The organism is Mesorhizobium sp. M1295 (genome assembly GCF_040318135.1).
In the GTDB taxonomy this organism is placed as follows: domain Bacteria; phylum Pseudomonadota; class Alphaproteobacteria; order Rhizobiales; family Rhizobiaceae; genus Mesorhizobium.
Window position 1 is genome coordinate 1 of the sequence record NZ_JAMYLU010000024.1, and the last position, 57,171, is coordinate 57,171.

General features: G+C 63.2%; 48 protein-coding genes and 1 pseudogene (1 of these 49 only partly in view). 18 read left to right on the forward strand and 31 right to left on the reverse strand.

The genetic code is table 11. The features are described from left to right. Window positions 1-112 precede the first annotated feature (112 nt). From NKH29_RS26275 to hutI, 7 genes are all read right to left on the reverse strand, one after another. A complete protein-coding gene (locus NKH29_RS26275; protein ID WP_023717211.1) occupies window positions 113-1,882 on the reverse strand; it encodes a glucan ABC transporter ATP-binding protein/ permease in 1,770 nt (589 codons plus the stop codon). 364 nt (window positions 1,883-2,246) lie between these two features. Next, a complete protein-coding gene (locus NKH29_RS26280; RefSeq protein WP_353000923.1) occupies window positions 2,247-10,817 on the reverse strand; it encodes a glycoside hydrolase family 94 protein in 8,571 nt (2,856 codons plus the stop codon). 268 nt (window positions 10,818-11,085) lie between these two features. Next, window positions 11,086-11,673: a HutD/Ves family protein gene (locus NKH29_RS26285; RefSeq protein WP_023717208.1), complete on the reverse strand. Its 588-nt coding sequence runs from the start codon at window positions 11,671-11,673 to the stop codon at window positions 11,086-11,088. An 8-nt stretch (window positions 11,674-11,681) separates the two neighbouring features. Beyond that, window positions 11,682-13,352 (reverse strand): urocanate hydratase, encoded by a 1,671-nt coding sequence (gene hutU / locus NKH29_RS26290; protein ID WP_352895298.1) that lies wholly within the window; start codon window positions 13,350-13,352, stop codon window positions 11,682-11,684. Window positions 13,353-13,384: 32 nt separating this feature from the next. Beyond that, a complete protein-coding gene (gene hutG, locus NKH29_RS26295) occupies window positions 13,385-14,194 on the reverse strand; it encodes an N-formylglutamate deformylase (RefSeq protein WP_352895297.1) in 810 nt (269 codons plus the stop codon). 490 nt (window positions 14,195-14,684) lie between these two features. After that, window positions 14,685-16,220, reverse strand: coding sequence for a histidine ammonia-lyase (hutH, locus tag NKH29_RS26300; protein ID WP_352895296.1), 1,536 nt, complete (start codon window positions 16,218-16,220; stop codon window positions 14,685-14,687). Further along, window positions 16,217-17,467, reverse strand: a complete 1,251-nt coding sequence (gene hutI, locus NKH29_RS26305; RefSeq protein WP_352895295.1) for an imidazolonepropionase — start codon at window positions 17,465-17,467, stop codon at window positions 16,217-16,219. Before hutI ends, hutH begins: the two co-directional genes overlap by 4 nt. A gap of 98 nt (window positions 17,468-17,565) precedes the next feature. On the opposite strand from hutI, the gene NKH29_RS26310 reads away from it, so the two are divergent. After that, window positions 17,566-18,918, forward strand: coding sequence for a formimidoylglutamate deiminase (locus NKH29_RS26310; RefSeq protein ID WP_352895312.1), 1,353 nt, complete (start codon window positions 17,566-17,568; stop codon window positions 18,916-18,918). After that, complete coding sequence (gene hutC, locus NKH29_RS26315; protein ID WP_353000925.1) at window positions 18,915-19,676, forward strand: histidine utilization transcriptional repressor HutC; 762 nt, start codon at window positions 18,915-18,917, stop codon at window positions 19,674-19,676. The genes NKH29_RS26310 and hutC overlap by 4 nt, the downstream gene beginning before the upstream one ends. Before the next feature lie 179 nt (window positions 19,677-19,855). Here hutC and NKH29_RS26320 read toward each other — a convergent pair whose 3' ends face one another. Next, entirely contained in the window at window positions 19,856-20,200 is a 345-nt protein-coding gene (locus NKH29_RS26320; RefSeq protein WP_352481272.1) for a RidA family protein, read from the reverse strand. A 224-nt stretch (window positions 20,201-20,424) separates the two neighbouring features. Here NKH29_RS26320 and aztA point away from each other — a divergent pair, with 224 nt between their 5' ends. From aztA to NKH29_RS26340, 4 genes are all read left to right on the forward strand, one after another. Beyond that, window positions 20,425-21,240 carry a zinc ABC transporter ATP-binding protein AztA gene (gene aztA / locus NKH29_RS26325; protein WP_352481273.1) on the forward strand — a complete coding sequence of 272 codons (816 nt, stop codon included), beginning with the start codon at window positions 20,425-20,427 and terminating at the stop codon, window positions 21,238-21,240. Further along, on the forward strand, window positions 21,240-22,115 hold the full coding sequence (gene aztB / locus NKH29_RS26330) for a zinc ABC transporter permease AztB (RefSeq protein WP_352481316.1): 876 nt from the start codon (window positions 21,240-21,242) through the stop codon (window positions 22,113-22,115). Before aztA ends, aztB begins: the two co-directional genes overlap by 1 nt. A 22-nt stretch (window positions 22,116-22,137) precedes the next feature. Further along, on the forward strand, window positions 22,138-23,064 hold the full coding sequence (aztC, locus tag NKH29_RS26335) for a zinc ABC transporter substrate-binding protein AztC (protein WP_023717198.1): 927 nt from the start codon (window positions 22,138-22,140) through the stop codon (window positions 23,062-23,064). A gap of 186 nt (window positions 23,065-23,250) precedes the next feature. Further along, window positions 23,251-23,589 carry a protein tyrosine phosphatase family protein gene (locus tag NKH29_RS26340; protein ID WP_023674411.1) on the forward strand — a complete coding sequence of 113 codons (339 nt, stop codon included), beginning with the start codon at window positions 23,251-23,253 and terminating at the stop codon, window positions 23,587-23,589. A gap of 15 nt (window positions 23,590-23,604) precedes the next feature. Here the strand turns inward: NKH29_RS26340 and NKH29_RS26345 are convergent, their stop codons facing one another. Both NKH29_RS26345 and NKH29_RS26350 read right to left on the reverse strand, forming a co-directional pair. After that, window positions 23,605-23,934 carry a hypothetical protein gene (locus tag NKH29_RS26345; protein ID WP_352640018.1) on the reverse strand — a complete coding sequence of 110 codons (330 nt, stop codon included), beginning with the start codon at window positions 23,932-23,934 and terminating at the stop codon, window positions 23,605-23,607. Between the two features lie 9 nt (window positions 23,935-23,943). Then, window positions 23,944-24,411: an Lrp/AsnC family transcriptional regulator gene (locus NKH29_RS26350; RefSeq protein WP_023717197.1), complete on the reverse strand. Its 468-nt coding sequence runs from the start codon at window positions 24,409-24,411 to the stop codon at window positions 23,944-23,946. Window positions 24,412-24,564: 153 nt separating this feature from the next. Here NKH29_RS26350 and hppD point away from each other — a divergent pair, with 153 nt between their 5' ends. The 3 genes from hppD (at window position 24,565) to NKH29_RS26365 (ending at window position 26,348) form a co-directional block, all read left to right on the forward strand. Beyond that, the gene (hppD, locus tag NKH29_RS26355) at window positions 24,565-25,680 is read left to right on the forward strand and encodes a 4-hydroxyphenylpyruvate dioxygenase (protein WP_352640017.1); all 1,116 of its coding nucleotides are present in this window, start codon (window positions 24,565-24,567) and stop codon (window positions 25,678-25,680) included. 69 nt (window positions 25,681-25,749) lie between these two features. Next, window positions 25,750-25,974 carry a type II toxin-antitoxin system Phd/YefM family antitoxin gene (locus tag NKH29_RS26360; RefSeq protein WP_023717195.1) on the forward strand — a complete coding sequence of 75 codons (225 nt, stop codon included), beginning with the start codon at window positions 25,750-25,752 and terminating at the stop codon, window positions 25,972-25,974. Then, window positions 25,971-26,348 carry a type II toxin-antitoxin system VapC family toxin gene (locus NKH29_RS26365; RefSeq protein WP_023717194.1) on the forward strand — a complete coding sequence of 126 codons (378 nt, stop codon included), beginning with the start codon at window positions 25,971-25,973 and terminating at the stop codon, window positions 26,346-26,348. Before NKH29_RS26360 ends, NKH29_RS26365 begins: the two co-directional genes overlap by 4 nt. Here NKH29_RS26365 and NKH29_RS26370 read toward each other — a convergent pair. The 5 genes and pseudogenes from NKH29_RS26370 to hmgA all read right to left on the reverse strand — a co-directional run bounded on the left by NKH29_RS26370 (window position 26,349) and on the right by hmgA (window position 30,491). Beyond that, window positions 26,349-26,902: pseudogene (locus NKH29_RS26370) on the reverse strand (DinB family protein). A gap of 4 nt (window positions 26,903-26,906) precedes the next feature. Further along, complete coding sequence (locus tag NKH29_RS26375; RefSeq protein ID WP_352640016.1) at window positions 26,907-27,200, reverse strand: hypothetical protein; 294 nt, start codon at window positions 27,198-27,200, stop codon at window positions 26,907-26,909. Next, entirely contained in the window at window positions 27,197-28,219 is a 1,023-nt protein-coding gene (locus tag NKH29_RS26380; RefSeq protein ID WP_023717191.1) for a fumarylacetoacetate hydrolase family protein, read from the reverse strand. The genes NKH29_RS26375 and NKH29_RS26380 overlap by 4 nt, the downstream gene beginning before the upstream one ends. A 48-nt stretch (window positions 28,220-28,267) precedes the next feature. Beyond that, on the reverse strand, window positions 28,268-29,167 hold the full coding sequence (locus NKH29_RS26385; RefSeq protein ID WP_352481276.1) for an MBL fold metallo-hydrolase: 900 nt from the start codon (window positions 29,165-29,167) through the stop codon (window positions 28,268-28,270). 10 nt (window positions 29,168-29,177) lie between these two features. Beyond that, window positions 29,178-30,491, reverse strand: coding sequence for a homogentisate 1,2-dioxygenase (gene hmgA, locus NKH29_RS26390; protein WP_353000927.1), 1,314 nt, complete (start codon window positions 30,489-30,491; stop codon window positions 29,178-29,180). A 137-nt stretch (window positions 30,492-30,628) separates the two neighbouring features. Here hmgA and NKH29_RS26395 point away from each other — a divergent pair, with 137 nt between their 5' ends. Next, the gene (locus NKH29_RS26395) at window positions 30,629-31,078 is read left to right on the forward strand and encodes a MarR family winged helix-turn-helix transcriptional regulator (RefSeq protein WP_023717189.1); all 450 of its coding nucleotides are present in this window, start codon (window positions 30,629-30,631) and stop codon (window positions 31,076-31,078) included. 187 nt (window positions 31,079-31,265) lie between these two features. On the opposite strand, the gene tdh is transcribed toward NKH29_RS26395, so the two are convergent. Together tdh and NKH29_RS26405 are read right to left on the reverse strand one after the other, a co-directional pair. After that, window positions 31,266-32,300, reverse strand: coding sequence for an L-threonine 3-dehydrogenase (gene tdh, locus NKH29_RS26400; RefSeq protein ID WP_023717188.1), 1,035 nt, complete (start codon window positions 32,298-32,300; stop codon window positions 31,266-31,268). Between the two features lie 68 nt (window positions 32,301-32,368). After that, window positions 32,369-33,556: a glycine C-acetyltransferase gene (locus tag NKH29_RS26405; protein WP_352548954.1), complete on the reverse strand. Its 1,188-nt coding sequence runs from the start codon at window positions 33,554-33,556 to the stop codon at window positions 32,369-32,371. Between the two features lie 265 nt (window positions 33,557-33,821). Between NKH29_RS26405 and NKH29_RS26410 the strand changes: the two genes are divergently transcribed. Next, window positions 33,822-35,894: a putative bifunctional diguanylate cyclase/phosphodiesterase gene (locus NKH29_RS26410; protein ID WP_023717186.1), complete on the forward strand. Its 2,073-nt coding sequence runs from the start codon at window positions 33,822-33,824 to the stop codon at window positions 35,892-35,894. Window positions 35,895-35,899: 5 nt separating this feature from the next. Here the strand turns inward: NKH29_RS26410 and NKH29_RS26415 are convergent, their stop codons facing one another. Next, window positions 35,900-36,142, reverse strand: a complete 243-nt coding sequence (locus NKH29_RS26415; RefSeq protein WP_023717185.1) for a type II toxin-antitoxin system Phd/YefM family antitoxin — start codon at window positions 36,140-36,142, stop codon at window positions 35,900-35,902. Between the two features lie 20 nt (window positions 36,143-36,162). Continuing rightward, window positions 36,163-36,591, reverse strand: coding sequence for a MarR family winged helix-turn-helix transcriptional regulator (locus tag NKH29_RS26420; protein ID WP_023717184.1), 429 nt, complete (start codon window positions 36,589-36,591; stop codon window positions 36,163-36,165). A 117-nt stretch (window positions 36,592-36,708) separates the two neighbouring features. Here NKH29_RS26420 and NKH29_RS26425 point away from each other — a divergent pair, with 117 nt between their 5' ends. Next, the gene (locus NKH29_RS26425; RefSeq protein WP_353000929.1) at window positions 36,709-37,116 is read left to right on the forward strand and encodes a hypothetical protein; all 408 of its coding nucleotides are present in this window, start codon (window positions 36,709-36,711) and stop codon (window positions 37,114-37,116) included. Between the two features lie 141 nt (window positions 37,117-37,257). Here NKH29_RS26425 and NKH29_RS26430 read toward each other — a convergent pair whose 3' ends face one another. Then, complete coding sequence (locus NKH29_RS26430) at window positions 37,258-39,303, reverse strand: oxidoreductase (protein ID WP_352818302.1); 2,046 nt, start codon at window positions 39,301-39,303, stop codon at window positions 37,258-37,260. Window positions 39,304-39,417: 114 nt separating this feature from the next. Here NKH29_RS26430 and queF point away from each other — a divergent pair, with 114 nt between their 5' ends. Further along, window positions 39,418-39,879, forward strand: coding sequence for a preQ(1) synthase (gene queF / locus NKH29_RS26435; protein ID WP_353000931.1), 462 nt, complete (start codon window positions 39,418-39,420; stop codon window positions 39,877-39,879). Between the two features lie 29 nt (window positions 39,880-39,908). On the opposite strand, the gene NKH29_RS26440 is transcribed toward queF, so the two are convergent. The 5 genes from NKH29_RS26440 to NKH29_RS26460 all read right to left on the reverse strand — a co-directional run bounded on the left by NKH29_RS26440 (window position 39,909) and on the right by NKH29_RS26460 (window position 45,490). After that, complete coding sequence (locus NKH29_RS26440; RefSeq protein WP_023717180.1) at window positions 39,909-41,093, reverse strand: mandelate racemase/muconate lactonizing enzyme family protein; 1,185 nt, start codon at window positions 41,091-41,093, stop codon at window positions 39,909-39,911. A gap of 11 nt (window positions 41,094-41,104) precedes the next feature. Further along, window positions 41,105-41,659, reverse strand: coding sequence for a hypothetical protein (locus NKH29_RS26445; RefSeq protein ID WP_353000933.1), 555 nt, complete (start codon window positions 41,657-41,659; stop codon window positions 41,105-41,107). Window positions 41,660-41,663: 4 nt separating this feature from the next. Continuing rightward, a complete protein-coding gene (locus NKH29_RS26450) occupies window positions 41,664-42,143 on the reverse strand; it encodes a DUF3828 domain-containing protein (RefSeq protein ID WP_353000935.1) in 480 nt (159 codons plus the stop codon). Window positions 42,144-42,248: 105 nt separating this feature from the next. Next, window positions 42,249-43,898, reverse strand: coding sequence for an ABC transporter substrate-binding protein (locus tag NKH29_RS26455; RefSeq protein WP_023717177.1), 1,650 nt, complete (start codon window positions 43,896-43,898; stop codon window positions 42,249-42,251). A 41-nt stretch (window positions 43,899-43,939) separates the two neighbouring features. After that, complete coding sequence (locus tag NKH29_RS26460; RefSeq protein ID WP_353000937.1) at window positions 43,940-45,490, reverse strand: trimethylamine methyltransferase family protein; 1,551 nt, start codon at window positions 45,488-45,490, stop codon at window positions 43,940-43,942. A gap of 91 nt (window positions 45,491-45,581) precedes the next feature. Here NKH29_RS26460 and NKH29_RS26465 point away from each other — a divergent pair, with 91 nt between their 5' ends. Then, window positions 45,582-46,484 (forward strand): LysR substrate-binding domain-containing protein, encoded by a 903-nt coding sequence (locus NKH29_RS26465; RefSeq protein WP_023717175.1) that lies wholly within the window; start codon window positions 45,582-45,584, stop codon window positions 46,482-46,484. A gap of 20 nt (window positions 46,485-46,504) precedes the next feature. Here the strand turns inward: NKH29_RS26465 and NKH29_RS26470 are convergent, their stop codons facing one another. After that, on the reverse strand, window positions 46,505-47,494 hold the full coding sequence (locus NKH29_RS26470) for a zinc-dependent alcohol dehydrogenase family protein (protein ID WP_353000939.1): 990 nt from the start codon (window positions 47,492-47,494) through the stop codon (window positions 46,505-46,507). A 103-nt stretch (window positions 47,495-47,597) separates the two neighbouring features. Between NKH29_RS26470 and NKH29_RS26475 the strand changes: the two genes are divergently transcribed. Together NKH29_RS26475 and mutL are read left to right on the forward strand one after the other, a co-directional pair. After that, window positions 47,598-48,500, forward strand: a complete 903-nt coding sequence (locus tag NKH29_RS26475) for a LysR family transcriptional regulator (protein WP_352791205.1) — start codon at window positions 47,598-47,600, stop codon at window positions 48,498-48,500. A 602-nt stretch (window positions 48,501-49,102) separates the two neighbouring features. After that, window positions 49,103-50,962 carry a DNA mismatch repair endonuclease MutL gene (gene mutL, locus NKH29_RS26480; RefSeq protein WP_353000941.1) on the forward strand — a complete coding sequence of 620 codons (1,860 nt, stop codon included), beginning with the start codon at window positions 49,103-49,105 and terminating at the stop codon, window positions 50,960-50,962. Window positions 50,963-50,996: 34 nt separating this feature from the next. Here the strand turns inward: mutL and NKH29_RS26485 are convergent, their stop codons facing one another. Together NKH29_RS26485 and NKH29_RS26490 are read right to left on the reverse strand one after the other, a co-directional pair. Then, a complete protein-coding gene (locus NKH29_RS26485) occupies window positions 50,997-51,815 on the reverse strand; it encodes a hypothetical protein (RefSeq protein WP_353000942.1) in 819 nt (272 codons plus the stop codon). Between the two features lie 68 nt (window positions 51,816-51,883). Next, window positions 51,884-52,777 carry a DMT family transporter gene (locus tag NKH29_RS26490; protein WP_353000944.1) on the reverse strand — a complete coding sequence of 298 codons (894 nt, stop codon included), beginning with the start codon at window positions 52,775-52,777 and terminating at the stop codon, window positions 51,884-51,886. A 111-nt stretch (window positions 52,778-52,888) separates the two neighbouring features. Between NKH29_RS26490 and NKH29_RS26495 the strand changes: the two genes are divergently transcribed. Both NKH29_RS26495 and NKH29_RS26500 read left to right on the forward strand, forming a co-directional pair. Then, complete coding sequence (locus NKH29_RS26495; RefSeq protein WP_353000946.1) at window positions 52,889-53,794, forward strand: LysR family transcriptional regulator; 906 nt, start codon at window positions 52,889-52,891, stop codon at window positions 53,792-53,794. A gap of 234 nt (window positions 53,795-54,028) precedes the next feature. Next, window positions 54,029-54,262, forward strand: coding sequence for a DUF2093 domain-containing protein (locus NKH29_RS26500; protein ID WP_353000948.1), 234 nt, complete (start codon window positions 54,029-54,031; stop codon window positions 54,260-54,262). A 260-nt stretch (window positions 54,263-54,522) separates the two neighbouring features. Here the strand turns inward: NKH29_RS26500 and lpxK are convergent, their stop codons facing one another. The 3 genes in view from lpxK to NKH29_RS26515 are tightly spaced (at most 1 nt apart) and all read right to left on the reverse strand, a layout consistent with a single transcriptional unit that may run on beyond the window. Next, window positions 54,523-55,551: a tetraacyldisaccharide 4'-kinase gene (gene lpxK / locus NKH29_RS26505; protein ID WP_352481287.1), complete on the reverse strand. Its 1,029-nt coding sequence runs from the start codon at window positions 55,549-55,551 to the stop codon at window positions 54,523-54,525. A gap of 1 nt (window position 55,552) precedes the next feature. After that, window positions 55,553-56,869, reverse strand: a complete 1,317-nt coding sequence (gene waaA / locus NKH29_RS26510; protein WP_023717167.1) for a lipid IV(A) 3-deoxy-D-manno-octulosonic acid transferase — start codon at window positions 56,867-56,869, stop codon at window positions 55,553-55,555. Next, window positions 56,866-57,171 carry the end of a lysophospholipid acyltransferase family protein gene (locus tag NKH29_RS26515; RefSeq protein WP_023717166.1) on the reverse strand. The gene runs 474 nt beyond the window's last position, so 306 of the gene's 780 nt are visible here — the last part of the coding sequence; its start codon lies off the right edge, out of view; it ends in the stop codon at window positions 56,866-56,868. Before NKH29_RS26515 ends, waaA begins: the two co-directional genes overlap by 4 nt.

The window sequence follows — 57,171 nt, forward strand, 5'->3', positions numbered from 1 at the left end:
CTGGCCCGTCTGCTTCACTGCCATCGCGATTCCCTCAGACCGTCCACCTCAGAGAATCACAATCAGCGAATTACGCAACAGGCCCACAAGGGGAGAAGGCAAGGCGTGCCACTCAGGCGGCTTCGTTCACCGGATGGCTGAGGCGGCGAACCTCCTCGTCGTTGAGCAGGCCGCCGGCACGCAGCAGGCTGGCGAAGCGGCCGTTGCGCAGCGACAGTTCGGTGAACCCGCCCATCTCGACCACCCGGCCCTTGTCCATGAACACGACCAGATCGGCATCGCGAACGGTGGTCAGGCGGTGGGCGATGATGAAGGTGGTGCGGCCGCGCCGCAATTCGTCGATGGCGTCCTTGACGCGGTCTTCCGTCTCGACGTCGAGCGCGCTGGTCGCCTCGTCGAGAACCAGGATGGGCGCGTCCTTCAGCACGGCGCGGGCAATCGCGATGCGCTGGCGCTCGCCACCGGACAGCTGTCCGCCGCGTTCGCCGACGACAGTGTCGTAGCCTTCGCTCTTCGACAGGATGAAATCCTGCGCGGCGGCGGCGTTGGCAGCGGCATGGACCTCGTCATAGGTCGCCTCCGCACGGCCGACGCGGATGTTATCCTCGATCGAGCGGTTGAGCAGGCCTGCATCCTGGAACACGGTGGCGATCGAATGGCGCAGCGACTTGCGGGTCACCGTGCGGGTGTCGATGCCATCGATCAGGATACGGCCGCCGGACGGCGTGAAGACGCGCTGCAGGAGGTTGATGAGCGTCGTCTTGCCGGCGCCCGTCGGGCCGACGATGGCGACGGTCTGGCCGGCCTGGACCTCGAACGACGCGTCGTCGACGCCCTGCCCGGAATTGCCGAACTCGAAGCAGACATTCTCGAAACGCACATGACCCGTGACGTTGACGAGGTCGCGCAGCCCGTCGGGCTCGGCGGCATCGGAAGCGGAGTCCTCGAGATGATAGAATTCCTCGAGCTTGGCGCGTGCCTCGGAAATCTGGTTGGCGAAAGCCGACATCTGGTCGAGCCGGGCAATCAGCAGCGTGGCAAAGCCGGTAAAGGCGATCACGTCACCGATGCGCAACTGGCCGTGCGTCACCAGATAGGCGCCAATCAAGAGCACCACCATCATCGAAATCGTCGACGACAGCCGGTGCAGCGCGTTGGCCATCGCCCACCAGTCGAGCACCGGGTTCTGCGCGTCGAGCAGGTTCTTGACGTAGCGCTTGAGCGCCTCGGTCTCGTGGCCGATGCGGTTGTAGCTCTGCAGGACGGCGACGTTGCTGACCGAGTCGGTCACATGCGCAAACACCTTGTGGTAATGCCGCTCTACGGCCGCCTGGCCTTCCTTGGTGCGCCGCATCACCAGCCGTCCGATGCCGACATAGAGTGCGCCAAGCGCCAGCAGCACCATCGACATGCGGATATCCATGCTGAGCGCCGTGGGCACCAGCAGAACCAGCGCGACCGCGGTCGACAGATGCTGCCGCATGAATTCGAGCCAGAGGCTGAACAGGGTCTCGACCGCGCGCAGGAGCGTGTGCAGGGAATTGGAGGTGCCGCGCTGATGATGCCAGGCAAGCGGCATGGTGATCACGCGCTCGAACGACTGGCAAAGAACCTCGCTACGCCGCTGGTGGGCAAAGCGATCGGCGCCGCGCGCCACCAGCACGAAGGCGATGATGTTGAACGCGCCGAGGCCGGCCCACATCGCCAGCGTCGAAAATACCGAGCCGCGGTCCGAAATGGCATCGATCACCCGGCCGAACATGATCGGCTCGAGAATGGCGATAATGGCAAGCGCGACATTCGCCCCGCAGATAAACGCAACGCGTTTCCTGTCGGCAGCGAGATAACCAAGGGCTCGCCAGTAGATTTGCAGAAGTGACACTTCAGCTACTCCGCCAATTATTTATGGTGCAGTGCGTCATTTTTTGACTCGTATCGGTTGACGCGTCGCAAAACAATGCTCGTCTACCTCTTCCGTTCCCATTCCGCGAACAAAAGATGACGACGCTTCGAAATTTGCCGTGATCGTCTAACAGTTTGAGATAAAAGGTGAAATGTCAGCGTTGCGGCAAAATCATGGCAGCTGGAAAGCACTGCCACAATTTTAATCAGCAAGACCCCGGGCACGACGTCTAAAGTCGTGTGCAGGCATTCAGCAAGGTCAAACGCAAATATAACCGGTAGAGGCACTTGGAGCGCCCGTGCGTTCCCTGGGGAAGCGCAAGGGACGCTCCAAGCCCTTGAATCTAGGCCGGTATTCTGACGATCACCTCGGCATTGTCTCCGGCTTTTGGCTCGAAGGACGAAGATTTGGTCTTCGTGCCATTCACTTCAAGTGAGATGGCCCGGGCCTTTTTGTCGCGGACGACGCGTACCTTGATCTCGGCGCCCAGCATCTTCAGGGTCGCCGAATAACCGTCCCAATGGCTGGGAAGTCTCGGCGTGAATTGAATGCGCTGTCCGCGACGCTCGATGCCGAGAATGCTCTCGACCGCCGCGCGATAAAGCCAGCCCGCCGACCCGGTATACCAGGTCCAGCCGCCGCGGCCGCCCTTGTCCTGCCCGGAATAAACATCGGCCGCGACGACGTAAGGTTCCACCCGGTAGCGCTCTGCCGCGGCTTCATCGAGCGCATGGTTGACCGGATTGAGCATCGAAAGGCAACGGTAGGCATCGTCGGTGCGCCCCATCTCGGCGAGCGCAATGACGAACCATGTCGCCGCGTGCGTGTATTGGCCGCCGTTTTCACGGACCCCCGGCGGATAACTCTTGATGTAGCCCGGGTCCTTCTCCGTCCTCGAGAATGGCGGGGTGAACAGCTTGACGATCTTGAGCTCGTCGTCGACGAGCGTTTTCAGCGCCTGTCCCATTGCCGTCGTCGACCGCGCCGGGTCGCCCTCGCCCGAAAGCACGCTCCAGGACTGGGCGATCGAGTCGATCTTGCACTCGTCCGATTTGCGCGAGCCGAGCGGCGTGCCGTCGTCGAAGCTGCCGCGCCGATACCACTCGCCATCCCAGGCGGTGCTTTCCAGCGCCCGCTTCAGCACCTCGGCGTGCTTTGTCCAGGCCTGCGCGCGCTTGGCATCTCGCTCCGCCTTGGCGACAGCAGCAAAGTCGCCCAGCGTCTTCAGCAGGAACCAGCCCAGCCACACGCTCTCGCCCTTGCCGTGCTCGCCGACGCGGTTCATGCCGTCGTTCCAGTCGCCGCCGAGGATCAGCGGCAGCCCGGCTGGGCTGCTGCGCTTGACGGCAAGATCGAGCGCCCGCGCGCAATGGTCATAGAGCGAGGCTGTCTTCTTCGAGATTTCCGGGATGAAGAACGCATCGTGCTCGCCTTCGCCCAGCGCCTGCCCCTCGATGAAGGGCAATTGCTCCTTCAGGATCGCGGTATCGCCCGTCACCAGCAGGTAGCGCGCCGTGGCGTGGGCCAGCCAGACCACGTCGTCCGAGATCATGGTGCGAACGCCTGCCTCTGTGCGCGGCAGCCACCAATGCTGCACGTCGCCTTCGGGAAATTGCCGCCGCGCCGCATTGAGGATCTGATCACGCGCCAGCTTGGGGTCATGCGCCAGCAAGGCCAAAGTGTCCTGCAGCTGATCGCGGAAGCCGAAGGCACCGCTTGCCTGATAGAACGCAGAGCGGGCACGGATGCGGCAGGCCAGGCTTTGATAGGGCAGCCAGTGATTGACCATGGCATCGAGTGCCTTGTCCGGCGTCTCGACCTGGATGGTGTCGAGAAAGCCGCGCCACGTGCGCTCGTTGTCGGCCAGCCGCTGATCGAAGTCCCTGGAGCGATGGGTCTGCACCAGCGCGCTGGCCTCCTTCGGCGAGGCCGCGTCGCCGAGCAGCCAGAGCAGCGTGACGTCGCCGCCGGCAGCGATGTCGATGTCGCGTGCGATGGCCGCGCAGGGATCGTCGCCGGCCTCGACACGGCCCGACAGGCCGGCGCCGCTCAGCACGGCATGCGGAAATTCGCTGGTGCCTTGCCTGCCGATGAACTCGCCGCGGTCGGCGGTGACCGAATGCACGGCACCGTCGGCGGCCAGAAAGGCGATCCGTTCGCCAAAATCGAGCCCATAGGGATTTTGCGCCAGCAGAGCGCCGGTCGCGGCATCCCGGGACGGAACGATGCTTGCCGCGGTGCGCGAACGATGGCCGCCAAGAACCCATTCGGCATAGGCGTAGACGCGTAGCCGCATCGGCGCCGAACCCGAATTCTGGATGCGCAGCCGCGATATCTTCACCGGATCGACGGGATCGACGACATGGGTCAGGTCCATCGACAGCGGCCCGCGCTTTGAACGGAACGTCGAAAAACCCTGCCCGTGCCAGGTTTCGTAGGTCATTGTCGGGTCACGCACCACGGCAGCCATTGGCGAGAACGCTTTGCCACTGGCATGATCGTAGATATAGATAGCCTCGCCCGGCCGGTTGGTGACCGGATCATTCGACCATGGCGTCAACTGATAGTCGCGGCTGTTGCGGCTCCAGGTGAAGGCAGCGCCTTCAGCCGATATGTGGAAACCGAACGATGGGTTGGAGATGACGTTGATCCACGGTTGCGGCGTCGTGCGCCGGCCGGCAAGACGCACGACGTAGTGGCGTCCGCCGCCGTCGAAGCCGCCGAAACCGTTCCATTGGTCGAGCCCGCTGCCGTCGACGCGGGCCTCGATCAGTGCCTGGGCGGCAAACGCTTGCGCCGTCGGCACCGGCAAGGACGGCTCGCGAAGCGCTGCAAGTTCTGCCGGCTGGAGGGCGGCGTCTCGCGCCTGCAGTGCCGCGGCCTCGGCGCGCTCGATCTGGTCGAAGATGGTGCCGTTGCGCGTATGCAGCACCACCCGGGCGACGGCGAGCAAGGTCCTGTAGGTCGTTTCCTCCATCAGGTCGCGGCGCACCGCGAAGATGTGCTGGCGGGGTCCAAGCTCCTTGCCGCGCAACCGGCTGTTTTCGCACAGCGTCTCGACCGCGCGCTGCAAGTCCTGCACGTATGACGAAGCCTGCTCGTTGACGACAACAAAATCGATCATCATGCCGCGGGCGCGCATGTATTCCTGGAAGCGAAGCGCCTGGGCGACGATCTCCAGATCGGCGACATCGGCGATCCTGACCAGGAAAATCGGAAAATCGCCGGATATGCTGGTCGGCCACAGGCTGGACTGCCTGCCGAGCCCGGAGGCGATGGATTCGCCGGGCAGGCGCAGGAACGGATCGGGATAGATCAGGTAGCGCGCCAGCTTCTGCACATTGGCGGCGTCGGACAGGCTGAGGCCGAGGTGACGGGTCTGCACCTGCGAGCGCGTCCAGGCGAGCATCGCCTGGCGGGAGAAGCTTTCGGGATGGTCGAGCCGTGCGATAGCGGCATCCAATTCGGCGCGATCGGCGCCGACGACGGTCCAGAACGTCAGCGAAATCTTCTTGTTGGCCGGCACGCGCACCTGCCGGCGAAGCGAGGCGATCGGATCCAGGGTGAAGCCGGAATGGCCGCCAAGCTTGGCGCCGGGATCAAAGGCAGCCGCGTCCGTGATGGTGCGGCCGCGGCCGATGAAGGAGCGCCTGTCGGTTTCCGCCTCGGCATCACGCGCCGATCCAGACGGATCGGTGACGAAATGCACCATGGTGACATCGGGTTCGTCCTTTTCGCGCTTGCGCCTGGTGGCGAAAATCGCGCCGTTGTTCGGTGCAATCTCGGTTTCCACGAACATCTTCGAAAAGGCCGGATGCGCATTGTCCGAGGGCTCGGAGCCCAGCACCAGTTCGGCATACGAAGTCACTTCGATGTGCCGGTCGGCGGCGCCGTCATTGTAGAGCGTTACCCGCCGGCCCTCGCCATTGCCTTCCGAGATGACGATGCACTCGACCTCCGAACGCAGCGACCCAATCGATTTGACGAAGCTCGCCTTGTCGTCGGAAAACAGCGTCTGCACACGCTCGTCGGTGGCGCGCTTCGGCTCGGCGGTGGCCGACCACCAGTCGCCATTGCTGGCGTCGCGCAGGAAAATGTAGGAACCAAGCCGGTCCTCGGTCGGATCCGGCTGCCAGCGCGTGACGGCAAGTTCGCCCCAGCGGCTGTAGCCCGAGCCGGTGGCGGTGGCCATGACCGAGTAGCGGCCGTTGGACATGACACTGGTCGAGCGCAGCGCCCTGAGCGGATCGAGCACGATACGCGTATCCGGGCTCTCGAGTTCGGTCTCGTCCTTCGAGCGCTCGTCGGCCTCGGTCCTGACGGTCGCCGTCGGGATGTCGCGCGGCGCCCTTTCCTGCAAGAGCAATTCCGCAGATTCGATCACCGGATCGCTGTGGAAGCGGTCGCGCAGGCGCCCCTCGAAGATCGCATCGGCAACGGCGGCGATCGACATGCCCGAGTGGTGGGCCATGTAGTTCAGCACGACGGCATGGTCGGTGCCCTCGGGGACGCGCTGCGGCGTGAAATCCACCGCGTCGTAAAAGCCATGCCGGCCAAGTGCGCCCAGCCGCCTCAGCCTGGCCAGGTTCTGCACGGATTCATGCGGCGTGAACTGCGCTGCCAGCACGGTCGCGTAGGGCGCGATCACCGTGTTTTGGCCAAGGCCGCGCTTCAGCCCGAGCCCGGGCACGCCGAAATTGGTGTACTGATAGGTCAGTTCGCGGTCGCGGGCGTTGTAGGCCGCTTCCGAAATCCCCCAGGGAACGTTCTTCGACCGGCCATACTGGATCTGGCGCTTGATGATGAGCTTGCTGGTCTGGTTGAGAATGCTGCCTTGCGGCTCCTTCATCACCAGCGGCGGCATCAGATACTCGAACATCGAGCCGGACCAGGACATCAGCGCGCCCTGGAAGCCGATCTCGACGATCGGCCGGCCGAGCCGGAACCAGTGCTCGGTCGGCAAATCGCCCTTGGCGATGGCGAACAGGCTGGTCAGCCGCGCTTCGGAGGCCAAAAGGTCGTAGCAGCTTTCGTCGAGCTGATGCTCTTCGACCCGGTAACCGATCGACAAGAGCTTGCGTTCGGGCCGCATCAGGAACGAGAAATCCATCTCGAAGGCGAAACGGCGCGTGCGCTCGCGCAAGGTCAGAAGCTTAGCCCGCAATGCCGCGACGGCGTTTTCGTCGCTGTGCGCGTCGTGGACATGCGCCTCGCAGGTGGCTTCGAGCCTGGCCGCCCAATCGGCGATGGTGTCGCTCTGGGTCGATGCGGCCTCGGTGTGGATGGCTGTCGCGAGCTTGCGTATCTCGCCGGCCAGGACGGCCAGGTTGATAGTGCGGATCGACGCCATCTCCGGCTGCGCCTTGATCAATTCCACCGCCCGCCGCATGCCGTCGAGACGGTCGGCGAGCCGCTGGCGCAAGGGCCGCAATTGACGGCGGTCGTCGGGCAACTCCTCAAGGCTTTCGTCGAGGATGGTGACGGTGTCGAGGATGCCTTCGAAGTCGCCCTGCACATGCACCGACGGCGCTTCCGCCCATTCGGCGCAGGCAGCGGCCACGGCCACCAGATGGCCGGCGAGATTGCCGCTGTCGACGGCAGAAATGTACAGCGGATAGAGCGGCTTCAACGTCGTGGTGTCGTACCAGTTGAAGAGATGGCCGCGATCGCGCGGCATGCTCTCGATGGTCGACATGGTCGCGTCGATGCGGTTGACGGCGTCGGAGAGGCTGATCCAGCCGAAATCGCGTGCCGAAATCACGGACAGCAGGTAGACGCCGATATTGGTCGGCGAGGTGCGGGGCGCCACCACGGGGGCCGGGCTTTCCTGGAAATTGTCCGGCGGCAGATGGTGATGCTCGGCCGTCACGAAGGTCTCGAAATAGTGCCACGTTCGCCGCGCCACGGTGCGCAGCGCGTGGATATCGGCGGCCGATATGCGCAGGCGATCCTCGGTTTCGGCCGAACGGCTGATCCAGCAGGCGATGGCGGGCGAGCCGATCCAGAACAAGGCAAAGAAGAAGGCGACGAAGGCGCCGGTGGAATCGGCCAGCACCGGCACAGCGAGGCCGACGACGCCGATGATCACCGCGCCGTACATGATGCTGTAATAGGAGCCGAGATCGTTGTCGCCGCCCTTGTGTGCCTGCGAGGCGGTGCGCCATTCGAGCAGGTTCTGGCGGCTGACGAACAGGCGGTAGAGCGTGCGGATGATCGCGTCGCCCATCATCCAGGCAAGATGCGCCATCAGCACGATCTTCAGCGCCACCAAGGCGGTACCGAAGGCAACGTCGCGCGCCAATGCCGAGAAATGGCCGCGCGGCGTCTGGTCGCCGCTCTTCGGCAGGATGGCGTTGACGATGTCGAAAGTGGGCGCCATGAACAGCGTGAGGATCAGCAGCGCCTGCCATTGCGCCGCCTGCGTGAATGGCAGCAGCGTCCAGCCGGCGATCGCGGCCATCACCCAGAAGATCGGCGTCACCGAGCGGCGCAGATTGTCCACCATCTTCCAACGCGACAGCGCCGGCACGTTTGAGCGCGGGCCGAGGATGAAGCCCAGAAGCTGCCAGTCGCCGCGTGCCCAGCGATGGTGGCGCGATGCGTCGACCGAATAGCGGGTCGGATAGTCCTCGACCAGTTCGACGTCAGTGACCAAGGCCGATCGCGCCAGCGCGCCTTCGAGCAGGTCGTGGCTGAGGATGGTGTTTTCCTCGATACGGCCCTTCAGCGCCGCCTCGAAGGCGTCGACATGGTAGAGACCCTTGCCGGTGAAGGAACCGTCGCCGAAGATGTCCTGGTAGAGGTCCGACACGGCAAAGACGTACGGGTCGAGCCCGCGATTGGCGGAAAAGACACGCTGGAAGAACGACGCCTCGTCGCCACTGGTCAGCGACGCGGTGATGCGCGGCTGCAGGATAGAATAGCCTGCCGTGACTTCGCGCCGGGCCGCGTCGAAATGCGGACGGTTGAGCGGGTGGCAAAGCTTGCCGGCCAGCGCGGCGACGGCGTCGCGGGTTGTGCGGGTGTCGGCGTCCAGCGTCATGACGTGGACGACGCTCTCCGGCAATGGCATTTCCAACGGCAGGAAGGTGGTGTCGCTGTCGCCGCGCAGCAGGAGGTTCAATTCGTGCAGCTTGCCGCGCTTGCGCTCCCAGCCCATCCAGACGCCTTGCGAGGCGTTGTAGAGCCGGCGCCGATGCAGCAGATAAAAGCGCGGCGCGCCATCCGAGGGATAGCGGGCGTTCAGTCGGGCGATTTCGGCGCGGGCGAATTCGAGGATTTCGACATCCGCCGTATCGATCTCGGTCTTCGAGTCCGGCCAGTCGGAAAGCAGCGCGAAATGGATCTCGCCCGCCGTGTTGGCGAGGTGATGCACTTCGATGTTGCGGATGTTCTCCTCGACGTCGTCGCGCGAGCCGATCAGCGACGGCACCACCACCAGCGTCCGTGCCTCGGGCGGTACACCATGCCTGAAATCATAGCCGATGAGACGCGTCGGCTTCAAAAACAGCGAGACGACGGTGTTGAAGAATGCGAGCGCGCCTTCGCTGGCCGGCACCGCGAACAGGGCCAGCATCAGGACGATCGACGGCACTGACAGGCCGAGATTGGCGAGCGCATTGCCGGAGACGACCAGAAGCAGGACCGTCAGCGCAAACACCGGCACGACGATGCCCAGCCATCCGGTCTTGCGGAACGTCCGGTTGATCGTCTTGCCGATGGTAGGCCGGTAGCCGATCGACCGCTCCAGTTCCATCCGGCGCGGACCGACCAGAAAGAAGCCGACGTCGGTGTGAGCGATCGGACCGGTTTCGGAGCCCGGCGCATCGGCAGCATGGCCGGCGAGTTCAATCGCCCGTTCGGCAACGCGAAATTCGGAAAGATCGGAACGGCGTGCCAGCTCCTCGATCGCAGTCCGGTATTGGTCGCGCGAAAAGAAATCGAGCGCCGCGAAATCGGTGCGCTCGCGCAGCAAAGTGTCGATGCGGCTGACGCCCTCGAACCACACCGTCCAGTCGATGTCATTGATGAGGCGCAGGCCGCGGATGATGTTGCCGGTGGTCACATTGCCGCTGGACAGCGTGCGGTGCTCGCTGAGGATGATTTCCTCGGCGTCGGAGCCCGTCCTTTCCAGCTCGCCCTCGAGCCATTCCAGCGCCCTGCCGGCATTTTGCGAGCCGTCGCGCAGCCGGTAGAGCAACTGGGTTGCGAAGGTGGTGTCCTGCGCATGGGCGCTGTAGCCGGAAAGTATCGTCTGCCGGTCGGCGCTGTCGTCCGTCGCCAGCACACGGTCGGCGACCTCGTTGGCGATCTGGCGCAACTCCCGCGTGCGATTGACGCGCACCGCGATCCGGCGAAGATTCTCGATCAGGACAAAGCGCAGCAGCGACGGCAGCGCCCATAGTTCGCCGATCTTCAGCGGCTCGACGGACTGGAAGCCTTCGACGATCGCCTTGAACATGGCCGACGAGACGGAACTGTCGGAATGCGCGACATAGGTCCATGCGACCGCCAACGCGCGCGGCACGCTGGATCCGTCGGACAGTTTCAGCGTCGGCAACTGGCGATAGAAGCGGCGCGGCAGGTCGCGCTTGACCTGGAAAATGGTCTCCTCGACCAGGTAGTTGTTGTCGAGCAGCCACTGTGCCGCGGGCGTGATCGTTTCGCCCCTCGCCTGGGCAGCGTTGGTGGAACGGTAGACATCGAGAATCTTCCTGGCGCTGTCGCGGATGCGCGCCTGAAAATCGAAAGGCGTCAGCCCGAACAAATCCTTGGCATCGCCATTGGCAAGGGCTGCGCCCAACGCGCGCAGCCGATCTTCCGTCAGGAAATGGGAGCGTATCGGCTCGTCGGTGACAGCCGGGAAGCTGGCGCTCGTCTTTTCGATCTGTGCGAGATTGGTCTGGATATTCATCTAAGGTTCCGTGTTGGGGACGCAGTGCGGCGTCACCGCCACGGCAATGTCCCTAAAACCGGTCCAAATGCAATTGGTTGCATCGCAACACTTGGCCGAATGTTTGTTTCCGCACCACGACAAGGTGTCGTCTTTCGACAACTTCCAGGCGAGCGCCTCCGAGCATCGTTTCGGCTTCTGATCGGCGGAAGATTCAGGCTTTTTCGTGATGCAGGGACCAGCTTACGCAATATTTGACCGGCGTCTCGATCATGTTTGGAAACAGGCGTTAATCGTTGCCGGCAATGCGATCGATGCGGATCACGAACAGCATCGCCGGCCGGACGGGATCAAGGCGCAGTTCCGGCGCTTGCGGCCCGAGCAACAGCGCATCGAGCGGCCCCAGTTGCACGGGCGCGGCGCCGGCCACCCTAAGCTCGCCGTCGAGGGACAGGATGAGTGTTTCATCGGCTCCAAACCGGATTTTCGTCGGAGCCGAAATCAACAGGCGCTCGATCTGGTGGATCGCCCGGGTCCGGCGGGTCATGACGTTGAGGTCGGTGATCGGACCGGCGATCAGCGTCGCTTGCGTTGGCACGTCGGCCGGAAAGGCAAGCGGTGCGGAAGCCTTGGTGATTTCGACCGGCGGCCGGCCGGCGATATCGAGGACCATGCCCTCGCCTTCCAGCAAGGCCAAAGTCCGGTCGACGCCGGGAAAGCCGGAAAACGGGCCGCCGCCCTCGACCAGCGCCATCGAGACGCGCCAGTCGAAATCGTCGAGCCCAGCACCTGCCGGCGAGACGGCAATCTCCGTCGTCACGCCGCCGCCGTTCTTCCACGGCATCGACCGGTATTCCGAGGCCCGAAGGATGCGCAAGGCGCGGCTCAGCCCAATATGCCGGGCAGGTTGAGCTGGTTCTCCCTGGCGCACTCGATCGCGATGTCGTAGCCGGCGTCGGCGTGACGCATGACGCCCGTCGCCGGATCGTTCCACAGAACCCGCTCAAGGCGCTTGGCCGCCTCACGCGTGCCGTCTGCGACGATAACCATGCCGGCATGCTGCGAAAAGCCCATGCCGACGCCGCCGCCATGGTGCAGCGACACCCAGGTGGCACCGGACGCGGTGTTGAGCAAGGCGTTGAGCAGCGGCCAGTCGGAGACGGCATCGGAGCCGTCCTTCATCGCCTCCGTCTCGCGGTTCGGCGAGGCGACCGAGCCGGAATCGAGGTGGTCGCGGCCGATGACCACCGGTGCCTTCAGTTCGCCGCTGGCGACCATCTCGTTGAAGGCGAGGCCGAGCCGGTGGCGGTCGCCAAGGCCAACCCAGCAGATGCGGGCCGGCAACCCTTGGAAGGCGATGCGCTCACGCGCCATGTCGAGCCAGTTGTGCAGATGGGTGTTACCAGGGGTCAGCTCGCGCACCTTGGCGTCGGTTCTGTAGATATCCTCGGGATCGCCGGAAAGTGCTGCCCAGCGGAACGGGCCGATGCCGCGGCAAAACAGCGGACGGATATAGGCCGGCACGAAACCCGGGAAGGCAAAGGCATGCTCAAAGCCCTCCTCCTTTGCCACCTGGCGGATGTTGTTGCCGTAGTCGAGCGTCGGCACGCCGGCGTTCCAGAACGCCACCATCGCCTCGACATGCTCGCGCATCGATGCGCGGGCAGCTTTTTCAACGGCCTTCGGGTCGCTGGTGCGTTTCTCGCGCCATTCGGCCAGCGACCAGCCCTTAGGCAGATAGCCGTTGAGCGGGTCATGTGCCGAGGTCTGGTCGGTGACGATGTCGGGGCGCACGCCGCGCTGCACCAGTTCCGGCACAATGTCGGCGGTGTTGCCGACCAGGCCGACCGATTTCGCCTCACCGGCTTTAGTCCAGCGCTCGATCTTTTCCAGAGCCTCGTCGAGCGTGTCGGCGCGCTCGTCGACATAGCGGGTGCGCAGCCGGAAATCGATGCGGTCGGGATCGCATTCGACCGCCAGGCAGCAGGCGCCGGCCATGACTGCTGCGAGCGGCTGGGCACCACCCATGCCGCCGAGGCCGCCGGTCAGGATCCATTTGCCTTTGAGATTGCCACCATAGTGCTGACGGCCTGCCTCGACGAAGGTCTCGTAGGTGCCCTGCACGATGCCTTGCGTGCCGATGTAGATCCATGAGCCGGCCGTCATCTGGCCGTACATCATAAGGCCTTTTCTATCGAGCTCGTTGAACTTCTCCCATGTCGCCCAGTGCGGCACGAGGTTCGAATTGGCGATCAGCACGCGCGGCGCATCGGCATGGGTGCGGAACACGCCGACCGGCTTGCCGGATTGCACCAACAGTGTCTCGTCGTCGCCAAGCGTCTTCAGCGAGGCAACGATGCGGTCGAAATCGTTCCAGGTGCGCGCCGCCCGGCCGATGCCGCCATAGACGACCAGTTCGTTGGGATTTTCGGCAACGTCCGGGTCGAGATTGTTCATCAGCATGCGCAACGGCGCTTCCGTCAGCCAGGTGCGGGCGTTGAGCTCGCTGCCGCGCGGGCTGCGCACTTCACGGATATTGTGGCGAGGATCGGTCATGATTGTCCCTTTCGAGTGAGGTGCACCGCGCGTCAGCGTTCGGCCCAGGCGATCGCGGTTTCCAGGATCTTTCTCAGCGTGACGCGGATCGGCGCCGCGAATTCGGCGTCGTAAGGCACCGGCCAGTTATCCGGTTCGCCCTTGCCTTCGGGCTCGCGCAGATAGCCACGGTTGGAGAGCTCCATCTGCAGCGCGTGGACGCCGGCTTGCGGCTGGCCGAAATGACGCGTGATCCAGCCGCCCTTGAAGCGGCCGTTGACGACAAAGCTCTCGCCGGTTTCTGCGACAATCTGCGTGACTTTCTCCTGCAACACCGGATCGGCGCTCTTGCCGTCATTGGTGCCGAGATTGAAGACCGGCAATTTGCCTTCGAACAGGCGCGGCAGCACCGAACGGATCGAGTGGCAGTCATAGACGACGATCTTCCCGTGCAAAGCGCGCAGCCTGTCGATCTCGGCCTGCAACGCGGCATGATAGGGCACGAAGAATTTTTCGCGGCGTTCGTCGATCTCAGACGGCCCCGGCTCCTCGCCTTCGCGGTAGAGCGGATCGCCGTCGAAGGTCTCGGTCGGGCAGAGCCCAGTCGTCGTCTGGCCGGGATAGAGCGAAACGCCAGACGGATCGCGGTTGACGTCGATGACGGTGCGCGAGATCGCCGTATGCACCACCGTCGCGCCAAGGCTCTCGGCGAAATCATAAAGCTTGTCGATCCACCAGTCGGCGTCACGGCGGCCGAGCCAGGGCGAGATAAGTCGGTTGTCGAGGCCGGCCAGATCGATGCCGGTATGCGGGATCGAAACCAGCAGGGGTGCCGTGCCTCGGGTGACGGTGAGCCAAGTCATGAGAAGTCTCCGCGCGTTGGAGCTCTACGGCGCCCCCCTCTGCCCTGCCGGGCATCTCCCCCACAAGGGGGGAGATTGGCAGCTGCGGCGCCTCGCTCAGTCCTGCAACGTTGGAGATTGGCGAAAGCCAGTGTAACGGCCAATCTCCCCACTCGTGGGGGAGATGCCCGGCAGGGCAGAGGGGGGCGCGGCAGAACGCGACCTTGCAATTGTCCGTGAACACCGACCTCGCTTTTTGCCGGCCGTGTCGTATTTTGTTCTTGCTTTGTGCCGGCAGCTATGCTACTAATATGGGTATGGTGATGATTGTCACCGACGACCCGCCCTCGTGGCGGGTTTTTTGTTTCTGACTTTGAAAATTTCGGTATTGCCGGGCTGAGGTTGGCGGGACAGCGCCGCCCTCTGTCCTGCCGGACATCTCCCCCACTTGGGGGGAGATCAGCTGGCGTCGAGGGTTTCGCCAACGTCCGACCTGTGGCGGCGTACAGTCTCACGACGTCACTCCCGGCAGCTTTACCGCGCTTGCCGCTTCCACCGCCGCGCCGCTGCGTACCATGGCGATGGCCTTCTCCATGTCGGGATGGAAGTGCCGGTCGTTGTCGAGATGCGGCACCTCTGCCCTGACCAGCCGGCGCACCGCCTCCAGTGCCGCGCTCGAGGCCAGCGGGGCATGGAAATCGCAGCCTTGCGCCGCGGCCAGCAATTCGATGCCGATGACGGCCGTCGCATTCTCGACCATGCCGATGAGCCGGCGCGCGCCATGTGCCGCCATCGAGACGTGGTCTTCCTGGTTGGCCGAGGTCGGGATCGAATCGACGCTGGCCGGATACGCTTTTTGTTTGTTTTCCGAGACGAGCGCCGCGGCTGTCACTTGCGGGATCATGAAACCGGAATTCAGACCCGGCTTGGGCGTCAGAAAGGCCGGCATGCCCGACAGCGCCGGGTCGACCAGCATGGCGATGCGCCGTTCCGACAGCGAGCCGATCTCGCAGACGGCGAGCGCGATCATGTCGGCGGCGAAGGCCACCGGCTCGGCGTGGAAATTTCCGCCAGAAAGCGCTGTGTCGTCCTCGGCAAAGATCAGCGGATTGTCGGTGACGCCATTGGCCTCGGTGCCGAGCGTATCGGCGGCCTGACGCAGCACGCTGAGTGCTGCGCCCATCACCTGCGGCTGGCAGCGCAGGCAGTATGGGTCCTGCACGCGCTCGTCGCCGACGCGGTGCGATTCACGGATGGCGCTGCCGGCCATCAAATTACGCAACGCCTCGGCCGTCTCGATCTGGCCGCGATGTTTCCTGAGCAGATGGATGCGTGGATCGAACGGCGCGTCGGAGCCCTTGGCGGCATCGGTCGACAACGCGCCGGCGACCAGCGCTGACTGATAGAGCACTTCCGCCTCGAACAAAGCCGCCAGCGCATAGGCGGTCGAAAACTGCGTACCGTTGAGCAGCGCAAGGCCTTCCTTGGCGCCCAATATCACCGGCTCCAGGCCGTGCGAGACAAAGGCGACCTTGGCCGGGAAGCGGCCATGCGGGGTAAAGCATTCGCCGACACCGATCATCACCGCGGTCATGTGCGACAGCGGCGCGAGGTCGCCGGAAGCGCCGACCGAGCCTTGCGCCGGCACCACGGGGATAACGTCGTTGGCCAGCATCGCCTCGAGCAGCTCGATCGTCCGCGGCCGCACGCCGGAGGCGCCCTGGGCCAGGCTGGCCAGCTTCAGCGCCATCATCAGCCGGCAAATTGCCAGCGGCATCGGCTCGCCGACGCCGGCGGCATGCGACAGCACGATGTTTCGCTGCAGCGTCTCGAGGTCGGCGGCGGGGATGCGAACGCTGGCCAGCTTGCCGAAGCCGGTGTTGATGCCGTAGACCGGCTCGCCCTTGGCAACGATCCTGGCGACGGCCTCGGCGCTGGCCTTGATCTTCGGCCGGCAGGCATCGTCGAGCCTCAGTGCGGCGCCGCGATAGATGGCGCGCCAATCGGCCAGCGTGGCATTGCCTGGCCTTAGCTTGAGTTCGGTCATTGTCCCCTCCAGATGCGGGCATGCAGCGGATTGAAGCCCATGCGGTAGACGAGTTCGGCCGGGCGCTCGACGTCCCAGATCGCCAGATCGGCGGATTTTCCGGCTTCCAGCGTGCCGGTCTGTCCAAGCAACCCGAGCGCGCGGGCAGCCTCGCGCGTAACGCCGGCAAGGCATTCGTCCACCGTCAGGCCGAACAACGTCGCCGCCATGTTCATGGTCAGCAGCAGCGAGGTCAGCGGCGAGGTGCCGGGATTATTGTCGGTAGCAACGGCCATCCTGACGCCATGCTGGCGAAACAGGGCGATCGGCGGCTTCTTGGTCTCGCGGATGAAGTAGTAGGCGCCGGGCAGGATGGTCGCCACGGTTCCTGCCTTCGCCATCGCCGCCGCGCCCGCCTCGTCGGTATATTCGAGGTGATCGGCCGATAGCGCACCATAGCGTGCCGCAAGTTCCGCGCCGTGCAGATTGGACAGCTGGTCTGCATGGAGCTTGACCGGCAGGCCCGCCGCCTTCGCGGCATCGAACACGCGTGCGATCTGCTCGGGCCAAAAGGCAATGCCCTCGCAAAAACCGTCGACGGCATCGGCAAGGCCGTCGGCAGCGACGGCCGGCAAAATCTCGTTGGCGACAAGATCGATAAAGGCGTCCTTGTCGCCTTTTGCTTCGGGCGGCAGCGCATGAGCGCCGAGGAAAGTGGTTCTGACCGTCACCGGCCGCTCACCGCCCAGCCGTCGCGCGGCGCGCAGCGATTTCTTCTCGTTTTCGAGGTCGAGACCGTAGCCCGACTTGATCTCGATGGTGGTGACGCCTTCGGCGATCAGCGCGTCGAGGCGTGGGAGCGACTGGGCGACCAGCTCGTCCTCGCTCGCGGCGCGCAGAGCCTTGACCGAGGAAACGATGCCGCCGCCGGCCTTGGCGACCTCCTCATAGGTGGCGCCGGCCAGCCGCATCTCGAATTCATTGGCACGGTTGCCGGCATGGACCAGATGGGTGTGGCAGTCGATCAAGCCAGGGGTGATCCAGCGGCCTTCGCAGTCGGTCGCCTCGGCGTCTTTGCCAAGTGCTCTGGGGCGGAGCGCCGCCGGCATGTCGGCTTCCGGCCCGGCATAGACGATCCGGCCGCTGCGCACCGCGATGGCGCCGTGCTCGACGACGCCTAACCCGGCGCTGTTATCGGCCATGGTCGCGAGGCGCGCATTGCGCCAGAGGCGAAGCTCCCCTGCCCGGTTTTTGCTCTCTCCAGCCATCATCTTTTCCGTTTCAATCGGGAGTTATTATGTATATACATATCAAAAGGCACTGCAAGCGCTATCATCACATGGCCAACCGGGATTTGGAGAAAGACGTGACGGCGATTTTTGCGGAACAGGCAGTTCTGCCCGACGGCTGGCGCAGCGATGTGCGGATCGTAATCTCCGACGGCAAGATCGCAACGGCCGAGGCGAATACCTCGCCTCTGCCTGGCGACGAGCGCCATTCTGTCCTTTTGTCCGGCATGCCGAACCTGCACAGCCATGCCTTCCAGCGCGGCATGGCCGGCCTTGCCGAATTGCGCGGCCCTTCCGCCGACAGTTTCTGGAGCTGGCGCGAGGTGATGTACCGCTTTGCGCTGTCGATGACGCCGGACCAGGTCGAGGCGGTCGCAGCGCAGCTCTATGTCGAGATGCTGGAGGCCGGGTTCTCGCGCGTCGGCGAGTTTCACTATCTCCACCACGACCGCGACGGCCGGCCCTATGCCAACATCGCCGAGATGGCGGAGCGTATCATTGCTGCAGCGTCCGAGACAGGCATCGGGCTGACTTTGCTGCCGGTGTTCTACGCGCATTCCTCTTTCGGCGGCGCTGCGCCAAATGAAGGCCAGCGGCGATTCATCAACGATGTGAACCAGTTCTCGCGGCTTGTTGAGAAAAGCCGCGAATCCCTTCGCGCGTTGACTCAGGCTGTCGTCGGCGTGGCCCCACACAGCCTGCGTGCCGTGACACCCGAGGAACTGGAAAACATCACGGCGATGGCGCCGGAGGGGCCGATCCACATCCACATCGCCGAGCAGATGAAGGAGGTCGAGGACTGCCTTGCCTGGTCCGGGGCGCGGCCGGTCGAATGGCTGCTTGCCAATGCCAAGGTCGACCAGCGCTGGTGCCTCATCCACGCCACCCACATGACCGACACCGAGACGACCGATATGGCGAAAAGCGGCGCCGTTGCCGGCCTCTGCCCGATCACCGAGGCCAATCTCGGCGACGGCACCTTTGCCGCGCCGCTGTTCATGCAGCATGGCGGCCGCTTCGGCATCGGTTCGGATTCCAACGTGCTGATCGGCCTGCCGAACGAGTTGCGGCAACTCGAATATTCGCAGCGCCTCGCCCACCGCGCCCGCAACGTGTTGGCGGTGGCCGGCGGATCGACCGGTCGCGCGTTGTTCGATGCGGCACTCGAGGGTGGCAGTTCCGCGTTGGGCGCCGGCGCCTCGCGGATCACTGCCGGTGCCTCGGCCGATCTCGTCTCGCTCGACGGCAAGCATCCATCGTTGGCGGGCAAGGCAGGTGATGCGATCCTCGACGCCTGGATTTTTGCCAACGGCACCAAGATCGATTGCGTCTGGGTGCATGGCAGGAAACTGGTCAGCGACGGCAGGCATGCAAGACGCGATGCCATTGCCGAGCGCTTCCGCAAGGTGATGACGGCGCTTTCGGCATGAGCATGATCGAGGCGATAAGCGCGGATTCTGGAAGCGCGGACGGCGGCGAGGCCCTTTCGCTACACCAGCGCATCCTGTCGGACATCAGCGAACGGATCCTGTCCGGCGCCTGGGCGCCCGGCCACCGCATTCCGTTCGAGCATGAACTGACGGAAGAATACAGATGTTCGCGCATGACGGTGAACAAGGCGCTGTCGCAATTGGCCAAGGCCGGGCTGATCGAGCGCCGGCGTCGCTCCGGCAGTTTTGTCCGCCGGCCGCAATCGCAGGCGGCCGTTCTCGAAATCCACGACATCCGAATCGAGGTCGAGGCACTTGGCCTGCCCTACCGCTACGAGCGCGTGGCGGGAAGCAGAAGGCGCAGCAGTGCCGACGATCGCGCCCTGCTGGAACTCGACGTCGCCGGGCCGGTGCTGGCGCTGGAATGCCGGCATTTCGCCGGCAACCGGCCGTTCGCCCACGAGCAGCGGCTGATCAACCTGGCTGCCGTGCCGGAGGCCGCCGAAGAGGCGTTTTTCGACACGGCGCCCGGTCCGTGGCTGATCGGCCGTGTGCCATGGAGTGCGGCCGAGCATCGCATCCGCGCGATTGCAGCCGACAAGCATATCGCGGCGGCTCTCGACATCGCGACCGGCGCGCCGTGCCTGGTGATCGAGCGGCGAACATGGAGCGCCGAGCACCCCGTCACCCATGTCCGGTTCACCTACGCGGCCGAGAGCCACACGCTGGTGGCGCGGTTCACGCCGTCGCAGGGGTGAGCATTTCAACTGAGGGTCAGACCCCCTCACCCGGATTGCCCCGAATTGCGAAGAGCATTCGGGGCAATCCGACCTCTCCCCGAGGGGAGAGGAGATCGCTGGTGCCAGCGCCAGTCTCTTCTCCCTCGGGGAGAAGGTGGCCGCGAAGCGGCCGGATGAGGGGGAACCTACGGAGCTGCTCAAATCGCCGCGGTGACAATGATCTCGACCAGATATTCCGGTCCGGCAAGCTTGGCCTCGCCGGTGGCGCGGGCCGGCGTGTTGCCCTGCGGTACCCATTTGTCCCACTCGGCGTTCATCTCGGCAAAGGTGCTCATGTCGGCCAGCCAGATGATCGCCTGCAGGATCTTGGTCTTGTCGGTGCCGGCCTTGGCCAGCAATTCGTCGATCGCCGCCAGAATGTCTTTTGTCTGGGCGCCGACGTTTCCACCCGGCTTGCCGACCTGACCGGCCAGATAGACGGTGTTGCCGTGGATCACGATCTGGCTCATGCGCGGGCCCACATCGATGCGACGAATGCTCATTGGATATTCCTTCTCTTGTCCGGCTTTCTCTTGTCGGCTGCGCCTGTTTAGGATCGCTGCTGGCTTCGAGCAAGGCCGCTCGAGCGGAACCTCTTGAGCCAAGCCAAAGCGGACAACATGACGGCCCGGCCGCAATTCCGCCCGATTGGCTTGTTGACTAATGTAATAACATCACATATCGAATCCGCCCCTGCAGCACCGATCGTCGCCCCATGGATCGTCACATGAGCCAAACCTGCCTGACCTTCCGCGACCTGACGCTGGGCTATAACAGCCATCCTGCGATCCACCACCTCAATGGTACGATCCGCAAGGGGTCCTTGACGGCGGTCGTCGGCGCCAACGGCTCCGGCAAGTCGACGCTGATGAAGGGCATCGTTGGCGTCCTGAAGCCGATGGCCGGCGCGGTGATCCGGGCGCCCGGCGTGCGCGCCGCCTACCTGCCGCAGCAGTCCGAGCTCGACCGCTCCTTTCCGGCCCGGGTCGTCGACCTGGTTTCGCTTGGCCTGTGGCCGCGGCGTGGCATGCTCGGCCGCTATACCAGGGAAGATCGCGACTCGGTCAGCAAGGCGCTGATGGCCGTCGGCCTCGGCGGTTTCGAGAAGCGGCCGATCGACACGTTGTCGGGCGGCCAGCTGCAGCGCACGCTGTTTGCCCGCGTGCTGTTGCAGGATGCCGAGCTCATCCTGCTCGATGAGCCGTTCAATGCCGTCGACACGAAGACCGTCGGCGACCTGATCGCACTGATCAAGCGCTGGCATGGCGAGGAGCGTACGATCATGGTGGTCGTCCACGATCTCGACCTAGTGCGGCAGAATTTCCCCGAAACACTGCTCCTGGCGCGCCAGCCGGTCGCCTGGGGCGAGACCAGAGAGACGCTGCGGCCGGAGAATTTGTTGCGCGCGCGCCGCTTCCACGAAGCCTGGGAGGACAACGCGCCATGGTGCGAGCCTGGCGAGCATGATCACAGTGTGCACGATCACAGCAGCCACGAGCATAGCCATGACCATCATCACGGCTCCGGGCCGAGGGCGGCATGATGGACGTGCTTTACGGTCTTTTCGTCGCCCCGTTTGCCGACTACGCCTTCATGCAGCGGGCGCTCGCCGGTTCGATGATGCTGTCGCTCGGCGCCTGCCCGGTCGGCGTGTTCCTGATGCTGCGGCGCATGAGCCTGTCCGGCGACGCCATGGCCCATGCCATCCTGCCGGGTGCTGCCGCCGGCTTCCTGTTTTATGGCCTGGAGATCCTGCCGATGACCATCGGCGGACTGATCGCCGGCATCATCGTGGCGCTCGGCGCCGGCGCCGTCTCGCGCTTCACCATCCAGCGCGAGGACGCCTCGATGGCGGCCTTCTATCTGATTTCGCTGGCGATCGGCGTGCTTATGGTGTCGATCCGCGGCTCCAGCGTCGATCTCATGCATGTGCTTTTCGGCACCGTGCTGGCGCTGAACAACGAGGCGCTGACGCTGATCGGCGGCATCGTCGTGGTGACGCTGGTCAGCCTCGCCATCTTCTGGCGAGCGCTGGTCGCCGAATGCCTCGACCCCTTGTTCCTGCGCTCGGTCAGCCGGATGGGCAGCCCGGTGCATTTCATCTTTCTCGGCCTCGTCGTGCTCAACCTCGTCGGCGGCTTCCAGGCGCTCGGCACCTTGCTGTCGGTCGGGCTGATGATGCTGCCGGCAGCGGCGGCCCGCTTCTGGACCTCGCGCGTCGAGCCGATGTGCGTGCTGGCGACAGTGATCGGCTTTGCCTCTTGCATTGCCGGGCTGCTGTTGTCCTATCATGCGTCGCTGCCCTCCGGCCCGGCCATCATCCTGTCCGCCGGCGTCGTCTATTTCGCCTCGATCCTGTTCGGGACGCGCGGCATCCTGCGCGCCCGCATCATCCATCACCGCCACAGAACTGCCTGATCCCAACGAAGGAGACTTGTCCATGCTGAAATCGATCCGCGCCGCTTTGGCCGTGAGCGTTATAACATTAACCGCCTTTGGCGCATCTTCGGCTTTCGCGGAGCCGTTGAAAGTGGTCGCCAGTTTCACCATCATCGGAGACTTCGCCAAGAATGTCGGCGGCGACCGGATCGATCTGACCACCATCGTCGGGCCGAACGGGGATGCGCATGTCTACGAGCCGAGCCCAGCCGATGCGGTGGCGATGGCCAAGGCCGACATCGTGCTGGTCAACGGCCTGCATTTCGAAGGTTTTCTGCAGCGCCTGGTCGACGCCAGCGCAACCAAGGCGACCGTCGCCGTGCTGACCAAGGGCGTCACGCCGATCAATTTCAAGCCCGAATTCGCCGAGGCCGACGCCCACGCCGATGGTGAGACGGCAACCGATCCGCACGCCTTCCAGTCGATCGCCAATGCCAAGATCTATGTGAAGAACATCGCCGACGCCTTCTGCACGGCCGACGCTGCGGGTTGCGACAGCTACAAGGCCAATGCAGCCGCCTATACGCAAAAGCTCGATGCGCTCGAGGGCGAGGTACAGGCAGCGATCCAGTCGATCCCGCAAGAGAAGCGCGTCGTCATCACCTCGCATGATGCCTTCGGCTATTTCGAGCAGGCCTACGGCTTGACGTTCCTGGCCCCGGAAGGCGTGTCGACCGAGTCGGAGCCCTCCGCCGCCGACGTCGCCAAGCTGGTCAGCCAGGTGAAACAGGACAAGGCGGCGGCGATCTTCGTCGAGAACATCACCAATCCGCGGCTGATCGAGCAGATCGCCAGCGAGACCGGCATCAAGGTGGGCGGCACGCTCTATTCCGATGCGCTCTCACAGCCCGACGGCCCGGCCTCGACCTATATCGACCTGATGCACAACAACATCGCCCAGATCAAAGGCGCGATCCTCGGCAGCTGAGCCGACCGATCCGGTTCATCCAGCCGGGCTGGCGCATGATGCGTCCTGGCGACATGCGGCGTTAGCCCGGCTGGATTTCCGGCATCGAAATCTCTATCTGCGCGGATGGATTTCTTTTCGCGCGGATTGCCGACCGGGTCAGGGAGTGGCAAGACTGCCGCTAACCAGATTGCGAGGACCCCAGCCATGGAATACCGTCAGATCAGCGAGGATTATTCGGTCTCGGGCCAGATCCAGCCCGAGGATGTCGCGACCATCAAGGCCGCCGGCTTCAAGAGCGTGATCTGCAACCGGCCGGACGACGAGCAGCCCGGCCAGCCATCGGCCGACACCGTCAAGGCGGCGGTCGAGGGCGCCGGGCTCGCCTTCCGCTACATCCCCGTCATCAGCGGCCAGATCACGGCCGAGAATGTCGAGGACCAGGCTGAGGCGCTCGACGAACTCGAAGGCCCGGTGTTCGCCTATTGCCGGTCCGGCGCCCGCTGCACCAATCTCTATGGGCTGATCCAGCAATCGAAAGGGTGAGAGGCGTTCCGATCGTTAGTGACGCCGCCGTCTGGCTGTGACCCGCCGCAGCCAGAAGAATGCGACGAGCAAAGCGACGTATAGCGCAAGATCGACGAGCGCAATCGTAGCGACCAAAAGTACGATGAAGCCCGCAAGACATATCGGAAAGCCGACACCGCACCACCAGCGCGCCTTCGGGTGAGTGAGTTCGACCCAGCCATAGGGCCATGAAGGCCAGGGATTGATCCGAAAGCTCAGGTCCAAGGCCTCCGGATTATGCGCGATGTGGATTAGGCTACCAATGGCGTAAGGAACCATCCCGCCTATAAAAATGATGAAACCAGCGATCTGAAAGGTGGTCATGGCTTGAAGTCAAATCGGCAGAGCACCGGTTTCCTTCAGTGTCTCCAGCACGATCGCCGTCTTCACATGCTGCACCGATTCATGCGGGAGAAGCACGCTGTTGACGAATTCCGACAGCGACTTCAGGTCCGGCGTCACCACTTTCAATATATAATCCATCTCGCCGGTCAGCGCGTGCGCCTCCTGCACTTGCGGCAGCCGCGCCACCAGTTCGCCGAAACGCCGCGCATTGTCGCGGTTGTGGGTAGCGAGCGTCACCGAGATGACGTTGACCAGGGAAAAGCCGAGCTTGTCGCGGTCGAGCACCGCCCGGTAGCCCTTGATATAACCGTCCTCCTCCAGCCGCTGGCGACGACGCGAGCATTGCGAAGCGGACAGGTTCACCCGTTCCGACAAATCGTTGTTGGTCAACCGCGCGTCGGCCTGCAGCAGAGCCATTATCTTGCGGTCAAACTGGTCAATGCGCGCTTCATCCATGGATTTCGACCCGGTCATGCACAAGTTGCGCATGATCGGAACATTTCAAGCGTTTGAATGCAAGCAATTTGCACTCGCTCCGCGCTATGATTGGGCTCAGATATGGCCGATGCGGCCAATGCCAGATTTCGGGCCAGATTTCGGAGCAATGCCATGGGTCCCTTCCCGCACGACGCACCGCCCGCCAAGATCAGCAAAACCAATCCCGCCGGCACCGACGGCTTCGAATTCGTCGAATTCGCGCATGCCGAGCCGGAAAAGCTCGCCGAGCTTTTCACCCGCATGGGCTACGTGCCGGTGGCCAAGCACCGCAGCAAGGACATCACCGTCTGGCGGCAGGGCGACATCAATTATGTCGTCAATGCCGAGCCCGGCTCGCATGCGAAGAAATTCGTCGACAAGCACGGCCCTTGCGCCGCCTCGATGGCTTGGCGTGTGGTCGATGCCAAGCATGCGTTCGATCATGCCGTTGCCAAGGGCGCGACGCCCTATGAAGGCGCCGGCAAGTCGCTCGACGTGCCGGCAATCGTCGGTATCGGCGGATCGCTGCTCTATTTCATCGAAACCTATGGCGAGAAGGGCTCGGCTTACGACGCCGAGTTCGACTGGCTGGGCGAGCGCGATCCCAGGCCGGAAGGCGTCGGCTTCTATTATCTCGACCACCTGACCCACAATGTCTATCGCGGCCAGATGGACAAATGGTGGGATTTCTACCGCGACCTGTTCGGCTTCAAGCAGATCCATTTCTTCGACATCGACGGCAAGATCACCGGCCTGGTCAGCCGCGCCATCACCTCGCCCTGCCGCAAGATCCGCATCCCGCTCAACGAGTCCAAGGACGAGACCAGCCAGATCGCCGAATATCTGAAGAAGTACAATGGCGAGGGCATCCAGCACATCGCCGTCGGCACCGACGACATTTACGGCGCCACCGACAGGCTGGCCGCCAACGGCCTGAAGTTCATGCCGGGCCCGCCCGAGACCTATTACGACATGTCTTATGCCCGCGTGAACGGCCATGAAGAGCCGATCGAGCGCATGAAAAGGCACGGCATCCTGATCGACGGCGAAGGCGTCGTCGACGGCGGCACGACCAAGATCCTGCTGCAGATTTTTTCAAAGACTGTGATCGGGCCGATCTTCTTCGAGTTCATCCAGAGGAAGGGCGACGAAGGTTTTGGCGAGGGCAATTTCCGCGCTCTGTTCGAATCCATCGAGCAGGACCAGATCAAGCGCGGCGTGCTGAAGGTGGACGGCAAGGCAGCGTAGCCAGTTCGGCCGAGGTGCCTTGTGGTTTGATCAGTTATGACCTAAATTCTGGTCATAAAGGATCGAGTCATGAATGTTTCCATTGCCGAAGCCAAGGCCAAATTGTCGGAACTCGTCAGCCGTGCGGAAGCCGGCGAGGAGATCGTGCTCACACGCCACGGCAAGGTGGCGGCGCGTATCGTACCTCCGGCAGTGGCCGAATCCCTGCCGCGTATCGGCGCATTGAAGGGCAAGATCTGGATTGCGGACGATTTTGATGAACTCGGCCCCGAGTGGGATGAGTACGTGAAATGACGGTCGGCCCGTTTCTCGCCGACACACACATCATCCTCTGGTCGATTTCGGACGATCGACGTCTCAGCGAGCACCACCGCGCTATTCTGGCTTCGGAAGCGGTGGTGTTCGCGAGCGCGGCTAGCGTCTGGGAAATTGCCATCAAACGCTCGATCAGAAAACTCGATGCGCCGGACGACCTGCCAACGCTGCTTCCAAGGATGCAATTTCAGCCGCTCGCCGTAACCTTCCAGCACGCAAACGCCGTCGGCAGCCTACCCCACCACCATGGTGATCCGTTCGACAGACTTCTGATTGCGCAGGCGCAAATGGAGAATCTCACCATCCTTACATCCGACCCGCATTTCGCCAGTTACGATGTGGCTTTGGCATAATTAGCCAAGCAGTTGGTCTCGCAGTCCCAGCCGCTCGACTTCGGCTTTCCTCAACTTAACATCGTAATCGAGGAAGAACTCGTCGAGTTGTGGCGGTTTCACCGAGGTGCCAGACAGCATCGCGTGCACCTGGCCGCGATGATGGATGTCGTGGATGAAGAGATGGGCGAGCAAATCGCCGATCCGCTCCGGTATCATGCCGTCCTCGCGCCGATCAGTGACGACGCGGCGTTCGAGATCGTCCGCCGACAGGCGGTCGCAAAAAGCGATCAGCCGCCGGTCGGCCTCCGCCCGCTTGCCAAAGAGCGCGTCCGCTTCGTCGAAGCGCAAGAACTCATCATAGGCCGCGGCGCCGACGCCGCCCTCTTCGAGAAAATCGAGATAGAGGTGATCGACCGCCAGAATGTGGTTCAGCGTTGCCTTGATCGACGGGAAGAAGCTGGTTCGCTCGGCTTCGAATCACCAGGCTTAAGCTGCAGTACGGCGCCATAAAGCCGGTCGTTCGACCAGAGATTGTTGCGCGCCATGCGGCGGAAATGGTTCAGCAGGTCCATGACTTCACTCAGCTGACCGGACCAACGACAAGCCTGCCCCCATTAGCAGGAATCCAGCGAGAACAATCAGCAGCAGCCCGATCATGCGCCGCCGCATGCCTTGCGTTTCCTGGTCACGCGCGACGTTCGTGTTGGTGACGGTGTGAAACATCATCGCCTTGCGCGGAAAGCCGCTGCGGTTGGTCAGGCCGGGCGAGCGCGCCTCGATGCGATAGCTCAGCCGGATCGCCTGGATGAAGATCGCCAGCATGACAAGGGCCCAGACACCGCACAGGAGATAGAATGTCTCGCCTGTCATTCTCTTGCCCCCTCGTATTTCTCGACCTTCTGCTCGATGGCGCCGAAGATCGAATGCCCGCCCCTGTCCTTCATCTCGATGCGCACGGTATCGCCAAAGCGCAGAAACGGCGTCTTCGGTTCGCCGGCTTCGATGGTCTCGATCATACGCAACTCGGCGATACAGGAATAGCCGGCGCCGCCCGCCGAGACAGGCTTGCCCGGCCCGCCATCGAGCTTGTTGGAGACGGTGCCCGAACCGACGATGGTGCCGGCGGCCAGCGGCCGCGTTTTTGCGGCATGGGCAATCAGCGCCGGAAAGTCGAAGGTCATGTCGATGCCGGCGTTCGCCCGGCCGAACGGTTTGCCGTTGAGATCGACCAGCAGCGGCAGGCTGACCTTGCCGCCGTCCCAGGCATCGCCCAGTTCGTCCGGCGTCACCGCAACCGGCGAAAAGGCTGATGACGGTTTCGACTGGAAGAAGCCGAACCCCTTGGCAAGCTCGGGTCCGGTCAGGCCGCGCAGCGTCACGTCGTTGACCAGCATGACCAGCCGGATCGCTGCCCGCGCCTCGTCGAGGCCAGCGCCCATCGGCACGTCGTCGACAATGACGGCGACCTCGCCTTCCAGGTCGATGCCAAGGGTCTCGTCGATCATGCGGATTGGGTCGCGCGGTGCGAGGAAGGCGTCCGAACCGCCCTGGTAGATCAGCGGATCGGTCCAGAAGCTTGCCGGCATCTCGGCGCCGCGCGCCTTCCGCACCAGCTCGACATGGTTCACATAGGCCGAGCCGTCGGCCCATTGGTAGGCGCGCGGCAGCGGCGAATGGGCGTCGTGCTCGTGAAAGCGAGCCGACGGCACCGCATTGTTCTCCAGCGATTCGGCCATGGCGGTGAGATGCGGCGCGATCCGACGCCAGTCATCGAGCGCGGCCTGCAGCGTCCGCACCAGGAACGACGCATCGGTAAACCGCGTCAGGTCGCGCGAGACGACGACGAGTTTTCCGTCGCGCGTCCCGTCCTTCAAGGTGGCAAGCTTCATGCGGTTTCCTCTCCTGGCGCAGCTTTGGTGCTGCTTTGATTTTTTGTTCTAGGCATGATCTCTTCCGAAAACCGGTTTCCACTTTTCGAGATCATGCTCCAGCCCCACAACAAGGCCGTCGCGGGCGATCGTCAAGTCGCCGGCCCATGTTTTCCTGACGGCGGCAATCCAGTCGGCCTCGCCGATCTCGGGATCGTCGGCGGGAATGAGATGGTTGAGGACCAGTCTTTTGACGCCTGCATCGCTGGCGATGCGGCCCGCTTCCTCGGCAAAGCTGTGGCTGGCAAGCAGGTGTTCCCTCAGTCTTGCACCGTTGCCGGTCTTCGCGACCAACCGCTCGATGCCCTCTTCCAGCATGGCCTCGTGGACCAGGACGTCGGCGCCTTCGGCGAAATCCGACAATGGCGGAAAGAACGCCGTATCGGACGAGAAGACGATGCTTTGCCCGGCTTGCTCGAAGCGCAGCGCAAAGCAGTCCGTCACCGGCGGGTGGTCGACACGCAAGGCCGATATTTTGAGACCGCGCTCTTCCGCCACCTGCCCTTCACCAAACTCGACAATCGAGACCAGGTCGCGGAGATCCGGCCGCCCTTCGTCGGCGATGCGGATCTCGATGTCGAACTCCATCGCCTGGCAAAAGCGCTGCCAGTAGTAGCCGATGCCGGGCGGGCCGAATACGGTGACCTTTGTCCCCAGGCCGGCCGTCCATGCGGTGTGGATCAACGGTCCGAGTTCCAGCACATGGTCTGAATGCAAATGCGTGATGAAGATCAGGTCAAGCGCCTTCAGACTGACGCCGGCATCGGTCAGCCCGCGCGTTACGCCCAGCCCGCAATCGACGACGAGGGTGCGGCCGCCAATCTCCAGCAGCGATGAACTCGGCCACGGTCCGCCCGGCCGGAGCGCCGGACCACCCTTCGAGCCAAGAAGCACCAGACGATCCATCATGCGACGGCGCTCAAGACCAGTCGCCCTCGGGCGTGCCGTTGAAGCGTTTCTTCAGATCGGCCCAGCAGTCGATATAATTGTCCTGCCGGGTTTCGAGCTCGGCGCCATAGCGGGTCACCATCTGCGGGAAGCGTGTCTCGAACATGAAGGCCATGGTGTTGGCGAGCTTGACCGGTTTCAGCTCCGCGCGCGAGGCCTTTTCGAAGCCAGGCGCATCGGGTCCGTGGGCCAGCATCATGTTGTGCAGGCTGATGCCGCCGGGCACAAAGCCCTCTTCCTTGGCATCGTACTGACCATGGATCAGGCCCATGAACTCGCTCATGATGTTGCGGTGATACCACGGCGGCCGGAAAGTGTTTTCCGCCACAAGCCAGCGCGGCGGGAAGATGACGAAATCGATATTGGCGGTGCCTTCCTCGCCGCTCGGCGCGGTCAGCACGGTGAAGATCGATGGGTCAGGATGATCGAACAAGATCGCGCCGACCGGCGAAAAGGTCGCAAGATCATATTTGTAGGGCGAATAATTGCCGTGCCACGCCACCACATCCAGCGGCGAATGATCGATCTCGGTGACATGGAACTGGCCACACCATTTCGCGATCAGCCGGAAGGGTGTTTCCTTGTCCTCGAACCAGGCACAGGGCGTCTTGAAATCGCGCGGATTGGCCAGGCAGTTGGCGCCAATCGGGCCGCGATCCGGCAGCGTCAGCTTGGCGCCGTAATTCTCGCAGACATAGCCACGCACTTGCGGATCCACCAGTTCGACCTTGAACACCAGGCCGCGCGGCAGCACGGCGATCTCGCCCGGCCTGAGTTCGATGACGCCCATCTCGGTGACGAAGCGCAAGGCTCCAACCTGCGGCACGACCAGCAACTCGCCATCGGCGTTGAAGAAATGGTCGTCGGCCATCGAACGGTTGGCGACATAGACATGTGCCGCCATGCCGGTCTGGCCGAGCACGTCGCCGGCGGTGGTGATCGAGCGCATGCCGGCGATGAAGTCTGTCGGCTCTTTCGGCATCGGCACGGGGCTCCAGCGATACTGGCCGAGAGCGAGCTGGTGGTCGCCGACGTTCGGCGCGCTTTTCCACAGCGGATAATTCGCCGCTTTGAAGCGACCGGTATGCCTGACGCTCGGCCTTATCCGATAAAGCCAGGAGCGCTCATTGGTGCCGCGCGGCGCAGTGAAAGGAGAGCCCGAAAGCTGCTCGGCGTAGAGGCCGTAGGCCGGCCGCTGCGGCGAGTTGCGTCCTTGCGGCAGCGAGCCCGGCAAAGTCTCGGTCTCGAAGTCGTTGCCGAAACCCGGCATGTAGGAATAGGCCATGGCATCCTCCCTGGATACTGACAGAGCGCGCTCCTCGCCTCCGATGGCTGCGGCACTCAAGCATTGACCAAACTGGTTTCATCTGTAACCATTGAAAATGTAACTATCAACCACGGCGTCTGCCGGGATACAAAATCATGGACGTCCTGGAACTCGAAAGCTTCCTGCCCTACCGGCTCTACCGTCTCGCCGATGCCGTCAGCCGGGAATTCTCCAGGATATACAAGGACCGTCACGGCCTGACCCGACCCGAATGGCGCACGCTGGCCGGGCTCGGCCAGCACGGCACCATGACCGCGACGGAACTCGGCGAGCAGTCGGCCATGCACAAGACCAAGGTTTCGCGAGCCGTCGCCGAGCTCGAACGGCGCCGCTGGCTCACTCGCACACCGGATGGAAAAGACAGGCGGGTCGAGCATCTGACGCTGACCCGAGCTGGCCTTGTCGCCTATCGCGAGATGGTGCCGCTGGCTAAAGCGTTCGAGCTGGAATTGCTTGCGAGGCTGAGCACGGAACAGCGAGCGGCCGTTGTCAGCGGAGTGGCGGCCCTGGAGATGGCGTTGCCGGATCGACGAAAGGAGCTGTGAAAGCTGCTAACACACCCCCTCTGTCCTGCCGGACATCTCCCCCTCAAGGGGGGAGATTGGACGTCGCTTCGGCTTTCGCCAATCTCCAAAGAAGAGCGATGTCGGCGAAGCTGCCAATCTCCCCCCTTGAGGGGGAGATGGCCGGCAGGCCAGAGGGGGGTGCTGTCCCGCCAACATTTCTGATCGCCTACCAGTCCATCACCACCTTGCCGGAATTGCCGCTCTTCATCGCTTCGAAGCCGGAAACATAGTCGTCGATGCCGATGCGGTGGGTGATCAGGCCGCTGACATCGAGAGGACCCTGCACCAGCGCAATCATCTTGTACCAGGTCTCGAACATCTCGCGGCCGTAGATGCCCTTCAGATGCAGCATCTTGAAGATGACCTTGTTCCAGTCGATTTCGAAGCCGGTCGGCGCGATGCCGAGAATGGCGATCTTGCCGCCATTGTTCATGGTGTCGATCATGTCGCGGAAGGCAGGGGCTGCGCCCGACATTTCGAGGCCGACGTCAAAGCCCTCGGTCATGCCAAGCGCCGGCATCACGTCGCGCAGCTTTTCCTTCGATGCGTCGACGACATGCTGAACGCCAAGCTTTTTCGCCAGTGCCAGGCGCACCGGGTTGATATCGGTGATGACCACTTTTCGCGCGCCGACGCACTGCGCCACCAGTGCACCCATGATGCCGATAGGCCCGGCGCCGGTGACCAGCACGTCCTCGCCGACGAGATCAAAGGACAATGCGGTGTGAACAGCATTGCCTAAGGGATCGAAGATCGCCGCGATCTCGTCGGGCACGTCGTCGGGGATCGGCACCACATTGTGCTGCGGGATCGCCAGGTATTCGCCAAAGGCGCCCGGCCGGTTGACGCCGACGCCGAGCGTGTTGCGGCACAAATGCCCCCTGCCCGCCCGGCAGTTGCGGCAATGGCCGCAAACGATATGGCCTTCGCCGGAAACGCGCTGGCCGAGTTTGTACTCGGTCACCGCCGCACCGAAATCGGCGACGGTTCCGACAAATTCGTGGCCGGTAACCATCGGCACCGGCACGGTCTTTTGCGCCCACTGGTCCCAATTATAGATGTGGACGTCGGTGCCGCAGATCGCCGTCTTCCTGATCTTGATCAGCACGTCGTTGGGGCCGATCTCCGGCACCGGCACTTCTTCCATCCAGATGCCCGGCTCGGCCTTGGCCTTGACCAGCGCCTTCATCATGTTCGACATTCTTTTGTTCCCCAGAACCTTAGTCGCTTGAACCTCTTGATCCGGAATCGCTTTTCGGTTCCGGCCGTTCAGGAAATCACGCCGAGTTCCCGACCGACTGCGGCGAACGCCTCAACCGCGCGATCGATGTCTGCGCTGGAATGGGCGGCCGACATCTGCGTGCGGATGCGCGCCTGGCCCTTCGGCACCACCGGGAACGAGAAGCCGATGACATAGATGCCGCGCTTCAGCATCCGCGCCGCCATCTCCTGCGCCAGCGTCGCATCGCCAAGCATCACGGGGATGATCGGGTGGTCAGCGCCGGCCAGGGTGAAGCCGAGCTTGCCCATCTCGGACCGGAAATGCCCGGCATTGTCGTAGAGCCTCTTCCGCAATCCATCCCCGACTTTGATCAGTTCGAAGACCTTTATCGAGGCGCCGGCGATCGCCGGCATCAGCGTGTTGGAAAAAAGATAGGGCCGCGAGCGCTGGCGCAGCCAGTCGACCACCGGCTTCCTGCCCGACGTGTAGCCGCCCGACGCTCCGCCCAATGCCTTGCCGAGCGTACCGGTGATGATGTCCACCCTGCCCTCGACGCCACAATGTTCGGCCGAGCCACGGCCATTCCTGCCGACGAAACCAACTGCATGGCTGTCGTCGACCATCACCATCGCATCGTATTTGTCGGCGAGGTCGCAGACGCCCTTCAGATTGGCGATGGTGCCATCCATCGAGAACACGCCGTCGGTGGCGATCAGCCGGAACCGGCAGTCGCTCGCGTCTTTCAACCGCGCCTCCAGATCGGCCATGTCGTTGTTGGCGTAGCGGAAGCGCTTTGCCTTCGACAGCCGCACGCCGTCGATGATCGAGGCGTGGTTCAGCGCATCGGAGATGACCGCATCCTCCTCGCCGAGCAGCGTCTCGAACAGGCCGCCATTAGCATCGAAGCAGGAGCCGTAGAGGATAGTGTCCTCCATGCCGAGGAAATCAGAAATGGTCGCCTCGAGCTGCTTGTGTTCTTCCTGCGTGCCGCAGATGAAGCGCACCGACGCCATGCCGTAGCCGTAACGGTCGAGCGCCTGCTTGGCTGCTTCCCGCAGTTCGGCGCTGTCGGCGAGGCCGAGATAATTATTGGCGCAGAAATTCAGCACCTTCTCGCCGCCCACCTCGATCTCGGCCGATTGGGTCGAGGTTATCACCCGCTCGGATTTGTAGAGACCTGCCGATTTCAGTCCTTCAAGCTCGCTGTCGATGTGGGAAAGGAATGCTTCGGTCATGATCAGGCCCTGTTGAGATCGATGAGGACTGTCGCGCCGCGCGGACGAAAAATCCATCGCAAAAGCGACCGCTTCGGTGGCGGCAATGGCACGGCAGAGGCCACGATGTTCAAATGCAGAGGCGCCGCGAAAGATTGCAATAACCACTTTGCGGGTTTCCCGCCACCGTCGTCGCCGCCGGCCTGTTGCCATCCCAAAGCTGTTAACACTTTGAAGCCAAAGGTTGTCGCACAAGAATTCGTTGGCGAGAGGGCCGACTCGGAAAATGTCGCAGCAGCCGGTGCACGCCGTTTCGGGCAGGCTTATACTCCTGATCAAGTCCGGCTACTGGCTGGCTCTGCTGATCATAGCCGCCATGGTAGTGGCGTCCTTCATCCTGCTGCAACAGGTGATGGCGACCCAACGGCACAATCAGGCGCTGCTCGATATCGTCAGCACACAAAAAGCCCTGTCGCAGCGCATCGTCTTCCTTGCCGGCGCAACAGGCAGCGCCTCGCGCGATCAACAGCACGCCCTGGTTAGCGCGCTCAAGCAAGCGACAGTGGAGTTCGAGAAGAACTACGATCTGCTGCTCGAGCGGACCGCCGCCGATCCGGTGTCGCCGGCAAGATTCGATCCGAAATCGATCGAGAGCGTGCTTTTCGCCAAGCCGTACCATCTCGACTATTTCTCGGTCGGGCTTATCGCCAACGGCGAGCGTCTGATCTCTTCATTCGAATCGCGGCTCAACACGACCGGCAGCGGCGGCTACAAGGGCGGAGAGGAGCGCGTTAATCTGGACGCTTCCGTTGCCAACGCAACATTGTCGGGCTACGCAGCACTCGGCCAGCGCATCAGCGCCTACGCGGACCAGCGCTCCGAAAGGCTCCTCGATCTTCATCGCACATTGTTCCATTCGACCATCGGCGTCATCCTGCTGGTGGCACTTTTCATTTTCCGGCCGATGTCGAATGCCATCTTGCGCCGGACGCGCGAGCTGGTCGATGCACGCAATTCCATGGCCTTCATTGCCGTGCATGACGGGCTGACCGGCCTGCACAACCGTACCTTCCTGACCGACCATTTCGATACGTTCATCAGTGGTGCGCAGCGAAGGCGTGAGCGGGTCGCCGTAGTGCAGTTCGACCTCGACCGGTTCAAGCAGATCAACGACACGCTCGGCCACGCCGCTGGCGATTATGTGCTGGTGGTGGCCGCGCAGCGCATGCGCGATTCCTGCCGGACGTCGGATCTCAACGTGCGTCTCGGAGGCGACGAATTCGTTGTCGTCCTCAACGACGCCGGCAGCACCGCGGACATCGATATCGTCGCCAGACGCATGCTGGCCAAACTCAATGAGCCGGTCATCTTCCAAGGCACGACGATCCATCCAGGCGTAAGTGCCGGGATTGCGGTCTACCCCGTCGACGCCGACAATGCGCAGGACCTGCTCGTCCATGCCGATCTGGCACTCTATTCAGCCAAGAGGCAGGGCGGCGGCAGTTTGTCGTTCTTCTCCGATGAGCTGAGGCGCGAACTTGATAATCGCAAGCAGCTCGAACTCGACATCAGGATCGCCATCTCTGAGAAGGCGTTCGAAGTCTATTTCCAGCCGCAGGTGTCGCTGTCGGATGGCGCTATCAGTGGCATCGAGGCTTTGGTTCGCTGGAGGCATGCCGAGCGCGGCATGATCGCGCCGGGCGAGTTCATTCCGATCGCAGAAAAATGCGGCTTGATGCCCGAGATCGGCCGCATCGTTATTGCCAAGGCGATCGACGAAGCAGCCGAATGGAACCGCGCAGGCATCGCCTTCGGACGGATCGCCGTCAATGTGTCCGGCTCGGAGCTGCGCGAGACAGATTTCGAAGTCTTCCTGTTCGGTACGCTGGAGAGGGCTGGCCTGCCCGCGCACAAACTATCGCTGGAGATCGTCGAATCCGTTATTCTCGATGACGAGAAGACCGGTATCGCGGCAAAGCTGCGGCACATCCGCGCCGCCGGCATCCATCTTGAGCTCGATGATTTCGGCACCGGCTACGCATCGCTCAGCCATGTCAATCCAAACGAGATCGACCGGCTGAAGATCGATCGCCGTTTCGTCCAGAACATCAACGAGAACAGCGGCAACACCAAGATCGTGCGTGCCCTCACCGAGCTCGCCCGCGGTCTCGGCATCTCGATCGTCGCCGAGGGCGCCGAAACCGAAGCCGAGCTCGACTCGCTGATGGCGATCGGCTGCGACCAGGTGCAAGGCTATTCCATCGCTTTCCCGATGCCACCGGACAGGGTGCGCGAATGGCTGGTGGCCCGGGCGCCCAAGAAGGCCAGGCTGACGGTGCTGCAGGGCAGCCGGGCGTAGATCCGTCATGGTTCGGGCTTGCGAACCGACCTGATGAGCCGAGGCGGAAGGTCATCCTCATCACCGGGAAATGCTGCCAGCAATTGTCCAATGTTGGGCACACGCGCCAGTTTTTCGTAGTCCTGAAATGACAAAATGACCGCCTGCTTGCGGCCGCGCCGCGTGATGGCCGCCGGTTCTCCCGCGACGACCTGATCGAGCAGCGCCGAGAGTGTAGTCCTGGCATCCTTCAGCGAAATTTCGCGCATAGCGTTTTCCTAGCCTAATTCTAACCTTCGACATTGGCCCGCAGCGCGGCCAGCACCTGTGCAAACTCCGCCAACCTGTCGTCGGATAATCCCTTCCGCAGCCGCTTGTCGAAGGCTAACGCGGCGGTGCGCAATTTCAGGAACAGCGCTTCTCCGGCTTGGGTCAGCTCCACCTGGTGAACCCGGCGATTTTCGGGATCGCGGCGCCGTATCAGCAGGCCTTGCGTCTCCATGGCGTTGAGATGATGGGTCAGTGTTGCGCCCCGAATACCGATCATGCCGGCGAGCTCGCGTTGGTTGGCCAGCTCCCGCGACTTGACCGACAGCAAAGTCACCCAGACCGGCAGCGTGCCCCCCGCCTCGACCAGGGCAGCGTCGAAAGCCTGCGCGACCAGCTTGGCGGTGCGGGCGAGATTCATCCCGATCGGCGGGCGGTCAAAGGGCGTCATGATCCGACACTAGAACAAGGGCAAAGCCTATGGAACCGGCTCGAGCTTATGCGTTGACATCTAATCATTTGATATCTATCCATATGGTTAGCGGTGGGCAAGAGAGGAAATGCGGTCATGCAATATGTCTACATCATCGTCCTCGGCCTTCACGTCATGGCGGGTGTGTTCTGGGCCGGCACCACCATCGCGGTTGCCCGCGAACCGGAGATCCGGGCGGAACGTTTCTTCCGGCCGCAAATGGGCGCGGCCGGCGTGGTTTTCCTCACGGGTTTGCTGCTCTGGTATTTCTTCCACAACGGCTCCTTCGGCTCGATGGAGAAGGTCCTGGCGCTGGGCATCTTGACTGCCTTGATTGCCGCCGGGGTCCAGGGCGCACTGGTGGGTTCCGCCAGCAGGCAGTTGGCCGGCGCTGATGCGGCGACGCAAACCCAGTTGCGCGCGAAGATGACAAAAGGCGAACGCATCGCCGGCGGGCTGCTGCTCATCACCGTGTTCTGCATGGCTACCGCCAGGATGTTTTGAGCGGCCTGCCGCAATCGCAAGATCGTACGGTGTCCGGCCGCAAGCCGGCGGCGTGCGCGGCGCGCAGAACGAGCCGAAGTACCGTGGTGGCTCTCCGTACGGAGGTTCGGCTGCGCGCCACCAATCAATCCAAAATATTCCTCAGATTCGCAAGCCGAACCTGATGCCGTCATAGATGGCGGCGTGGATGTTGCGCGAGGCTACTGCATCGCCGATGCGGAAGAGCACGAAACCGGCGTGAGGATTGCGCACGGGAAAGATGTCGCCGCCATTGACCAGCTTTTCGTAGTCGATCGCGCCGGCGTTCTTCGACAGCGGCTTCAGCGCCAGATAGAGATCGTCGAGCGGCAGCGTGCCGTGCTCGACCACCACCTGGTCGACGCGGCGCTCTCCGCGCCAGCCATCAGCGAAGTCGGAGGCGAGCTCGGCGATCAGCTGGTTGCCCTCGCGCCGCACCGAACGCAGCCGTGTGTTGATGGTCACCGTGACACCCTTTTCCTGGAAGGCGCGCATGTAAGGCACATGGTTCATGCCGCCCATTTCCGGCGCGAAGAAGCGCTCTGGTGAAACCAGCTCCAGCCTGGCGCCGCTGTTGGCGATCAGTTCGGCAGCACCCATGCCCTGATGGCCGCCATTGTCGTCATAGAGCAGCACGTTCTCGGCCGGCTTGACGCTGCCGGCCATGATGTCCCAGCTCGAGGTGACGAGATCGTCGCCCGCAGTCAGAGGCGGGTTCTGCGGCAGGCCGCCGGTGGCGATCACCACCACGTCCGGCGACAGCGCCAGCACGTCGTCCTTCTCCGCCCAGGTGTCGTAGCGGATCTCGACGCCGAGCCGGTCCAGCTCGGCCAGACGCCAGTCGATGATGCCGATCAATTCCTTGCGGCGGGGATTCTGCGTTGCCAGCCGCACCTGGCCGCCGGCCTGGCTCGATGCTTCCAGCACCGCTACCTGGTGCCCGCGCTCGGCGGCGACCCGCGCTGCCTCCAGCCCGCCGGCGCCGGCGCCGACCACGACCACCTTTCGCTTCGGTCCCGCGGTTTTCGGAATAATGTGCGGTATCGACGCCTCGCGGCCCGTTGCCGCATTGTGGATGCACAGCGCCTCACCGCCCTCATAGATGCGGTCGAGGCAGTAGGTTGCACCGACGCAAGGGCGGATCTCGTGCTCGCGGCCCTCCATCACCTTCCTGACGATGTGCGGGTCGGCAATGTGGGCGCGCGTCATGCCGACCATGTCGAGCTTGCCGGTGGCGATGGCGTAACGCGCGGTGGCGACGTCGGAAATCCGCGCAGCATGGAAGGTCGGGAATTTCGTCGCCGCCCTCACCTCGCCGGCGAAGTCGAGATGCGGCGACGACCGCATGCCGGTCACCGGAATGACTTTTGTCAGCGCGGCATCAGTCTCGATCGAGCCACGGATGATGTTGAGGAAATCGACCTTGCCGGAGCCGGCCAGCCGCCTGGCGATTTCGACGCCTTCCTGTTTCGACAGGCCTTTCTCGAAATCCTCGTCGGCGACCATGCGGATGCCGACGACGAACTTTTCGCCGACCGCGGCACGCACCGCATCGAGCACCATTCCGGTGAAGCGCAGCCGGTTGTCGAGCGAGCCGCCGAAATCGTCGTCGCGCTGGTTGGTGGCCGGCGACCAGAAGCCGTCCATCAGGTGGCCGTAGGCCTCGAATTCGATGCCGTCGAGGCCGGCAGCCTGGCAGCGCTGGGCGGCCGCCGCGTAGTCGGCGACGATGCGCTCGATATCCCAGTCCTCGATAATCTTGGGAAAGGCGCGATGCGCCGGTTCGCGCACCGGCGAAGCCGACAGCACCGGCAGCCAGTCGGCCTTGTTCCAGCCGGTGCGGCGGCCGAGATGGGTGATCTGGATCATCACCTTGCAGTCATGCTCGTGGCAGGCATCGGTAAGCTCGGCGAGCCACGGCACGATGCGGTCGTCATAGACATGCAGATTGCCGAAGGCGGCCGGGCTGTCGCGCGAGACGATCGCCGAGCCGGCGGTCATGGTCAGCGCCATGCCGCCCTTGGCCTTTTCGGCATGGTAGAGCCGGTACCGCTCCTTTGGCATGCCGTCCTCAGAATAGGCCGGCTCATGGCTGGTCGACATCACCCGGTTCTTCAGCGTCAGATGCTTGAGCTGATAGGGCTGGAGGAGCGGGTCGTTGCTAGTCATCGTCTTCCTGCTGTTTCAAATTGTGCTAATGAGCGGCAAATTTTTGTTTTTACGCATGTCGCTATCCCAAAATCGCTGCGCAGTTTTGGGCGACATGCAGCAAGGAACCTGCTCATGACCGATACGAAAAACCTCACCCAGCTCGGCACCAACGTCGAGGCGCCACAGAGCCCTGAAGCGGCAGTCCTGGAAACCATGCCATTTTCGCGCGGCGACGGCCCGCCGGCCATCGTTCGCTTCACCTGCCCGGAATTCACTTCGCTCTGCCCGGTCACCGGCCAGCCGGACTTCGCCCATATCGTCGTCGACTACGCACCCGATGCGCTGCTGGTGGAATCGAAGTCGCTCAAGCTGTTCATGACCTCGTTTCGCAACCATGGCGCGTTCCACGAAGAATGCACCGTCATGATCGGCCGCCGCATCATCGCCGCGACCAAGCCATTGTGGTTGCGCATCGGCGGCTACTGGTATCCGCGCGGCGGCATTCCGATCGACGTGTTCTGGCAGACGGGCGCCCCGCCGAAAGGTGTGTGGCTGCCCGACACCGGCGTCGCCCCCTATCGCGGGCGCGGGTGAGCCTGAGTTTCTGAGGAAAATACGTTGCATCAGTTGAGCGGGAGCCGCCGGTAGCGGCCGGGATTGTTCGGGTCGCTGAAATGGCCCATCGGCCCGTGTTCGGCGAAGTGGCCCGCCCAGCGTTTCATCGCAGCCGGATCGAGTTCGACGCCCAGCCCGTCACCCTCCGGCACGCGCACCGTATTGCCCGTCTGGCGGAAAGGACCGTCCTTGATGACATCGCCGATCTGCCAGCGAAACAGCGACTGCGATGCTTCGGTGATCCACGGTGTCGCCGCCACGACGTGCAGATAAGCCGATGTCATGATGCCGAGATCGTTCGAATAGCACCAGAACCCCTTGCCCATCGCCTCACAGGCGGCGATGAATTTCAGAGTTTTCGACAATCCGCCGAGTGCTGCGAAATTGCAGACGAAGTAATCCGGCGCACCGAGCGCGACTGCCCGTCTGAGATCCGGGATGTGCGTGGAGAACGGAATGCGCGAATGCTGGCGCAGCGCTGCCATCTCCTCGAAGGTCGCGACCGGATCCTCGTAATTGCGGATGTTGAACGGCTCGATCTCGCGCAGTACCCAGCGCGCTGTGGTCAGCGACCACTGCATGTTGGAATCGAGTTTGATCTGCGCCTTATCGCCAAGCGCCTCGCGCAGCATGCGCACTGTCCTGATCTCGAGCTCGGGATCGCCCATGATCAGCTTGCCCTCGAAGATCGTCGAGCCGTGCTGTTCTCGCATGCCGAGACAATAGTCGACGATCGCTTCGGCGGTCATCTCGCCGCCGGCTCCGCCTTGAGCGGGGCGAAAGGCGAAATATTCCGAAAACGGAATGTCCTTGCGCACCGCGCCGCCGAGCAGCTTATAGAGCGGCATGCCGAAGACCTTGCCTCTTATATCCCAGAGCGCCAGTTCGATGGCGCCGAACGCCACCGTGGCTGCGTTCTCGCCGGTGTTGGCGGTGATCTGCCAGGGCGGCACACAGCGCGCCTCGCAGTCGGCGATGTCGAGCGGATCGGCGCCAATCAGCGCCGGCGCGATCTCGGCCTTGATCACCTCGCCGAAATGCCACCATGGCGCCTCGCCCAGTCCGACCACGCCTTCGTCCGTCTCGACCTCGATGATCGATTTCGAGGCGCCGCCGTAGAGACCAGCCGTCCACCAGAACGGAGCATCGAGCGGGACGTTGACGTGGGTGACGCGGATGTTGCTGATCTTCATCGGTTCCGTTCTCACTCACACTGGTATTGGCTGAGCGCCCATTCGCCTGTCACCGAGAGCAGGTCCGATATCTTCCAGTCGCCGTCGACCTTTTTGAGCTTCCATTCCAGCCGGTGCGGATTGCCGGAGGCGACGAAAGCGACAACGACCTTGGCCTGGTCGCCCTTGACCGCTTCGATGGTCTTCAGGCTCTTGTCGATCTCCGCCTCGTCGTATTCGGCATTGTCGAGCGCCATGTTGGGATCGAGGCACTCGCCCTGCCCCGACTTCCGCAGCGCGTCGCTCTTGTCCAGCACCGACTTTGCCGGATCGGTGAAATGGCCCCGCTGAGCCGGATCGACCTCGAGCCTGGCATGCTCGTAGAACGGCTTCACCACCGCCGTCGGCGAGCCCGGCTGCACGGGTGCGGCCGGTGCGTTTTCTGCCGGCGACTCTGCCGGCGGAGGTGCCGCGTTGTCGGCCGGCGCGTCTGCGGGCGGCGCGCCCAACAGGCCCTGAGCGGCGGCGCTGCTAAATCCGGCCAGCAGGCACGCAGTCGCCAGAACCCAGGGACGGCAGCGGAGCACGGCATCACTCCGGGGTCTGCCCGGCCAGACATTCGAGCGCACTCAGCGTCCAGCCGCTGGTCTTCGAGGTGATGTCGGCGACCTTCCACTGGCCATCGATCTTCCTGAGTGACCAGACCATTTCGCGTTTGGAATCATCGCCTTCCGGGAAAAGGCTGAACCTCGCCGTCACCTCGGCGCTGTCGCCATCCAGCGTTTCGGCCAGCGTCAGCGTCTTGGCCACGGTCTTCTCGTCATAGTCCTGCGCATCGAGACCAGGGGCGAAGTCGATGCAGGGAACTTCATCCGGATGGTTCTTTGCCGCGTTGTCGTTCAGTTCGAACAGTTTCGTCACCGGCGCGGTGAAGCGGTCGCGATATTGCGCATCGGCCTCGAATTTGACCGACGGGACATAGAAGAACTTCACGGCGTTGGCAGCAGGGCCGGCAAACGCGGCCGCCGGCAAGGCCATCGAAAGCGCGGCAACAAAAAGTGGCAGTTTCATGCGTGTCCCCGATTGTTCACTGACGGAAGCTATCAGTACCACGCATCTTGCCTGTCGGCTTTCTTGCGGTCCATGAAATCCTGCAACGCGTCCTCTGCTGGCAACTCAGGCGTTCAGCCAGACGTTCTGGAGATCCATCTCGAAGGTTTGGTGGACAGCGTAGTTCTTCACCTTCTCGTTCATGTGGCTGAACAGCTTCTGCCAAAACGGCTGAATGATGACGCCCGAATCCTGGAGGATCTGCTCGATGTCCTTCATGACCTCGCGGCGCTTTTCCACGTCGATGAGCGAGAGAGCCTGCTTGAGCTTGGCGTCGAAATCAGGATTCGAGTAGCCGGTTTCGTTCCAGGCCTCGCCGGTGCGATAGCCCAGCGCCAACACCTGGACGCCAAGCGGGCGCATGTACCAAATGGTCATGGAATAAGGATATTTGGTCCAGTCGTTCCAGAAAGTCGAACCCGGCAGCACGGTGCGCTTCACCTTGATCCCGGCGTCGCGCAACTGGCCGGCAATAGCGTCGCCGGTATTCTTTTGCCAATCGTCCTCGACGGTGATCAGTTCATGCTCGAAGTCGGCCTGCTTGGCCTCGGCCATCAGCTTCTTGGCGCCCGCGGCGTCACGTGTCTTCTTGGGCAGCGCGAAGTATTCCGGATGAATCGGGCTGACGTGATGGTTTTCACCAACAGTCCCTCGCCCGGCATAGCCAAGTTCGAGCACCGCCTGGTTGTCGACGGCCATTTGCAGGGCGTTGCGGACGCGCTTGTCGTCGTAGGGCTTGTGCGTGACGTTGGTCCGGGCAACGAGCGTGGTCGCTGTCGCGACCTCCGATTTTACCAGCCCCATCTTGTCGAGGATGTCTATGAAGTCGGCGGGCGTCTCGAAGTTGAGATCGATTTCGCCGGAGTCGAATGCATTTATCGACGCGTTGAAATCGGTTCCGTAGTCGATGAATTCGACGCCGTCGAGAAGCGCTTCACCGCCCCACCATTTGCCAGTCTCCCGACGCTTGACGACCGCTTTCTGGCCGACCGAATAGGACACCAGTTCGAACGGCCCGGTGCCGATCGGCTTCTCGATCGGATTGGCGCCGTCGGCGTCGAAGTTGCGATGGACCACGAGCGCTGGATAATCGGTGAAGTTCGGGATCAGCGAGATGTCCGGTTCGTTCAGCTTCAGCTTGACCGTGTTGTCGTCGACCTTGGTGATCGCGCCATCCCTGGCCTTGCCGGTTTTTGCGTCGATCAGCGCACCGACGCGCGCGGCCATGGAATTGCCGGCGGCAGCCTTTTCGCACCAGCGCGTCAGATTGTAGGCCACATCATCGGCGCCGAAAGCATCACCATTGGTCCAGGTGATGCCCTTGCGCACATGCAGCACATATTCGGTGGCGTCGTCATTGACCTCCCAGCTTTCGAGCAAAACCGGCTCGAATGTGAACTGGCGGGTGTAGCGGACAAGCGGCTCCAGCCAGCAGCGTGAAATGTTCGCAAGTTCCACCCAGTCGTAGGTGCGCGGGTCCTTTTGTGCCTTCACCGACATCGAAACATGCAGCGTTCCGCCTTTCTTCGGCTCTTCAGCCAAAGCCTGTTCCGGCACAGCAAGACCGATCATGCCGTAAGCAAGAGCTGTCGATGCGCCGAAAGCGCTTGCCAGAGCCAGAAACTCGCGCCGATCCACATGACCTGCACGCGCTTCGCTGGCCATCGCTTCGATGGCGCTCGGCACGCGATCACCATTGCTTCTGAAGAGTGTCATTTTTTCCTCCGTTATGGTTCCCATCGGGTCTTCGCCCGTTATCAACTAACGCTGTCCGGTAGTTTCTCCTCGCGCCGCTCAATCAAATCTTTGAGACCATCGGCGATGCCCTCATCGAGCTTCGGCTCCTCATAATCGGCGAGCATGTTGCGCGCTTTCTCGCGGCCGCGGGTGTCGTGGTCCTTTGCTCCTTCCGCCTTCCACTGTTCGAACGAATTGAAGTCCATGATGCTCGGTATGAAGAAGGCGGACTCGAAATGCTGGAGCGTGTGTTGGGTGCCGAGGAAATGGCCCTGCGGTCCGACCTCGCGGATAGCCGCCATAGCCTCCTTGAAATCGTCGAATGGCAGCCCGCCAGCATATTTGTACCAGCCGACAAGCTGCTCGCAGTCGGTGGCAAATTTCGAATAGCCGCAGGTCAGGCCGGCCTCGAGCCAACCGGCGGAGTGCCAGATGTAGTTGGCGCCGGCAAGGATGGCGGCATGCATCAGCATGTTCGCCTCGTAGCCCGCCTGGGCGTCGTTCAGCTTCGAACCGACATGGAAACCGGACGTGCGCCACGGCAGCCGATACTTCCGCGCCAGCGCGCCCATGAGATACATCATCTGGGCCGCCTCCGGCGTGCCGCCCATGGGAGCGCCGGTCTTCATGTCGACCGTCACCATGAACTGTCCGTAGATCTGCGGCGAACCCGGACGCAAGAGCTGTGTGAACGCGACGCCCGCCAGCGCTTCGGCATTGACCTGCGCGACCGCACCGACTGCAGAGGCCGAAGTCGAGGCGCCGCAAAGGGCGAAGGGCGCGAGGATCAGCGGCTGGTTGTGGCGCGCATAGACTTTCATCGCGTCCAGCATGGTGGCATCCCAGACCAGCGGCGAATTGCAGTTGGTGATCGCCACCAGGACCGGGTTGTCGCGGACATAGTCCTCGCCGAACACGATGCCTGCCATCGCCATCGTGTCTTCGGCTCGATCTTTGGAGGTCACGATGCCCATGAACGGCTTGTCGGAGTGCTTCAGCGCGGAATGGATGATGTGGAGGTGACGCTTCGGCACCGCGATTTCCATCGGCTCGCAGATGATCGAGCTCGACGAATGCAGCGCCGGCGCCATGTAGGCGAGCTTGTGGAAATTGTTGAGGTCGGCGAGTGTGCCGTAGCGCCTGTTGTTGTCGAGGTCGCGCACATAAGGCGCCCCGTACATCGGCACGAAGATGGAGTTGTTGCCACCCACACGTACGGAACGCTGGGGATTCCTCGCATTGAGCGTGAACTCCGACGGGACCTTCGAGACGAGGTCCATCAGCAGGGCGCGGTCGATCCGGACCCTTGTCTCGGAGACATCGGCGCCCGCCGCCTTCCACATTGCGATAGCCTCGTCGTCGCGGAACTCGCATCCTACCTCTTCGAGGATGCTGAGCGACTCCTGGTGGATGAGCTCCACCGCCTCGTCCGGGACCATCTGATACACCGGAATCTTGCGAACCAGGGTCGGAAATGACGCTACGGGAGCTCCCCGCAGCGCCTTGCGCCCCAGGCGGCCACCCGCGCGACGATTGGTATGTTCGCTCACTTCAACGGCCGGTGCGTTCATGGAGGCTCCATCTTCCTGTCTCGATCAATCTAGCCAGACAAAATGCAGCTGTGACGCTGGAAAATCCTGATCTCTTGTATAAGCTCAGCTTATGCGAAGCTTGCGCCATCTGCTGCCCTCGGCCGGCAGCCTGATCGTTTTCGAGGCCGCCGGCCGGCTGTCGAGCTTTACCGCCGCCGGGCGGGAGCTCGGCATGACGCAGGCTGCCGTCTCCTATGCGATCCGTGGGCTCGAGGAGCAGCTCGGCGCCAAACTCTTCCAGCGCCGCCACCGGCAAGTCAGCCTTACCGAGGCCGGCGATCGCTTTCACGCCGACGTCTCGCTCGGCCTGTCGCACATCCGCAAGTCGGCGGAAGATCTGCGCCAGATCGCCGTCGGCGCTCACGTGACGCTCGCCGCCTCGACCGCATTCGCCTCGTTCTGGATGATGCCGCGCCTGCAGCAGTTTCGCGACGAACTGCCGGGCATCGACCTGCGCATCCAGACCGCGGACCGCGATCTCGACATCATCGCCGAAGACATTCCGCTCGGCGTCCGCGGCGGCGAGCCCAAGGAATGGCCGGATTATCATTCGCTGCCGCTGGCCGATGAAGTGATATTCCCCGTCGCCGGCGTTAGTTATGTGGCCCGGTTCGGGCTGCCGGCGAACGTGAAGGACCTTCCATCGCATCGTCTCATTCATCTCGAAGAGCCGTTTCGCGAGGCCGCCAGCTGGGACGAATGGTTCGCCTCGGCCGGTGTCGACATCGCCGATGCCGGGCGTGGCTTGCGCATCAACGACTATGCGCTGGTGATCCAGGCAGTCATGGAAGGGCAAGGCATCGCGCTCGGCTGGGGTCATCTCGCCGAGCGGCTGCTGGCATCAGGGCTGCTGGTGCGCGTCACCGGCCACACAATGACGACCGGCAAGGGCTTTCATGTCATCTGGTCGAGGAACCGCGAGCTCAGCGACAACGCCCGCAAGGTGCGGGACTGGCTGGCGGCGCAAGCGTGAGGCTATCCCACAATGCCCGGTCAAACCGTCACGACGATCTTGCCGAATTGTTCGCTCGACTCGAGATAACGATGCGCCTCGACGATCTGATCAAACGGAAAGGTTCTAGCGATTGCGGGCTTCAGCGAACCCGATTTCAGTCCATCAAGGATGAATGTCTTGGCGGCCTGTAGCCGGGCCGGATCGCGCACGATCTCGTGGACGAGATAGCCGCGCAGCGTCAGCGTCTTGCCTAGCACTGCAGGTAACGGAAAAGGTGTCGGGTCGGGGCTCAAGCCGCCATATTCGATGAGAATGCCACCCAGTGCCATCGCTGCCGTCAGAGGCTCGAAGATCGGCCCGCCGACCGCGTCGAACACCACGCGCACGCCGTCCGGGCCGGCGATTTCCTTCAACCTGGCTTCCAGATCCACCTCTGCCGAGGCGATGACGTGGGCCGCGCCGAACTGAAGCAAAGCCCGCGTCTTGGCAGATGTCCGTGTGACCGCGATCGGGGTCGCGCCAACCAGGTTGGCAATCTGGATCGCCGCCAGTCCGACGCTGCTCGACGCGGCAGTGATAACGACAAAGTCTTCCCTGCCGAGTTTGGCAATGTCGATCAGCGCCCCGTAGGCGGTGAGATATTGCATCCACGCAGCGGCGGCCTCTTCCCAGCTCAGCGATGGTGGATGCTTGACGACGAGCTCGGCGGGATATGTGGCAATCTCACCATAGGCAGGCCAGCGGGCCATCGACACTGGCGGCACGATGCTGACGGCATCGCCCGGCGCAAACCCGTCCACGCCTTCGCCGACCGTTTCGACGAGGCCAGCGGCCTCAAGCCCAAGACCGGAAGGCAACGGCGCGGTTTGGATATATCTGCCTGAACGCAGCAACGCCTCGGCCCGGTTCAGACCCAACGCCTTGACACGGATCTGGATCTCGCCTCGTCCCGGCGCAGGCATGTCGACATTCTCGATGCGCAGAACCTCGGGACCACCCAGCTCATAAAAACGAACGACACGCGCCATCGGTCACAACTCCAAAATATTTGCACTGAATGTGCTATGCCAGCGGCAATCAGGCGGATAAATAGCCGCTTGAGTAGATCAGTGGAAACTGTGGGTTTTGAATATGGATCGCCTTACGAGCATGGCCGTGTTCGTCAAAGCCGTCGACCTGGGCTCGTTCGCGGCTGCGGCGGCGGCTCTCGATCTATCCGGGCCGATGGTCGGCAAGCATGTCCGGCTTCTCGAGGAGCGCCTGGGCGTGCGCCTCATCAACCGGACCACGCGCCGCCAAAGCCTGACGGATTTCGGGCGCGCCTATTATGAACGCTGCCGGCTGGTGCTTGCCGAAGCGGAGGCCGCGGATGCACTCGCCGCCGACCAGCTTGCCGAACCGCGCGGAAAGCTGCGCGTCCTCATGCCGGTGCATTTCGGCCGGCGCTGCGTTGCCCCAATCCTGTTCGGGCTTGCGCAGCAATATCCGGCGCTGGAACTTGACCTGTCGTTCAGCGACGCCCTCGCCGACCTCGCCGAGGACGGCTGCGACCTTGCCATCCGAACGGGCGATCTGGAGGACCAGGCCGGGGTGATGGCGCGGCGCGTCGCGCGCCAGCACATGGTCGTCTGCGCGTCGCCATCCTATCTCGACAGGCACGGCCAGCCGCAGGCGATAGATGACCTCGGCAGCCATCACGCGATCATCTACCGCCGTTCCGGGCGTGCCGTTCAGCCGTGGCTGTTTCCACGCAATGGCCAGCCTGCGACGGAGGTCAGGCTCGCTGGCAGATTGCGGCTCGACGATCTCGATGCCATCGCCGATGCCGCGGCCGCCGGCATGGGGCTCGCCTGGCTGCCATACTGGCTGGTTCGCCAGCGCATTCAGGCGGGCGTACTTGTCCCGCTATTGCCGGAACAGCCGAGGTTTCTCTATGACGCCCATGCGCTGTGGCTGCAGACGCCACATCTGCCGATGAAAGTCCGCCTTGCCGTCGATGCACTGGCGGCAGCGCTGCCCAAGCTCATGAGTTGAAGGCACGGTCGCGGTCAGCTGCGTGGATTTCCTCGAGAACGACCCGACGATTGAACAATAATCTATATGGTAAGATTTCGAATATACAGGAGGTAAACCAGAACAACTGTTAGCGATATCGAAATAATCGTCCAAATAGTGAACAAAATTACTCTTGCAATACGACTCTTTCGACGCTGTATCCATCGAGCGAAGTTTACCATTAAGTAATCTAGGATGACGTCCAAATGTCGCCTCCAACGGCCATTCGCTTCAGATTTTGGCCTTCGCCCGACTAAATCCACTAAGTCAATTGGGGGCCAAGCCCATTCACTTCAACAATATTCCTATCTCTACATCGTGGCGGGACAGCACCCCCCTCTGGCCTGCCGGCCATCTCCCCCGCAAGGGGGGAGATTGGCGGTTCATGCGTCCCGCCAACCTTTGAGACATTGGAGACTGGCGGAGGCCGAGGCGACATCCGATCTCCCCCTTGCGGGGGAGATGGCCGGCAGGCCAGAGGGGGGTGGGACGGAGCGCAACGGAGCAGTCTCCCTGCCTTGCAACAATCAACGCTATTCTCCCCCTCCCGCATCGGCCACGAATCCGCCTATAGTGCTTCCATGTCCATCCGCCAGCTTTCCGAAACGATGATCAACCAGATCGCCGCCGGCGAAGTCATCGAGCGTCCGGCAAGCGTGGTCAAGGAACTGGTCGAGAACGCGCTCGATGCCGGCGCCACGCGTGTCGAGATCGTCACCGCTGGTGGCGGGCTGAACCTGATCCGCGTCAGCGACGACGGCTCGGGCATTCCGGAAAAGGAACTGGCGCTGGCGATTGCGCGCCATTGCACCTCCAAGCTCGCCGACAACATTCACGACATCCGCTCGCTTGGCTTCCGCGGCGAGGCTTTGCCGTCGATCGGCTCGGTGGCGCGGCTGTCGATCCGCTCGCGCACCGCATCAAGCGAAAACGCCGCCGAGATCGGCATCGACGGCGGCCGCGTCTCCGCCGTCAGGCCCGCCGCGGCCAATCGCGGCACCACGGTCGAGGTGCGCGACCTGTTCTTCGCCACGCCGGCGCGGCTCAAATTCATGAAGGGTGAGCGCGCCGAAGGCTCGGCCATCGGCGACGTGGTCAAGCGCATCGCCATCGCCTTTCCCGCCGTGCGCTTCACGCTGGCCGGCCCGGACCGCTCGACGCTGGAGCTGCCGGCGACCGAGGACAGCCCGGAAGGCCGGCTGCGCCGGGTGGCACAGGTGATGGGCGCCGACTTTCCCGACAATGCGATCGCCATCGACGCGGTGCGGGACGGCGTGCACCTCGCCGGCCATGTCTCGGTGCCCTCCTTCACCCGCGCCAACGCCCTGCAGCAATATGCCTATGTCAACGGCCGCCCGGTGCGTGACAAATTGATCGCCGGCGCCATTCGCGGCGCCTTCGCCGACGTGCTGCCGCGCGACCGCCATGCCGTCACCGTGCTGTTCCTGACGCTCGATCCGGCGATCGTCGACGTCAACGTCCATCCGGCCAAGGCCGACGTGCGCTTCCGCGATCCGGGGCTGGTGCGCGGCCTGATCGTCGGCGCCATCCGCGAAGCACTGGCCCATGCCGGCATCCGCGCCGCCACCACCGGGGCCGCCGGCATGATGGCAGCGTTCCGGCCGGGCGCGGCATCCTATGCGCATGGCGGGCCGGCCAACGGTCACCGCAGCTACGAGGCCGCCTATCGGGCATCGGGCTTTGCCGGGTTCGACCCTGCCCGTTCGCCGCAGCGGCCGCTCGATATGGGCTCTGCAAATGGCGGCTTCGGCGAGGACGAGCAGGCGGCCTTCGACGCCGGCCCACTGCACAGTGCCGACGCGCGCGCCGGACAGGATCAGGCGGCAGAGACGCTGCTCGGCACGGCCCTGGGCGCGGCGCGCGCGCAAGTGCATGAGAACTATATCGTCGCCCAGACCAGGGATTCGCTTGTCATCGTCGACCAGCATGCGGCGCATGAGCGACTGGTCTACGAGGCCTTGAAGAACGCCCTCCACTCACGCGCGGTGCCGTCGCAGATGCTGCTGCTGCCCGAGATTGTCGATCTGCCGGAAGAGGATGCCGAGCGGCTTGCCATGCACTCCGAGACGCTGGCCCGCTTCGGCCTCGGCATCGAGCGCTTCGGCCCAGGCGCCGTTGCGGTGCGCGAGACGCCGTCGATGCTCGGCGAGACCAACGTCCAGCAGCTGGTGCGCGACCTCGCCGACGAAATCGCCGACAATGACACGGTCGACACGCTGAAGGAGCGGCTGGACAGGATAGCCGCGACCATGGCCTGCCACGGCTCGGTACGTTCCGGCCGCCTGCTCAAACCGGAAGAGATGAACGCGCTGCTGCGGCAGATGGAGGCGACGCCTGGCTCCGGCACCTGCAACCACGGCCGCCCGACCTACATCGAGCTCAAGCTGGCGGATATCGAGAGGCTGTTCGGGCGACGGTAAGCATTACCTGGGCAACGCCAAGCGAGGCACCCGCTCAATTCGCCAATTGATGATACTTCTTAGTTTTAAGAGAGAAAACATAGTCCATTGTATAGCCAGCGCCGCCGCCACGAAAGTTTACTGAAATGACCTCGGCGATTTTTTCCGTCTGTTTTTGAACATTCATGTAGATTGGCGTCATCAGCATTCCCGCGTCGCAATTGTCGTCATCGAACTCGATCTCTTGATAGACTTTCTTGCTTCGCTTGCCGATGACTTGCAATTTTCGCATGCAAATTCCGGCTTCGGTTTTCGCGTAGATGCCTGAAAACCTGTCGGTGTCGGTCTGCGCCCAGAACGGGATCTCAACGGTTCCGTCAATCTTCCCGTCGCCGGTATCGTCCAGGCTCGCAACTTTCTTGAGCGTGACGGGATGTTTGTCCGCACCCTTGCTCCAGGTTCCTGTTGCGCCGCTTTCACCAATGTCGAGAGAAAATGGGCATCCACCGGTGTCGACGGGCGTTTTCGAACCCATGACCAGCACCCGGTCGAATTCCTTGTCGTCCGCAATCTCGCAAAGGGATACGCTGGTGCCGTTGATCTTGCCGTACACTGCTATCGGGCTTTGCTTCGCGTCGTAGAAATAGCTCCCCTCGACCGTAATCCCGCTGCCGAAACTGTCATTCCTCTGCAGCGACAGATGGACTGGGTTAGGCCCAATGAAACCTTCGTAGTTTTCGATCTGATACCAACCCGCGACGGCATTTTGGCTGAACAGCAACAAGAAAAAAATTGCGGAGATAAACTGCATTCCCATGTCGACCCCTCGCCACGCTTCGCAAACGCAATCAACATAGACGCCGGTCTGGCTCATGTCTGCATCGCAATGGTCGTCAGTAACGGCCCATGGTTTGAGTCGGGAAAAAGCTTCAATTCTCTGAATCACCTCCTCAAATTCACCACGATGACGCCGCCCAGCGCCAGCGCCCCGCCGATTATGCCGAGCAGCGTCGGCACCTCGCCCAGCCAGAAGAAGCCGATCAGCGTCGCCACCGGCGACACCAGATAGAGGAAGTTCGATGCGCGCGCCGCCGGCAGCCGGGAAAGTGCTGTTGCCCAGGCAGCGTAGGCGATGAGACTGGGCACGATGCCGAGAAAGATGACGGCGCCGAGCCCGGCGGTATCGGCGACCGCTGCCTGCGCCAGACCGCTCGGCAGGAATGGCGACAGGCAGAGCGCGCCAAGCACCATGTTCGAGGCCGAGATGGTCAGCGGGTGGTGGCGACCAAACAGCGGCTTCTGAACGATGGTGTTGACGGCCGAGCACAGCGCCGAGCCGAGGACAAGCAGCGCACCATTGTTGAAATGCAGCCCCTGCCCCTCGCCCATGGCGATGATGCCGATACCGGCGAAGGACAGGAATGTGCCGGCCCAGGCCAGGCCTGAGAAGCGTTCGCCGAGCAGCGCCATGGCCATGATCGCAGTGAAGATCGGGCTGACATTGATGATGAAGCCGGCCGCACCTGCCGAAACAGTCAGCTCGCCGAAATTGAGCATCACCGTGTAGAGCGCGACGAAGACGGCACCACCGAAGGCAAAGCGCCAGAGTTCGTCGAGCCTGGGCAGCGCCGGCCGCTTGACCGCGAGGAAGATCGCCGCCGGAACCGCGGCGATGGCAAAGCGCAACGCGCCGAGTTCCAGCGGCCCGAAGGCGGCAAGGCCGGCGCGGATCGCCGGAAAGGCGGAGGCCCAGCCGACCACCGTCAGCGCCACCGCGATGGCCGCCGTGGCATCCATACGCTGTGTCGGATTCAACGTTCCGGTATAGATGCTCATCTCGGTGTCCTCGCGATCCAATGCCATGAAGTAGAGAAACGCTATTGCGCGTCGATTGACAAACGAACAAATCGAGTATCACCTGTGACTATGGATCACAGCTCAGACTCGATGCTGCCGCTTGAAACCCTGCGCGCCTTCGATGCCGCGGCGCGGGCAGGCAGCTTTTCGGCGGCGGCCGAGAAGCTCAACATCACCCATGGCGCCGTCAGCCGGCAGATCGCCAAGCTCGAGAACTGGCTTGGGCTGAAAGTCTTCGATCGCGGCGCGCGCGGCGTCTCGCTGACCGTCGAGGGCAATCGCCTGCATCTGCGCACCACCGAAGCCTTCGCCCTGATCGCCAGCAATTCGGATCGCTGGGTCGAGCCGCGCGGCACGGCGGTGGTGCGGCTGACCTCGATCCCCTCGGTCAGCGGGCTGTGGTTGATGCCGCGCATGGCGGCGCTGGAGAACCACCCGTCCAAGCTGCGCATCGTGCTCGACGTCGACATCCGCCAGGGCGATCTTGCCGACGAGGGCATCGACCTGTCGATCCGCTGCGGGCGCGGCCGCATTCCGGGCCGGATCTCGGTGCAGCTTTTCGAAGAATATGTGTTCCCGGTCGCCTCGCCGGAATTGGCCAGGGAGATCGGCCGCGGCGATCCGGCCCGGCTGCTCGAATTTCCGGTGATCAACGATTCCGACGCTTCGGCGTGGCGCGCCTGGTTTGCGGCGCAGGAGATGGACTATCGGCCGCGGCCGCACGACCGCCGTTTCGAGGATTACAACCTCGTGCTCGACGCCGCCGCGCACGGGCTCGGCATTGCGCTGGCGCGTCCGCCATTGACGGTGGACCAATTGAAATCGGGCCGCATCGTCGCCGTGGACGAGCGCGGTGCCCTCAGCCCGATATCCTACTGGCTCGACCGGCCGCTGGGGCGGCCGCGCGCCGCGGCAGCCGAACTTGCTCGTCGCATCGCAGTCCAGGCCGGGCTGCCAGCGGAGAGGATCGAAGAGTTTATCATCGCCGAAGAATGAGATGCCTGAAGCGCGTCGCGTTCGACCGGCCTCATGCGACGCGCTTCAGGTTCTTGTGTTTATGCATGTCGTTATCGCAAAACCGCTGCACACTTTTGCGCGACATGCATTGGCATCCGCTTTGCCGGCTTGTTCGAGCAAGTGTCACCAGAAACAGAGGCAGGCAAAGCCAACCAAGCTTGACCTCGCCGCAATTTGTGGCGATGACATCGTCATGAATTTCGGCTCCACCCCATGATGAACCGTTTCGAAGGCCCCGGCGGCAAGGAAGCCCGCATCCGCTATCTCGACGGCGACTTCCAGGTGACTAGCCCCGGCGCCTTCGTTCGCTGTGCGGTGACCGGCGAGAGCATCCCGGTCGACGAGCTCAAATATTGGAGTGTCGCCAGGCAGGAACCCTATCTGAATGCCGCTGCATCATTGCGCCGCGAGATCCAAGCGCATCCGGAACTGCGCCGCCGACGGTAGTCTGACGCAAATGCAAGTCGCCCCGTTGCGATCCTTCGCGCGCCGTCTCCTGCCGCGACGTCAAGCCAGCGACACCGAAACCTTAGAAGTTATCTTGAAATAAAAAACCCGCCTCGGGGCTCGAGGGCGGGTCGTCGGCGAATCATCACCATACCTAAATTACTAGCATAGCTGCCGGCACAAAGCAAGAACAAAATACACTCGACCCGCGGAAAGATGCAAATTCCAGTCCCCACATCGCCTCGGTCTCAAGCTGCCGGTCAGCCTTTAAGCCTGCGCTGCCGCCAGGCATCCAGCGTTTCGTCGATGATGCGTTGCGGCACATGGTCGAGCTCGAAGACGGTGTCGATCTCCAGCACATCGAGCCGGTCGAGGAATTCCGGCGGCGCTGCGCCGTGACGCAGGCGGGCAGCATCCTTGGCAGTGGTAATCAGGCCAAGCCCGGCTTTACGTGCCGTCGCCGCCAATTCGGCAAGCTCGTCCGCGCTGTAGAAATGATGGTCAGGAAACGGTCGGGTCAGCGCAAGCTCGCCGCCGGCCTCGGCTACGGTGTCGAAAAACTTGTCGGGATGGCCGATGCCGGCGAACGCCAGGAACCGCCTGCCGGCCAGCGTCACCGTGCTGCTCGGGGCGGTGTGCGCCTCGAAGATCGGCCTGCCGGCGCGCGCTGCCTGGCGCACGACCGTATCGGCCGCGGTGCCCTCGCCCATCTTCAGCAAGCCGCTGGTGAAGACCAGCTGGTCGACGATGTTCGCCCGTAGCGGTCCGCCGGGGATGACGCGGCCATTGCCGATGCCATGGCGCGCGTCGACGACGACCAGCGCATAATCGATGTGGATGCGCGCGCTCTGAAAACCGTCATCCATGATCAGGAAATCGCAGCCGAGCTTCTCCAGCAGAAGCCTGGCGCCGGCGGCCCGGTTCGGCGTCACCGCGACCGGCGCATGTTCGGCCAGAAGCAGCGGCTCGTCGCCGACATGCTTGGCGGCGTCATGGTGCGGATCGACGATATGTGGCTGCGCGAAGGAGCCGCCATGGCCGCGCGACAGGAAACCCGGATTGAGCTGCATGCGCCGGGCCTGCTCGGCCAATGCGATCGCCACGGGCGTCTTGCCGGTGCCGCCGACCGTGAAGTTGCCGATGCAGAGCACCGGCGCCTCGACTTTTTCGCGCGGCGCGTGCCGCATGCGGCGACCGGCGATAAGCGCATAGATGGCGGAAAGCGGTGACAGCGCCATGACCCGCCAGTCCGGCTCTTCCCACCAGAAGGGCGGCGCTTCCGAGGTCACGTCAGCGCCCGTTCGCGCCCTTCAGGCGCGACTTGACAACCAGCGGCTGGATATAGGGCTCGAGCGACCTGAGCGTATGTGCCAGCGCACCGCGCATCTCGTCGACGGTCGCCGCACCCGCCGCCATCATTTCGTGACGAGCCACCTCGTTGGTCAAAAGGAAATTGACGGCGCCGGCCAGCATATCGCGGTCGCGCACCAGCTTGGCGCCGCCACTGTCGAGCAGGCGCTGATAGGCCTCGCGAAAATTCTGGACGTTGCGGCCGGCAAGCACCGCTGTCTCCAGCATGGCCGGTTCCAGCGGGTTTTGGCCGCCCTCGGAAGTCAGCGAACGGCCGACAAAGGCAATTTCCGTCAGCCTCAGATAAAGCCCCATCTCGCCGATCGTGTCGCCGAGCAGAATATCGGTATCGGCGGTGATCCTGTCGCCCTTGCTGCGCTGCGCCAGCTTCAGGCCCATGCCGGAAATCTGGGCGGCCAGCTGCCCGGCGCGTTCGGGATGGCGCGGCACGATGATCGTCAAAAGCCCGTGGTGCCGCTTGTGCAGCATGGCGTGAACTTCGGCCGCGACCGCCTCTTCGCCGTCATGGGTCGAAATCGCCGCCCAGGTCGGGCGAGCGCCGATCTGGCGTTTCAGCGCCGCCAGTGCCCGTTCGTCGGCCGGCGGCGGCGCGGTGTCGACCTTGAGATTGCCGGACACGGTGACCGGCCGGGCGCCGAGCGAAAGGAAGCGCTCGCCATCGAGATCCGACTGGGCGACGACATGGGCGAGATTTTCGAACAATGCTTCGGCGATGTTGGCGCGCTTCTTCCAGGATTTGAAGGAGCGGTCGGACAGCCTGCCATTGACCAGAACCTGCGGCACGCGGCGGGCGCCAAGTTCCAGGATGGTCATCGGCCAGATCTCCGATTCGGCGATGATCGCCAGGTCCGGTTGCCAATGATCGAGGAAGCGGCTGACCGCCGGCTTGAGGTCGAGCGGCACATATTGGTGGATGATGCGGCCGCCCAGCCGTTCTTCGGCGACCTGCGCCGAGGTGACGGTGCCCGTCGTCAGCACGATGTTGACGCCGTAGTCGAGAATGCTCTCGACCAGCGGCACGACGGCGATGGTCTCGCCGACGCTGGCTGCATGGATCCAGATCACCGGGCCTTCGGGGCGCTCGCGTCCGGCGACGCCGTAGCGCTCGCGCCGGCGAATGCGATCCTCCTTGCCTCTGGATGTGCGCCAGGCGACATAAGGTCCGACCAGCGGGTAGGCGGCGGCCCCGGCGAAGCGGTATGCCGTCAGGAAGGCGCGCGCCCAGCGCATACTCATTTCGAACCGTCCACAAGGCGATAGGCCTCGGCGGTCGCGGCATTGAGCGAGGCCGTGACCTCCTGGCGCTTGCGTTCCATTTCCGCGGCGTCTGCGTTGGCCGGCACGAAGACAGGCGTGCCGACGACAATCGAGGAGCGGCCGAAGGGCAAGTTGATCGTCGTCTTGTCCCAGCTGCCCTCGATCACCTTGCGGCGGCTGGTGGCAATCGCGGCAGGCAGGATCGGCCGGCCGGACAGCCGCGCCAGGAGGACGACGCCGAGCCCCGCATCGCGCGGCGTGCCGTGGGGAATATCAGCAAT

What these genes read in the sequence shown, in the direction of transcription:
- queF (WP_353000931.1), top strand. Translation starts at nt 39,418, where the DNA reads ATGACCGATACGAAAAACCTCACCCAGCTCGGCACCAACGTCGAGGCG.
- NKH29_RS26475 (WP_352791205.1), top strand. Translation starts at nt 47,598, where the DNA reads ATGGATCGCCTTACGAGCATGGCCGTGTTCGTCAAAGCCGTCGACCTG.
- NKH29_RS26395 (WP_023717189.1), top strand. Translation starts at nt 30,629, where the DNA reads ATGGACGTCCTGGAACTCGAAAGCTTCCTGCCCTACCGGCTCTACCGT.
- NKH29_RS26465 (WP_023717175.1), top strand. Translation starts at nt 45,582, where the DNA reads ATGCGAAGCTTGCGCCATCTGCTGCCCTCGGCCGGCAGCCTGATCGTT.
- NKH29_RS26460 (WP_353000937.1), bottom strand. Translation starts at nt 45,490, where the DNA reads ATGAACGCACCGGCCGTTGAAGTGAGCGAACATACCAATCGTCGCGCG.
- NKH29_RS26320 (WP_352481272.1), bottom strand. Translation starts at nt 20,200, where the DNA reads ATGAGCATTCGTCGCATCGATGTGGGCCCGCGCATGAGCCAGATCGTG.
- tdh (WP_023717188.1), bottom strand. Translation starts at nt 32,300, where the DNA reads ATGTCGAACATGATGAAGGCGCTGGTCAAGGCCAAGGCCGAGCCGGGC.
- hutU (WP_352895298.1), bottom strand. Translation starts at nt 13,352, where the DNA reads ATGACCGATCCTCGCCACAATATCCGTGAAGTGCGCAGCCCGCGCGGC.
- NKH29_RS26425 (WP_353000929.1), top strand. Translation starts at nt 36,709, where the DNA reads ATGCAATATGTCTACATCATCGTCCTCGGCCTTCACGTCATGGCGGGT.
- aztC (WP_023717198.1), top strand. Translation starts at nt 22,138, where the DNA reads ATGCTGAAATCGATCCGCGCCGCTTTGGCCGTGAGCGTTATAACATTA.
- hmgA (WP_353000927.1), bottom strand. Translation starts at nt 30,491, where the DNA reads ATGGCCTATTCCTACATGCCGGGTTTCGGCAACGACTTCGAGACCGAG.
- NKH29_RS26500 (WP_353000948.1), top strand. Translation starts at nt 54,029, where the DNA reads ATGATGAACCGTTTCGAAGGCCCCGGCGGCAAGGAAGCCCGCATCCGC.
- hppD (WP_352640017.1), top strand. Translation starts at nt 24,565, where the DNA reads ATGGGTCCCTTCCCGCACGACGCACCGCCCGCCAAGATCAGCAAAACC.
- NKH29_RS26340 (WP_023674411.1), top strand. Translation starts at nt 23,251, where the DNA reads ATGGAATACCGTCAGATCAGCGAGGATTATTCGGTCTCGGGCCAGATC.
- NKH29_RS26360 (WP_023717195.1), top strand. Translation starts at nt 25,750, where the DNA reads ATGAATGTTTCCATTGCCGAAGCCAAGGCCAAATTGTCGGAACTCGTC.
- NKH29_RS26490 (WP_353000944.1), bottom strand. Translation starts at nt 52,777, where the DNA reads ATGAGCATCTATACCGGAACGTTGAATCCGACACAGCGTATGGATGCC.
- NKH29_RS26405 (WP_352548954.1), bottom strand. Translation starts at nt 33,556, where the DNA reads ATGACCGAAGCATTCCTTTCCCACATCGACAGCGAGCTTGAAGGACTG.
- NKH29_RS26495 (WP_353000946.1), top strand. Translation starts at nt 52,889, where the DNA reads ATGCTGCCGCTTGAAACCCTGCGCGCCTTCGATGCCGCGGCGCGGGCA.
- NKH29_RS26350 (WP_023717197.1), bottom strand. Translation starts at nt 24,411, where the DNA reads ATGGATGAAGCGCGCATTGACCAGTTTGACCGCAAGATAATGGCTCTG.
- NKH29_RS26385 (WP_352481276.1), bottom strand. Translation starts at nt 29,167, where the DNA reads ATGATGGATCGTCTGGTGCTTCTTGGCTCGAAGGGTGGTCCGGCGCTC.
- hutG (WP_352895297.1), bottom strand. Translation starts at nt 14,194, where the DNA reads ATGACTTGGCTCACCGTCACCCGAGGCACGGCACCCCTGCTGGTTTCG.
- NKH29_RS26280 (WP_353000923.1), bottom strand. Translation starts at nt 10,817, where the DNA reads ATGAATATCCAGACCAATCTCGCACAGATCGAAAAGACGAGCGCCAGC.
- NKH29_RS26345 (WP_352640018.1), bottom strand. Translation starts at nt 23,934, where the DNA reads ATGACCACCTTTCAGATCGCTGGTTTCATCATTTTTATAGGCGGGATG.
- mutL (WP_353000941.1), top strand. Translation starts at nt 49,103, where the DNA reads ATGTCCATCCGCCAGCTTTCCGAAACGATGATCAACCAGATCGCCGCC.
- NKH29_RS26365 (WP_023717194.1), top strand. Translation starts at nt 25,971, where the DNA reads ATGACGGTCGGCCCGTTTCTCGCCGACACACACATCATCCTCTGGTCG.
- NKH29_RS26455 (WP_023717177.1), bottom strand. Translation starts at nt 43,898, where the DNA reads ATGACACTCTTCAGAAGCAATGGTGATCGCGTGCCGAGCGCCATCGAA.
- NKH29_RS26440 (WP_023717180.1), bottom strand. Translation starts at nt 41,093, where the DNA reads ATGAAGATCAGCAACATCCGCGTCACCCACGTCAACGTCCCGCTCGAT.
- NKH29_RS26420 (WP_023717184.1), bottom strand. Translation starts at nt 36,591, where the DNA reads ATGACGCCCTTTGACCGCCCGCCGATCGGGATGAATCTCGCCCGCACC.
- NKH29_RS26415 (WP_023717185.1), bottom strand. Translation starts at nt 36,142, where the DNA reads ATGCGCGAAATTTCGCTGAAGGATGCCAGGACTACACTCTCGGCGCTG.
- waaA (WP_023717167.1), bottom strand. Translation starts at nt 56,869, where the DNA reads ATGAGTATGCGCTGGGCGCGCGCCTTCCTGACGGCATACCGCTTCGCC.
- NKH29_RS26375 (WP_352640016.1), bottom strand. Translation starts at nt 27,200, where the DNA reads ATGACAGGCGAGACATTCTATCTCCTGTGCGGTGTCTGGGCCCTTGTC.
- NKH29_RS26380 (WP_023717191.1), bottom strand. Translation starts at nt 28,219, where the DNA reads ATGAAGCTTGCCACCTTGAAGGACGGGACGCGCGACGGAAAACTCGTC.
- NKH29_RS26485 (WP_353000942.1), bottom strand. Translation starts at nt 51,815, where the DNA reads ATGAGCCAGACCGGCGTCTATGTTGATTGCGTTTGCGAAGCGTGGCGA.
- NKH29_RS26410 (WP_023717186.1), top strand. Translation starts at nt 33,822, where the DNA reads ATGTCGCAGCAGCCGGTGCACGCCGTTTCGGGCAGGCTTATACTCCTG.
- aztB (WP_352481316.1), top strand. Translation starts at nt 21,240, where the DNA reads ATGGACGTGCTTTACGGTCTTTTCGTCGCCCCGTTTGCCGACTACGCC.
- hutI (WP_352895295.1), bottom strand. Translation starts at nt 17,467, where the DNA reads ATGGCTGGAGAGAGCAAAAACCGGGCAGGGGAGCTTCGCCTCTGGCGC.
- hutC (WP_353000925.1), top strand. Translation starts at nt 18,915, where the DNA reads ATGAGCATGATCGAGGCGATAAGCGCGGATTCTGGAAGCGCGGACGGC.
- NKH29_RS26430 (WP_352818302.1), bottom strand. Translation starts at nt 39,303, where the DNA reads ATGACTAGCAACGACCCGCTCCTCCAGCCCTATCAGCTCAAGCATCTG.
- NKH29_RS26470 (WP_353000939.1), bottom strand. Translation starts at nt 47,494, where the DNA reads ATGGCGCGTGTCGTTCGTTTTTATGAGCTGGGTGGTCCCGAGGTTCTG.
- hutH (WP_352895296.1), bottom strand. Translation starts at nt 16,220, where the DNA reads ATGACCGAACTCAAGCTAAGGCCAGGCAATGCCACGCTGGCCGATTGG.
- NKH29_RS26450 (WP_353000935.1), bottom strand. Translation starts at nt 42,143, where the DNA reads ATGAAACTGCCACTTTTTGTTGCCGCGCTTTCGATGGCCTTGCCGGCG.
- aztA (WP_352481273.1), top strand. Translation starts at nt 20,425, where the DNA reads ATGAGCCAAACCTGCCTGACCTTCCGCGACCTGACGCTGGGCTATAAC.